Genomic DNA, 50,201 nt, shown 5'->3' with positions numbered 1-50,201 from the left:
CCAGATTTAGCAAAGGCGATTGAAACTGCTTTTAGCCAAGTCTCCTTAAATGATATTTATAATTGGTTTACTCATTGTTGCTACTGTACTTCACCAGACTGAGAAACGCTATAAACTGATCAAAACTGAATATACCAAACCGATGCGAATCGAAGATTTAGCAGAACAGGCGAGTATGTCGGTTTCGTCTTTCCATCACCATTTCAAGAAAGTCACTTCCATGAGTCCACTGCAATATCAAAAGCATTTAAGACTCTTGGAAGCACGTCGTCTGATGCTTGTTGAAAACTCCGCCGCGACGAATGCGGCTTATCAAGTCGGTTATGAAAGCCCATCACAATTCAGCCGTGAATATTCTCGGATGTTTGGTGCGCCACCAGTTAAAGATGTGGAACGTTTACGTTCACGGATAGCAGGCGGGAAACAGTAGAGACGTTGTATACAACGTCTCTACTAAGTAATTAAACAGAATTAATGACAGACCTTCTTTTGCTATAACCTTTAACCTGTAACCTTTTCACCTCAATTCACCGTCCACCAAGCCAAAGCATAAGATTGAGTGGGGAGGTTGACTTGTTGGCGAAACTGCACACGAATTTTGTAATTACCATTTGCCGGCACGGGACAAAAAATATGTTCTACACTATCAACTGGACTTATAGAAGAACAAACAGCAGCAGTTTCAGAGTTTTTCGCATCCGCTTTGACTAGATACAGGTCAAGATTATTCAAACCTTTATCGCTAAAACTTTCGCCAATATCAAACACTTGGTTTTGATTGCGATCGCTCAACTCAACTAATCTATCCCAAGCCAGTGTAATCGAAACAAAACTTCCTTGCTTCAACGGTTTAGTTAACTGATAATCAACCGCATTTCCCGCCGTGACTTGGCGATAATCCCAACCAACTGCGGAAACAGCTTTTGTCGGTTCCCACTGACCCGCGCTAAATTGTTGATAAGCCCGAAAAGCATTTAAATGACCAGTCCCCATTTGAGCATCTAAAGGAATTTTTGGGTCTTGGTAAGCATCAGACTCTAACCAATTTTGATTTTGTTTATCGATGAGTGTCCGCGTCATTCCCAAGCGTAAGCCGTTACCACTGTCTTGGACTTTATCGGCGGAATTGAGTAAAACTGCTTTCATCACTTGATGACGACGACTGTCAACACTCCAGTTAGGTTTTTTGGTTCGCAGTTGGCGATCGCCAAATTCCTGTAACAACGCTACAGTTGCTGTAACATGAGGCGCAGCAAAACTTGTACCTGTAGCTTTATTAATTTTGCCGTCAGGATTCAGCAAAGGGATATTACTCCCAGGCGCAACTATACTAACAGCACGACGACCATCAGCATTAAACTCTCTTCCGGCTAACCTACCACTTACTCCCTGATTTAGCCCAGCCAGGTTAGAAACATCTACTTTATTAAAAATCCCACCCCGTCGGGATGAAAAAGCCACGTTAACTCCATTAAAATTATCTGTAGGAATCGGAATACCCCCTTTACCTTGATTGCCGGCGATCGCATACAAAACATCGTGAACCCGGCTTGACCAATCAACGCACATCGTTAACAAAGCATTCCCATCTAGAACAGCGTCCGGTCGTGGATCACGGTTGAGGGGTTCGCCAAAGCTAAAGTTAATCGCGCGGATATCGCCACCGTTTTGTAGTGCTATGTGCTGTGCTGATATGCACTCTTCTGGCTGACCCATATTTTTCGTAGATCCTACAGCCGAAGAATACAGCCTCGCTCCCGGCGCTACCCCTGGTAAAGCCTTATCTGTACTTACCATCACCCCAGCCACATTATAAGCGTGGGGGTCAACACCCGTATTTGACTTCGCCGGGCCATTGCGTAAAAAAACCGCCGCCAAAGATATCGTGCGATTTTTCGAGACCGCCTTATCCCAACCAAACATTCCCGGACGACCGATTTCTACTTGACCAATGGCTATCTTACGACCGATTAAATTATAAGGAGGCTGATGTAGTTTTAAAGCATCAATACCATTTGTTCCTAAAGATGTTTGTAAACCTGAAGCCATTACAGGCACACTCAAACAAGAAGCACTCAAACCCCAAATTAGCCAGTTTAGTTTTTTGTTCATAGTTATTAGTCAATGGTCAATGGTCAATAGTCATTTGTCACTACCTGGATTTCTCACAAGAGAGAAATCCAGGGGTGTGGGAGGTGTGGGAGGTGTGGGAGGATGGTGAAGAAATCTTTCCCCCCACACTCCCCACACTTCCCTCTCTCCCCACACTTCTCTCTTTCCCCACACCCCCCACACTTCCCTCACCATTTCCTGACAAAGCAAAACTAAATTAACGAGAATTACTCAATATTTTGTTACACCATTTTGTTACAATGCCTACAGACGAGGAAGCTTAAAAACCCACTAGCCATGACCCAAAACCGATCTGAAAAGCCCATTGTGATTGCTCCATCTATCCTATCAGCCGATTTTAGTCGTCTGGGCGACGAAATTCGCGCAGTAGACGCAGCTGGAGCAGATTGGATTCATGTTGATGTAATGGACGGTCGTTTTGTACCTAATATTACGATAGGCCCTCTGGTTGTGGAGGCGATTCGTCCGGTTACTACAAAGCCTCTGGATGTCCACTTGATGATTGTGGAACCAGAAAAATATGTCGAAGGTTTTGCTAAAGCCGGCGCAGATATTATCTCTGTACACGCTGAACATAATGCTTCCCCACACCTACACCGCACACTCGGTCAAATTAAAGAACTTGGTAAACAAGCAGGGGTAGTACTCAATCCTTCCACACCCTTAGAATTTATTGAGTACGTACTCGAACTCTGTGACTTAGTACTCATCATGAGTGTTAACCCCGGTTTCGGTGGTCAAAGCTTCATTCCTGGCGTATTACCAAAAATTAGAAAACTGCGTCAGATATGCGACGAACGCGGACTCAACCCCTGGATTGAAGTTGATGGTGGACTCAAAGCCAACAACACCTGGCAAGTTTTAGAAGCAGGTGCTAACGCAATTGTGGCTGGTTCTGCTGTATTCAACGCCAAAGATTATGCGGAAGCTATTACCAATATCCGCAACAGCAAACGCCCCACACCAGAACTAGCAAAAGTGTAAGCGCATAAAGTTTTGCATTAATTCAAACAGGGTGGACATTATCTAAGTTGTCCGCCCTATTTTTTTGTTTCACCTTCAAAACCCCCACACCCCTACACCCTTACACCCTTACACCCATTCTTAACTGTTACCTATCATCTATCACCTGTCACCTACTTCTCGCCCAACTAGTAGTTTTCCAAAATATGAAAAATAAAGTACCTGCAACTAAAGCCCCAAGATTCCATTTCACAGAATTTTTGAGTAAATTTAATCGCTGAGTCGATTGATTAGCTTGTGCTTGTAGCTTGATTCTCTCTTTAGCTTGTGAAACCTCAGACAAAACTTTTGTTTTTAATTCTTGGGGATTACTTGCATCTACAGAACGACCTTGACTTTTCAGGAAACTTTCAATTTGCTCTGGTTTAGCTTGGCTCAACTGCTGTTCAACTTGTTCGGCTTGAGTTATCTGCTGCTGAGATAAGTTGTTAATTTGATTATAACTTTGTTTACTCAGTCTAACAGTATTACTCACACCAACAGGAATTAGTAATATAAAAATGATTGCTAATAATAAACTTAGCCAAGATAGCAACCTAACAGTAAAAAATTCCCACTTAGCTCTAGCATGTAACTCACCAAAAAAGACTAACGCTAAACCAATTAAAGTTACAGGGATTCTTTCAACTAATACACCAAAAGCTTGAAATTCCCAAACAGGATTCATAAAGCTAGGTGGTACTAAAGTTTCCACTATATCAAATAACGCCAATAACAATAATCCATAACCAAGGACTCGCAAAATTGTCATAGAGCCTACTTGGTTGAAGGCAAATTCCTGCAACTCTTGAATTACGGGAATTAGTTTATCAGTGTTTGATTTGGTCATAATTTCTAGCAAATGTTACGTAACGATAAAATCTCATTTTGACCCTCCGAATTTTGGATTTTGGATTTTGGATTCTTTAGGGTACAAGCCCCACCCCGCAGAATTTTGGGTTTTGGATTTTAAATTTTGGATTTAATCTAAAAGACGCTCCTGCGTCGCTAACGCTACGCTATCGCAAATCTAAAATCCAAAATTGTTTATCCCTTGTGGTCGGGGTCAATCCAAAATTGCAAATCTAAAATCCAAAATTGGTTGACTTGTGATTTCTGTTGGTTGGAGTTGATCAATGTAAACTTCGCTTCTGATTTCCTCCAGCTTCGGCTTTTTGAATGACTGCTTTTGGATAACATTCAAAAACACTACAACTACACAGCCTAGAGTGACAGCTAATAATAAAATCCGCAGTTTACTCCAAGTCTCCATTAGCTTTCAGCCCTTGTAATATTCTTGTCTTTCTCTGCTTTTTGATTGAGTAAGAACCAGTAAAATATACCAAAAAGTATGACTGTAATCATCCCAAATATTAAAGAACCATCTCCGACATGCCAAAATTTAAAAGAATTTTGATTTTGATTCGCTGCCATCACAGCTAAAATTGCCACTCTGACTGCATTCACAATAAAAGCAATAATTACAGCCACTATCGGCACAAATATTCTTTTTTTACGTTCTGGAGGAAACATTAATAAACCAATTACAGCTAACCCTAAAAGATGGCATATCCACTCTATCCCGGCACAGTTTTCTGCTACTTTAATGCCACCTGTTGGTAAATTTATATAGACATCTTGGAGAGCTACTTCAAACCCAGCATACCAAAGCATTAATGTAGAGAATTTGGCGGTTAAAATAGATAAGGGTTTAATATCTAATAATGCAAAGATTAATACTTTAGGAACACCAGCAAAAAAAATAATTACTAATTCTTGCCAATATTGCTTTAATCCCTGATAGCCAGAAGCTAGTAAACTCAATCCTAAAGCTGCCACAAAGGGCGCTATGTGAGTATAAACTGCAAATAATTTTCCAGGTGGAAAGTGAGTACTATACCAAAGTACAATGCCGATTAAAACTGTGCCTAAAACACTAGAAATAACATCACTTTCTAAGTTCAGTTTATGTTTTTTATCTCCTAATAGTGAGAAGACAGCGAATAAAGCTAAAACTGTCATTCCCAAATGAGAATCATCATCTGCTTTCCAAATGATCGTTAAAAGTGTTGCAACTAAACCTCCACCTATTCCTAATAACCACAGTTGAGGGTTGGTGAGTGGTTGGGGAAAAATGCGAGTTGCTTTCATGTACTTTTTAGATTAAATGAATGATGACTATTAATTTGTGATCAAAATTTTTTAGTAATTTTTTTAATAAGCATAGTATTTTAGAATACTACTTAAGTAAATATAATCAAACTTTTTTATAAATTTTTATTAAATCTTTAAGTTCACAAGTTACTCATTTTCCTCCCAAAGCAGTGATAAATGCCTTATTTACAGGATTTAGATATCATCATTGGTTGATGAATTATGTAAATTTTGTGTAAACTTATTTTCTGGCAATCATAAATAAAGTGTATTTTTATACTTTATATTGAGAGTTAGGATAAAAGTATTTTCCCGGTTTTTGAGATGCACAATTAGTAGAATATTGCAAGCATTAATATGTAGATTTTGATGTTTTCTAATCTTGCGTTTTTGTATGAGATATTTACAAACTATTAAGTACTATGGACAAGAAATTGCTGTCATCAATTTCTGATTAGAATTTAAATTAGTAAGTTTTAAATTTTTATTATTCAAAAATATGACCGCGGGATTTGTGCATAAGATTCCTATGCTACCCCTTGTACTATTGTGGTTGGCTTATGCCTTACTGGGATGGTATTTGGCAGTACATCACATTGTTTGGTTAGTAGGAGCTTTTATTGCGGCTGTGGCGATCGCGGTTGTCCGCAGAAGTAATGCTTGGCTGGAAGAGCTAACGGCTTTTGGTTCTAAAATTTTAATTGTGATTTTAACTTTAGGTGCATCAGTAGCTTTAGTAGCAACTTGGTCAGTATTGTTTAGTTTATTTTTAATACCGATCGCAACTACATTGTTAGCAGATTTAGAAATGCGTTTTGCCGGCTTCGACAAAAAAGAGTCATTTCGGGTGTTAACATTCTTGGCAGGAACAGGTTTATTTATTGGTGAAGCCGTAGATTTGCTCTTCTTCCCCAGTAGTAGATTTTAAAGCTGGCGGAGATATTCAGGCGGAACAGCATCTACTAACCACACACCATTGTCAGAACAGTAGAAGATGTAACCCGCCTGATACATAGTTGCTGCATCCACCGCAAAAACTACGGGTTTACCATGTCTTGCGCCGACAGTTGTGGCTGTAGTTATATCCTGTGATAAGTGGACATGGTGGCGAGACATTTTGCTGAGTCCAGTTTGCAAAATACACTCAACAGCTTTGTGTCCAGTACCGTGATACAGCACATCAGGTGGGACAGCAGGTTGTAATTGTAAATCGACTTCGACGCTGTGTCCTTGGTTGGCGCGAATTAAAGTACCTGTCGAGTCAAAACTAAAGCGTTGTTTATCGTTGGTGGCGACTACTGCTGTTAATTCCTGGCGAGTAATCGGAAACTTATGTTCAGCACAAGCCGCTAAAAGTTCATCCACTGCAACCCAACCACCAGGCGCAAGTTTAATACCTAAAGATTCTGGTTGGTGGCGGAGATATTTGCTTAAGAATTTACTAATCTTGACTAGGCGGGGAGTATTCATATAGCAGGTGACAGGGTTAGAAGTAGAATCAGGACTGACGTAGAATCATGAAGAAACGAACCGCAAAGGGCGCATAGACGCGATAGCGGCTTCCCGCAGGGTAGGACACGAAGTTAAGAGGCTTCGAGAGGGTTTTTGCGTAAGTCCTAAGAATCGTTAACTCAGCACGTACACTGAGCGAACTTGTACTGAGCGCAGCCGAAGTAGTCGAAGTGTACAGCACTCATAACTTTGCCATCGCCAGAATTTCTTTCAATATCATAACTACCGCAATTCCTATCATTAAAATCAGTGTCAGCTTACCACCAGGAACAAACTGATTTGTGTGTTGCAGTTGTTGACGTTGTTTCCATGTGGCTAATGCGGGAATAATGCCACCTAAAATTGAGATGCTAAAAGTGCCAGCAAAATCTAAAGCGGTGAAGAAAATGCTGGGGTTAATTGCACCTAAACCAAGGGGTGGTAGTAACACCAGGGAATATAAGGGTAAGCGGCTGGTGGGTTTGGTTTGTGTTTTTGCAAAAATATCTTGGAAGAAGTCTAGCAAACCGTAAACAAATCCAATAAAGGATGTGGCGATCGCAAATTCTGAAAAAATAGATACCAACACTCCTAATAATTCTCCACCGCCACCAGCCCGCAGTACTTGGATGGGGTCGAAAATAGTTGTACTATGAATCGTCTCTGGACTGACACTGCCCAAAATCACAGCATTCCAAGCTAAAAACATCACCAAAGGAATTGCTGAACCAACAATAATTGACTGGCGAACTTTACGACTATCTCCTTCTAACTGCGTTACCACCACCGGCACAACGTTATGGTAAAACAAGGCAACTAACATGACTGGTACAGCCGTCCCTAATGCACTCCAGTTTTGAAACAGAAAATGTACACCTTGGACTTGGGTAACTCCTAATAAAAAGAGTCCCAAAAAAGACACAATGACAATTCCCACCAAGAAGTTATTCAATTTTTCAATGAATTTTTCCCGTCCTAAGTACATAATGCTGCCAAACAGCAATGTAAACGCTGCTGTTCCCACCCAGCTAGGTAAATAATTTTCTCCACCCCAAAGATGAGAAATCGCAGACATCAAAATCTCACCGCCTTGGGTAACATAAGCTACCAACAAAGCATAGTGCTGTAACATATATGCCACACCAGCTATTCCTGCTCCCGTAGTTCCCAGGGTGTTTTCAATCATTGCCATTAAGCCCACACTGGGACGACCAGCCGAACGCATGGTATTAACATTAACTTCGGCAATTAATAAACCAGAAACTAAAGTATACAGCCAGACAGCAATTAACAAGACTGTTGAAGGAATCACGCCAGAAGGCAATGTCACCGCAGGTAACGCCAAAATTCCCGCACCTACGGTTGTACCTGCAACTAAGGCGGTGCTTCCCAGAACACTCCCCGGTTGATGAGTCAGTTTGTTACCCTCAACCTGCACATGCGAAAACAAGCGTGTGACTTCTTGTTGATGTGTCTGGAAAGCTGTCTTAATTGTGGTCATAGAAAAAAATGTTAACTTATGTAACCAATTATCTTAGCAGAGACTTTTGGTAATCAGTATTTGGTTAAAAAATGTGATTAATGACACTTTTTAAACGAACCGCAAAGGGCGCATAGACGCGATAGCGGTGAAGCAGCGCGGTCTTGGGGGTTTCCCCCATGAGCGACTGCTGAACCCGAAGGGCTTCCCGCAGGGTAGGGCGCGAAGAGAAGCACAAATTACTAACTAAACCTTAGTGAGAGAAGAGGGACAAGGGGGACAAGGGAGACAAGGGAGACAAAGCTTTTAATGCTGTCACCTGTAACCTCTCACCTGTAACCTCTAACTTCCTACAACAAAGCAATTTTTTGCTTGGGTGTATAACTGGGGAAGACTTTACTTAGTTGGGTGTCGTTTACAGATAGATGTCGTGCTAAGACATCAGAAATTACATCTCGAAAATCGGTGGTAACAGCCAAGTCTCGTTTTTCATAAAGTTGGGCTGTTTCTAAACCAGGCCATTCGCCGTAAACTTTACCACCACGGACTTTGCCGCCTAAAACCCACATCACATTGCCATGTCCGTGATCTGTGCCGCCGTTGCCATTTTCGCGTAATGTCCTGCCAAATTCTGACATGACTAAAATGACTGTGTTTTGATAGGCGGGGCCTAAACTTTGGGCTAAAGCGGCTAATCCTTTGCCTAAACTGCCTAAGCCTCTGGCTAAATAACCGCGATCGCTACCTTGATTTACATGGGTATCCCAACCACCCAAGGCCATAAACCCTAATTCAATTCTCGGATCTTTAGCCATGAGTTTGCCTAATCTTTGAGCATCACCCGCAAAGCCATCGGGTAAGGGTGCGCCATTATTAGCCATTTTCATTTCTTGGGCTAAATCAGTCATCAAGGCTTCACGAGCAACACGACCTTGATGATAAGTTTGACTGAGGGTATCGTTACCACCATACAATCGGTCAAAGGCTGCACTTACTTGTGGTCTATCTATGGCGATTGGTTTGTTAGCATTTCTCCCGGAGGCTAAATTAGCAACTGGCATTCGACCATTTAAAATGCGCGGTTTGGTTGTACCCACACTCACGGCTTGGATGGGTGTTTTATTGGAGATAGCACCCATTAAGCGATTCATCCAACCTTCGCTCACTCTTTGGTTCCCAGGAATGCCAATTTCCATATAAAACTGCGCGTCAAAATGGGAACGCGAAGGATCAGGGGAACCCGCAGCATGAACAAAGGCTAAATTTCCTTGTTGCCAGAAGGGCATTAATGGGGCTAGGGCTGGATGTAAGCCAAAGTGTCCATCTAAATCTAAAACGCCTTTTTCTTGTCCTGGTTTGGCAAGGGCAATTTTTGGTCGGGCTTGATAGTATGCTGGCTCTGCATAAGGCACGACAATATTTAAACCATCTGCACCACCACGCATAAAAATCACAATCAAACGCTGACGATCGCTTTTTTTGGTAGCAGAATGCACTACCCAAGTATTACAACTAACAGAAGCGATCGCAGTTGTCGAAAACAGTCCTGCTTGGATCAGAAAATCACGTCTTTTCATAAGTAGTTGCACAAAATTAAATTCGTTTGTGGAGATAGGGAACAGGGAACAGGGAACAGAAAAGAATATGTGTAATTAATTTTGTCTGGATACTTGTAGTAAACACGCAGTGTTTACTCAGCACTCAGCACTCAGCACTCAGCACTCAGCACTCAGCACTCAGCACTCAGCACTCAGCACTCAGCACTCAGCACTCAGCACTCAGCACTCAGCACTCAGCACTCAGCACTCAGCACTCAGCACTCAGCACTCAGCACTCTACTAACGACGCATAAATTCTGGGCTACCCAAGACTAATGCGGCTTTGAGTTCTGGAGGACTAGCAGCGATCGCACTTTGGGTTTTAGGCGATAGAGAGTTACCCAAGGTGTTAATTAGCTGTGTTGCATCCAGGGGCTGAACAGGGTTAATGCTTTTATTTTTGGGTTGATTATTGGCTATACCTAAAAGTGGTAAGCGACCACTACCTAACGCAGTGGCAAAGCTGAGGCGACGGTTCATCGCTTCGGGATTCAACCAGACATCTTGTGTATTTTTGTACCCATCTGGAGTGCGACAACCGTACACAGGCATTTCTAACTGTTCCAGGTTACGAGACAGAGGTATGGTGTTGTTCACCTCTAGGCCTGTAGCCCGGACTGCGGAGACAGTATATTGAAATGGAGTTTTAAATTTAGCGTTGAAATATTTTTTATCCCAAAATTCTGGGCTTTGAAATAAAGTTTCTAAAACTGCGCGAATATTGCCATCAGTATTACGAAAGCGTTGTGCCAGACGATCAACTAAAATAGCAGGTGGGCGATCGCTCACAAAATACTGAGCCAATTGATAACTAATATGATGGGCTGTGGCCGGACTTTGCGCCAATATATCTAAAGCTTGTTCGCCTTCAGCTTGACCACTAGCTTTAATAGTGCGTCCTAAAAAAACCTTATCATTAGGATCATGAAACTTGGGGTCAAAGTAAAATACCGATTTGCCATTTGTCTGTTGACCTGGACGTGCTATTCCCCAACCTGTAAAAATTCTCGCTAAAGCAATCACATCTTGTTGCGTGTAGCCACCATCTGCGCCCAGAGTATGCAGTTCCATCAATTCTCGCGCATAGTTTTCGTTTACCCGTGGCGTAGCACCAGGACGACGACTAGCTTTGTTTTGCGAGTTGTCTAAATAAACTAGCATTGCGGGATGATGGGCTGTGGCTCCGAGTAAATCTCGAAATCGCCCTAAAGCATAAGGTCTGATGGCTTCTTGTTCATACGCTCCCACCCAGTAGCGAGCATTTCCTTTACCAGAATAAACATTGAAATGGTTATACCAAAAGTCCACCATCACTTCTTGCAGTTGGCGGTTACTGCTAGTGGCTCTTAATAATCGCGCTTTCACGGCTTCTTGTAAAATTTTGCCGCCTTTCTTTTGCAAAGCTTTCTTTTCTTCTGGGGTTGCTTGTGGTGGAGCCTTGAGATAGTTTCTAAGTTCGACTGTATTTAAATTGAGTGTTTCTAATTGCGAAAGCTGACGGGTAAGGCTGGGTGATTCTGATATGGAATTGGGTGAAAGTTGGGCTTTAATATAACGCTCTACACCTAAAGACTCGACTTTTTGAATCTCTCCAGGTTTTGCCCCAAAACTCAACCGATTAATTATGTGTAATATTTTTGGGTCAACAGGCTTATTAGCTGCATAGATGGGGTCACTTCCTACCAACAAGATGAACAGCAACAATACCAAATATCTGGGTTTGACTGTCATAACTTGAGTTATCCTTGCTCAGTTGGCGAACACATCGTTATTTGACTGGCTAACTCGAAAAAAAGTTCAAAATCTCCTCAGTGAATTACTGAATAAATTTAGCTACCTTTGCTAAATCTACATTACCACCACTGATAATTACACCTATTTTTGCATCTTTTACTGACACCACATTGCTGAGTAAGGCGGCGGTGGCTAATGCACCAGTGGGTTCAACGACAATTTTCAGGCGTTCCCAAAGGAAAAACATACTATTAATAATGGCAGTTTCTGAGACTGTCACCATATCATCAACGTAATTCAGCACTAGGGGAAAAGTTAACTTACCTAAACTGGGAGTCCGCACACCATCGGCAATTGTCGGTGGATTAATTACAGTTTGCAGAGTTTTGCTGTGAAAGGAACGAGTTGCATCATCAGCTAGTTCTGGTTCGACACCAATCACTTTACAGGTAGGTAGTAGAGCTTTTGTGGCGATCGCACATCCTGATATTAAGCCACCACCGCCACAACAAACTAATAAATAATCTAGTTGCCCAACTTCTTGAATGAGTTCTAACGCTGTGGTTCCTTGTCCGGCGATGACGTGGGGATGATCGTAAGGCGGAATCAAGGTAAGATGGCGATCGCTGGCTAAGGTTTTGGCTAATTCTTCTCGATCAGTTTCATGGCGACTGTATAAAATCACCTCTGCGCCATAACTGCGGGTAGCTTGTTGCTTCACCTCTGGCGCATCATCAGGCATCACAATAGTTGTGGGAATATGTAATAACTTTCCCGCCAGAGCGATCGCTTGGGCATGATTTCCAGAGGAAAATGTAATTACACCCTGTTGTTTTTGAATTTCTGACAACTGCACTAAGGCATTATAAGCACCCCGAAATTTAAATGCACCTGTGCGTTGAAAATTTTCGCATTTAAAAAATACTTCATTTTGGGTGCGATCGTTCACAATTCTCGAAGTCAGCACCGGAGTTTGATGTGCAACCCCCGCCAGTCGCGCCTGTGCTGCTTTTACATCGTCTACAGTGACAGAGTAATGCTGTGACATTGTGGTTATGCTGAGTAATGAGTAATGAGTGCTGAGTAATGAGTTAAAGATTTTACTTCTCACCCTGTCTCCTGCCTCAACCGCGTAGCGGTAAGTCAAAAGGCAAAAATGAAGAATACTTTTGACTTTTGGTTTTTTACAATTTTCTGTGGGGATTGGGTGTGAGGGTGAAAGGGTATGGGATGTAAGGGTTTTGGATACTTACACCCTTACACCCTCATATCCCTGCACCCTGTTATAAAACCTTATTTTTTCGTTTTTTTGCGTAAGTCCTATAGGTAAACAACCGTTCACCCACACACTCAATCCCACAAATTAACGGAAGAACAAATATCTTCCACCTATAATTAATAAAAAGATGCCGTACAGTTTCTTCATAGTTTCACTACTAATAAATGGCTGATTGGCAAATAACGCACCAAAAAAATTTCCTACTACTAAACCAATAGCAATCATGACTGCATATTTGATGTTAATGTTACCGCTACGGTAGTAAACTGCTGCGCCTAAAATACCGATGGGTAAAATTTGGGCGGCAATAGATGTACCAGTGGCAAATTTTTGGTCTAGCCCTACTAGTAGTACCATTGCTGGCACCATAATTGCACCGCCACCGATACCAAACATCCCACCAGCAACACCAGCCGCTAAACCAATCAGCAGCATTTGTACAAGAATATTAGACATACAAAATGTTTGTTGTGTGTTGAATCATAGTATTAAGAATACAGAAATCATAAGTCAGAATTTTAGCTGGTTAATTACAGCACTTTTGAAGTAAGTGCGGTACACCATGAGCATTAAGTAATGAGTAATCAGTAGTGAGTAATAAGTAAATTCCTGACTCATTATTCATTACTGATTACTTTTTTCAATCAATTGCTGTACCTCATAAACATCGAATCTGCTGTAGTTACCCGAAACTATTCAACCCACCCCCAACCCCGTTAGCGGGGCTATAGTGTATGCACAAATCTGAGTTGCACGCATCTCTCCCGCCTCAGAATTTATTCCTAGTACAATAAGGCGGCAATAAACACACCATTTCAAAAGGCGCGAAAGCCAAGAATATAAGTCTTTTGACTTTTGACTTTTGACTTCCGCGTAGCGGTACTAGTCTCATAACGCCAGTCCTCAAAAGAGGACTCAAAAAGAAATTGATTCCAGTCTACTTCAGTAGACTTTAGCTATGAGCCTGGAACTTTAGTTCTAGGCGGGAATGGCTTGAACATAAAAATTTCGACTTGTGTGTACACAGTAAGTTAACAGGGCGGGGAGACGAAACACAGCTTTTTCGGGGTGGGGTTGAAAGGTTTTCGTAAGTAATCAACTGAACTTCTTCAAGATTCTGGCTACTAGATTCTGAATTCTCAATACTTCTTACAAACTCATTTTAGGTGAGAAGATTGATTTAGGTAACATCCCATGAACACCTTTTTGGGGACTATTAACAACTTGGGTGATGCGAAAATTTACCGCTAAACTACACAACACATAAGCCTCTTCTGCTGATAAATTCGCAAAACCTTGTAGAAACGCAATCATATTTTTTAAAGCTTGTTCTAAAGCTGCATCTAAGGTTTCGGCAAAACCCATTGTGATGATGTCTGTTGGGGTTTCAGCGATGGGTGTGGTGAGTGATAAATCTTTGCGGAGGGTGAGAGAAATTCTCCCGTTCATCGAAGTTTCAATGGCTGTAACATTTACTTCCCCATCTCCTTGAGCAGAATGTCCATCACCGATAGAAAACAACGCCCCAGGGACATAAATCGGTAAAAATACCCGCGAACCTACTTGGAGTTCCCGGTTATCGATATTACCACCATAGTGACCAGGGGGAATCGAACTGCGATCGCTTTGCGGTGTCGCCACACCCAAAATACCAAAAAAGGGTGTGAGGGGAATTTTAATCCCACTGTTAGCTGGAAATTCGGCGATATTATTAGCTAAATCTAGGGGAATGAATCTTAATGCAGGTTGGGTAAATTGTTGTGCTAAAGCTCCCCACCCTGTACGAATAGCATTAAAACCCACTGGTAAACTTGGGGCGATCGCTTCTAATCTTACTTCTAAAACATCCCCAGGTTCAGCATCCCGCACATAAATCGGCCCGGTGAGTAAATGCGGCCCCCCAGCAATTTTGCGTTCATCAGGCAAATTTTGGCAGATATCTACAAATTCTGGTGTGAGAAATTCTGGCGGTGCTTTGTCGTAAATGTAGTAACCAGTGAAGGTTTCGACATCAACAGTGTCACCAGAATTAATTATGAGTGCTGGTTTTAATAAATGAGAGAACCCGCCAAGATGGACTGTTTCTGTGGTGGCTTTTAAGATGTGATGCGTCATGAATAGAGGAATCAAGTTTGATTTCTCAATTTACTTGTGTATGCAGGGCGTAGGGAATAGGAAGTGGGGAGAAAATTATTTACAAAAATTTTTCTACTTACGCTTGACAGGTATACCGCCAACCCCAATGAAGTCATGAGTATTTTAATCCGCCAAATCTTGATGTAATATCTAGATACCCGACTTTTTCAAAAAGTCGGGTATCTAAACAGCACGACAAAATTGGTCAAAATGCGCGGATGGATAGGTGTACAAAATCGCCCTTAAGCAAGAATGGCTGGATTCCTTGGAGGGTAAGCTTTTGCAGAAAAATTTAATTAAAATTGTCCGCGCACCTTACATAGTAAAGGTTTCAGCAATTTCATGTAAATCAATTGACATTCCACCATGTTAGAATTATCCCATCCGCGAAACCGCACCTTGAAAACCAAATACAACAAGCTTTTCCGGCTCCCGCAATTGCAATTCAAACTAATCCCTATTAGGGATTGAAACTTCCCCTGGGACTTTTGGTCTAGGCAAGGGTGGCATTGCAATTCAAACTAATCCCTATTAGGGATTGAAACAGTAACTTAAAAATAAAAGAAATCACCGAATACAATTGCAATTCAAACTAATCCCTATTAGGGATTGAAACCGACGGCATGGAAAACCTGCCTCAATGGATTAGGTATTGCAATTCAAACTAATCCCTATTAGGGATTGAAACCCATGTTGTTCCTTTTATAGAGGGACTCCACTGCTCTCCAAATTGCAATTCAAACTAATCCCTATTAGGGATTGAAACCCATCACATCGTAAATAGTGCCAGGGCGATCGCGGAATTGCAATTCAAACTAATCCCTATTAGGGATTGAAACTTCATGGAGAGATTAGCAGCGATCGCCTAAGTACGCTCTAATTGCAATTCAAACTAATCCCTATTAGGGATTGAAACCTAAACATGCTTCTTTAGTTGAATGGCAGCAGGCGATTGCAATTCAAACTAATCCCTATTAGGGATTGAAACGTCCGACATCATTCTGACTATTTTTCTGATAATTACATTGCAATTCAAACTAATCCCTATTAGGGATTGAAACTAAAACCTCACGCGATCGCCTGTTCTTGTACCAAAAATTGCAATTCAAACTAATCCCTATTAGGGATTGAAACATTAAGTCATTTTCCCAGGAATCAATTTATAGAATTTAACAAATTGCAATTCAAACTAATCCCTATTAGGGATTGAAACATAAGTATCTTGCAGAACTTCGATGATAGCCGAATCAATTGCAATTCAAACTAATCCCTATTAGGGATTGAAACTTTAATATCGCGCGATGAATTTAAAGAAGAACTCATCATTGCAATTCAAACTAATCCCTATTAGGGATTGAAACATTTCTGCGACTGTGGCAATACGCCGCGATGCAATTGCAATTCAAACTAATCCCTATTAGGGATTGAAACTAGAGAGCGTGCAGAATATGACCCCGATACTAGCACACGCACATTGCAATTCAAACTAATCCCTATTAGGGATTGAAACCTATCCTTTCCTCATCCAAACCCTAATGCTTGTGGAATTGCAATTCAAACTAATCCCTATTAGGGATTGAAACTATCCACATAGTGATAAAGCTATAGATTTGTGTTATTGCAATTCAAACTAATCCCTATTAGGGATTGAAACCAGTCATAATTTAGGTTCGAGCTAAAAATTCCTGCTATTGCAATTCAAACTAATCCCTATTAGGGATTGAAACTAATTGATGCTAGTAAAATCCTGGTTACAGGTGCGATCGATAATTGCAATTCAAACTAATCCCTATTAGGGATTGAAACCTTCTTGACCACCATGACCGTAGGTATAGCCTTCATTGCAATTCAAACTAATCCCTATTAGGGATTGAAACGTATCTTGAACCAAGGCTGAAGATGCAAGTTTACATTGCAATTCAAACTAATCCCTATTAGGGATTGAAACGATTTCATGGAAGCAATGCGCTCCAGCACAAACATTGCAATTCAAACTAATCCCTATTAGGGATTGAAACTAAACAAACCTGAAGTGTTTCGCTTAACCATTGCCATTGCAATTCAAACTAATCCCTATTAGGGATTGAAACTCAAGAGCAATCCTATGCTCTCCTTAGTAAAACAGATTGCAATTCAAACTAATCCCTATTAGGGATTGAAACTTAAAGATATATCCGAAGAAGTGCTGAGTTATAAAATTGCAATTAAAACTAATCCCTATTAGGGATAGAAACGTCTTGACCGCGATCGCAAAATACATCATCTTCAAACACTGCAATTTAAACTAACCCCTATTAGGGATTAAAACCATTGATCTACTCTGTATTTATTATATGGGTCGCCCGGGATTCGAACCCGGAACTAATCGGTTAAAAGCCGAGTACTCTACCGTTGAGTTAGCGACCCTTTTGCTTTGTTTGCAACTTTGCCATCATAGCACAAACACCATTGGATTTGTAAAGGGGTTTTTAGAAAAAACTTGCCGTCAATCTAACAGATGCTTGATAGCTGGCTCCTGGCTCTACCACAGTCAAATTTTCGCCTGTGTTTAGAGAGTTGCGCGGCGCACTCCAAGGTTCCAAACAATAAAAGTCTTTGCCCTTGAGCGTCCAAAATACCACGATGGGATATTCATCGCCGTAATCTAAAGTCAATTTTAATTTACGACTGTTGTCTGTGACTGTAGCTGAATTAGCAGTTAGTTCCTTAAAGGCAACATCAATCTCATCCAAATTGAAATCAAAATTCCCACCAAAGAATTTTCTTTCCTTAGTTCTCTGGTCTTGATACTCACCAGCCGGAATCGCAAACTCTAGCTGAGTTTTATCTGGGGCTTGGAAGTAAGGATGAAACCCGGTAGAAAAGGGTATTGGTGTGGCAGAAGAATTATGCAGATGTTGTTGAATTTCGAGAGTATTTCCATTGATTTTGTAACTGAAACTTAAATCAAAATCAAAGGGATATACCGCTTTTGTTTGCTCGTTGCTGACCAGATGAACTTTGACATAAGTTGTCTTGTCTTCCGAGACTTCCTCAAGTTCCCAAGGCAAATCACGGGCAAAGCCATGCTGTTTGAGAGTATATTGCTGCCCATTGTGAGTATAAGTGTTATCAGGTAAGTTACCACAGATGGGAAACAATATGGGATTTCCGCCCCTAATACTCAAATCAGGATGAGTAAAGCGTTCTGTATCCAAGTAGAAAATTTCTTGACCTTGGACTTGCCAGCTAGTAATAATCCCGCCCCGTTCTGGGACAACTTCTATCTGATTACCAGTGGTGTCGTCAGCCAGAATATAAGTTTTGTATTGTCTTTGTTCAATGGTAATTTTAGGCACAAGATGAGTCCTTAGAGGTTATAGGTTACAGATGAGAGGTGAGAGGTGAGCCACTGCGGTGGACGGGTTTCCCGGCATAAAGCAAGTGGCGAACCCGGAGGGTGAGAGGCTGAATACATATTTCTAGCCTCTAGTTTCTAGTACAAAAAGGCAAAAGTAAAAGGTCAAAAGGAAAAAGAAAGAATAGTAATACCACAAGCCTTTTAGCAATTTCTTATGGTCACTTAGCATGGTCGAAACATGGTCTGTTTATTTTCACCGAACTGTACTAACATCTAGTCTCTAGTGCAACTCGGCGGAAATTAAAGATACCATTTCAAGTAGCGAAAAGCTTGTGATATGAGCTTTTTGACTTTTGACTTTTAACTTTTGACTTCCGCATAGCGGTACTAGTCCCTCATTTCCCACTCCCTAGTCTCTGACAACTACTCGTCTTCTGCAAATATAAAGCGATACAATTCGCTAGGATCAGGTTCAGGACTGCTTTCGGCAAACTTCACAGCCTCATCAATTAAGTCTTGAATCTTCTTGTCAACTGCCTTAAGTTCTTCCTCAGTTGCCAAATTCTGTTCCACCATATAAGCAGCTAGTTTCTTAATTGGGTCACGGGAGAACCAAAATTCTTTCTCGGCTTTGCTGCGTAATTCGTCTGGGTCGGCTAGGGAGTGACCACGGAAGCGATAGGTGAGGGCTTCAATTAATGTTGGCCCTTCTCCAGCACGGGCGCGGGCGACGGCTTCTTGGGCGACAGAATGAACTGCGAGTACGTCCATGCCGTCTACTTCTACGCCCACCATGTTAAACACACTGGCTTTTTTATAAATTTCTGGGTCGGAGGTGGCGCGGTCATGTGCCATCCCAATTGCCCATTTATTATTTTCCACCACAAAAATAATTGGCAGTTTCCATAAAGCTGCCATATTCAAGGTTTCAAAAAATTGACCGTTGTTAGCCGCACCATCACCAAAGAAGCAAGCGGTTACTTGGTCGGCTTTTGGGTCGCCCAAAACTTCACGGCGATATTTGCTTTGAAAAGCTGCACCAGCCGCCACAGGAATGCCTTCAGCCACGAAAGCGTAACCACCTAATAAGTTATGTTCCGCCGAGAACATGTGCATGGAACCGCCACGTCCTTTGCTGCAACCTGTAGCTTTACCGAATAATTCGGCCATAACTTCACGGGCTGGAACTCCCGCACTCAAGGCATGAACGTGGTCGCGGTAGGTACTGCTAACGTAATCTTCTCCCGGACGCATTGCCTTGATAACGCCAGTCGAAACGGCTTCTTGACCGTTATATAGGTGGACAAAACCAAACATTTTGCCCCTATAGTACATTTCAGCGCATTTGTCTTCAAAAAAGCGTCCTAACACCATATCTTCGTACAGCATTAAGCCTTCCGCTTTGGTGATTTGGGCGCTGGCAGTATCAAATTTAGGTAACGTCCGTTCTTGAACCATTATTTTTTTAGTATCCCTGTTGTCAAACTGAAATTTACCATGTTAAATAGGCCGATGTTTGGCCTGGTTGTGCTGAAGACAAAAACTAAAAATTTGGGCGCTAAGTAGGATAATTGGGATATAGAGGCAAAAAATAGGTGAATTTTGGATTTTATCGTCGCTATCTGCGATTTTTACACCCTAACTGCCATAAATGACCTTGAATGTTGCCCTCTGGCGTTTTACAATCCCAACTTCTGTACAGATGCTATCAATCAGGATAGCTTTGTTTCTGCATATCTATTAACAATTTCCCACAAATAAACGCCGCAATTGCATTTAGCTTGCTAGATATAGGAATACGGTTTGATTCCTGAATCTATTTGTGTAGGCAGGGAGTAGGGAATGGGGAGTAGGGAGTAGGAAAGAAGGCTGAACTGGGTGTACTGATTTTTTTCCCAAATCAAATATGAGTCCTATAAGTAAGTCGCTGGGAAAAAACAAAACTATCTTAAGAAAGGTTAACTAAACTAAAACCTTCTTCCCTCCTGCCTTCTGCCTGGTTGGTGAATCTCGACTTCGCTCGATTACCGCGAAGCCGAACCACTGCCTCCTGCCTTTTCCTATCTACTTAGTTGTAACTCAAGGTCTAAGTATGGTAACATTTTGTTCCTTGTAATTATCACGCATCTACCATTACAAGTATTGCTACTATCACTCCAGAGCCAGGGCAAACACGTAAGTATAATGTCAAGCAGATAAACTTATTTATTTAGGTATGTCGATTATGATGAGCGATCGCAGTAAAATTTGGCAGTGTTTAATGGCTGATAGCAGTTATACACAAGGAAATACTAAGAATTAAAACAAAGTTTCCCTCTTATCTAGGCGAAGTTAAATTAATAGTACTAAAATGTGTCTCAAAATTTTAGAGGGAACAAAATTAATTGTTGCAATATACACTTAATAGTGTAAGTCCGGCGCGGTGTTATTCACCGTAATATTGTGGCACGGTTTTACATACCTGGAATGCTCTAGGTGGATTATGTTGATCTCGGTGCAGGGGAAGTAGGCTGTGCGAATTCCGCTAGATTACTACCGAATTTTAGGACTACCGTTAGCGGCAAGTGAAGAACAATTGCGGCAAGCATATAGCGATCGCATTGTACAACTGCCACGACGGGAGTATTCTCAAGCAGCAATTTCTTCTCGTAAACAAATTATAGAAACAGCTTACGTGGTTTTATCAAATCCAAAAGAACGTAGCAGTTACGATCAGCTTTATCTGTCCCATGCTTATGATCCTGATGGCACAGCTACTGCCACAGTCACCGCAGGCAACCGCACAGAAACTAGTCATGATCTTGATAGTCAAGGCCTGAGTATTGACGTTCCCCAACAGGAATTAGTCGGGGCGTTATTAATCTTGCAAGAGTTGGGGGAATACGAACAAGTCCTCAAACTCGGTAAAACATACCTTGCTAACCATAATGGTGTCGCCTCGGCCAAAATTGGCAATCATCCCATCGAGGAAGACTTTCTCGAAAGCAGCGAACATCCAGATATTGTTTTGACTGTGGCTTTGGCCTGCCTAGAATTAGGGCGGGAACAGTGGCAACAAGGTTATTACGAAAATGCCGCAGTTTCCTTAGAATCTGGGTTAGAAATGCTGGTGAGTGAAGGCATATTTTCCAGCGTCCAGGCAGAAATTCAAGCTGACCTTTATAAACTACGTCCCTATCGGATTTTAGAATTACTACAGTTATCTTTAGAAAAAACAGTAGAACGTCGCCGAGGCTTAGAATTATTACAAAGTATCCTGGAAGATCGCGGTGGCATTGATGGCACTCACAACGATCAATCGGGTTTAAGCATAGATGATTTTCTGCGATTTATTCAGCAAATCCGCCACTATTTAACAGTTACAGAACAGCATAAGTTATTTGAAGCCGAAAGTAAGCGCCCATCGGCAGTAGCTACTTACCTCGCCGTTTATGCTTTGATTGCTAGAGGATTTGCCCAACGTCAACCCGCTTTAATTCGTCAGGCTAGGCAAATGCTACTGCATTTGGGTAAGCGTCAAGATGTGCATCTAGAACAGTCACTTTGTGCGTTGTTGTTGGGACAAACCGAAGAAGCAACCCGCGTTTTGGAAATGAGTCAGGAATACGAAGCTTTAGCTTTTATTCGGGAAAAATCCCAGGACTCGCCTGATTTATTACCGGGTTTGTGTTTGTATGGCGAACAGTGGTTACAAAATGAAGTGTTTCCCCATTTTCGGGATTTATCCAGACAGCCAGCCGCACTCAAAGATTACTTTGCTAACCCCCAAGTGCAAGCGTATTTAGAAGCATTACCTACAGATGCCGAAACTACCAACGAATGGGGTTTCATTAATCGTCAACCTGTTAACGCACCGCCAGCAAATCACCGTCAACCAAATACGCCTGGGGTTTCTCGTCCAAATCAAGCTAAAATGCCAGATTTGGATTTACCAGAAACTCCCAACCATAAACGACCTGAATATTCTCAGGTACCGCTACCGAGAACCAATACCCCACCTGCACCAGCTATGGCTAGTCGCACCCCAACGCCGGAAATTCCCGTTGCGTCTTTTACTTCCCCAGACCGGACAAACAACACAACAGGTCATCATCTCAATGGTAAAAGTGCTGCGCCCCATCCGACACCAAAGCGCCGACGACGGAAGCCGACCAATCAACCTATTAACCGAGAACATAGGTTAGATAATAACCGCGATCGCCGACCTCGCCAACGCCGCCCTGTCAGCAGTGTAGACCGCAAAACCAGATTAGTCTGGACAGTATTTGCTTCCTTGGCTGGGATATTAGTTTTTTGGTTAATCATTTCCACCACCTTTGGCTGGTTGAAAGATATCTTTGCCCCATCTCCAGGTTTACCAGAAAACCCCTTAGCAATAAAACTTAATCAACCACCCATCAAAATTCCTGATGCCAATAGTGAATTAATGCCACCTGACGGCCCCCTCACCGATGCAACCGCCGAAGAAGTAATTCGGACATGGCTTTCTACCAAGGCTTTAGCATTAGGGCCAAACCATGATGTTAACAGTTTAAATAACATTTTAACTGGCGCATCTTTGTCTCAATGGCGGTTAGTTGCCCAGCAAGATAAATTAGATAACCGCTATCGCAAATACGACCACAGCATCAAAATAGAATTTGTCAGTAAAAATGACCTAGACCCAAATCGCGCCGCCGTTTTAGCGACTGTTAAAGAAGCAACACAGTTTTATGAAAATGGTCTGAAGAAAAAGTCTTCTAACGAAAGTTTGCGGGTTCGTTATGATTTAATTCGGCGCGATGGTATGTGGCGGATTCAAAGTATGTATGTGGTGAATCAAATTACAATGAATTTTTAAAGTCTGAAGTGTGAAAGGGAGAAAATTTGATTTGTGATCATTGTGTCTTTCATATCCCCGACTTCTTTGAGAAGTCGGGGATCTTATTTATCACGAATGATTTTGAACACTAGTTAAAAGTTAAATAAATCTAAAAATAATACCAATTTAAGAAAAGAATGCGACAGATAGAAATCAGGAAAGTCTTACTGGAGCTAGATTTCTTAATTGCGAGTTGTGAATTGTGAATTGGTATAACTTGATATTACAGCTATGTTGTTTGCAGTTTGTAACATTAATTCTATGACTTATTGCAGTTTGTAAATATTTTTTGTAACTGCAAGGAATATTCCTTTAGACTGAAACTCAATTGCAAAATATTGGGATCGAGGCCAATGCAGTCGATGAATTTCTTGTGTCATGATTTTGTAGTTGCGGTCTCCTTTGGTGCTTGTATTCTTGGTTTAGTATTGCTTTGGGACGGTAAGCAACCAAAAGATGACATAGAAGAAACAGAAAAAATTTTGTTTAGAATGAGTTTTTCTTACTGGCTGGTATATTGTGTTGCTTTTGCCTTAGAAAAAGTCATTTTACCTGATTGGGAATCTGTCGTGATGTCTTTGAAAATCACCGCAGCTTTGTCATATTTCTTAACATTTTCTTGTATTCTGAGTTTGCCGCTACATAAATTCGCCGTGCATCGAGTTGAAGAATAGTCAGAGAAAGTATGAAGTGTGAAGTATGAAATGAAATCAACTAGACAAAAACGAGCTAGTAACTAACTGTTAAGTTGATTTATGTTTCATGGCGATCGCGATCGCTGTTTGTAGTTCATCCTGAACTAAACTAGTCAGGATGAACACCTCTTGCACTGTCTTACCTTGTCTAGCGATAATTTTGTAACCCCCGCGAATTGGGACAGATATACGTAATTGCATTTTGGGGCTATGACCTTTTACCCGCCCAATTACGCCTGGGGTAATGGTGTAAATGCCTTCTTGCAAGCAGAGATTTTCTAAAATGGGAATCAGACCGGGAAGATGGGTAGAGTGATTCCAAACGAGTCTGCCATCTTTGCGTTTATTAGCTTTCTGCGAGTTTGTGGTAGATTTATCCATGATCTTAAGCCGCTTCTAGGGGAGCCATTGTTAAACCGGCTCGGCGCAGCTGTTGGTGATACAATTCTGCTGGTTCTTGCGGCCCTACCCAAACGATCGCTTGTCCTTCATAATGTACCTGATTCGTTAAATCCCAAGCGCGATCGCTAGTCATATTCGGGATATACTTCATCAAGCACTCAGCGACGTGTTGAAAAGTATTGAAGTCATCGTTCAACACAATCACCTTGTAATTAGGATATTGTTTGCGAATAGTTTGACTAGACCGTTCAGGAGCAATAGTTGGTGCTGTACCCATCCCGTAAACAGCTACTGAAAGTCTTGTAAGCATAAAATAGTCGGCTACCTGGATTCACAAAACTACATTATAAGTGAATAGTTTAGTCCATAATCTAGCCAGAGAATAGGGAGTTGGGAGTTGGGAGTTGGGAATGGGGGTTGACAAATGACCAATGACCAAAAATAGGTAAACCTAGCAGGAAGCACATCACAGACAACCTGCTAGGAGGAAAAAATTTATTCTCGCCATGTTTGAAGGGTAGAGCTTATTTAAAATCAATAATGTCTATCCTTCGTTAGAATAACCAAATTGCTTGTACAACAGGGTTAAGAAAAGTCAATCAATTAGTTAACGCTTTGAAAAAGGGAACAGGCTTCGGCAAGATAATAGAGCGAACAACAAAGACAAGGGAGACAAGGCAGACAAGGGAGAGAGATGTTGATAAATCATTTAGGATTGCTATAGCTCATAATATTAAACAGACGCTTCATACTTCTTAACTATTTAGCTTTATTAAAACAATGGCGAGAGATTTGCGGGGATTCATCAAACTTTTAGAAGAAAGAGGACAATTACGGCGAATTTCTGCCTTGGTTGACCCAGAATTAGAAATTGCGGAGATTTCTAACCAAATGCTGCAAAAAGGCGGGCCGGGGTTGTTGTTTGAGAACGTCAAAGGCGCTTCTTTCCCCGTAGCGGTGAATTTGTTGGGGACAGTGGAAAGAATCTGCTGGTCAATGAATATGCAGCATCCCCAAGAATTAGAAACCTTGGGTAAAAAGCTGAGTATGCTACAGCAGCCAAAACCACCCAAGAAGATTTCCCAGGCGATAGATTTTGGGAAAGTGCTGTTTGATGTTCTCAAAGCCAAACCAGGGAGAGACTTTTTTCCAGCTTGTCAGCAAGTGGTAATTCAAGGGGATGATTTAGATTTAAATACTATACCTTTGATTCGTCCTTATCCTGGTGATGCTGGCAAGATTATCACCTTGGGGTTAGTCATTACCAAAGATTGTGAGACGGGTACGCCGAATGTGGGTGTATATCGCTTGCAATTGCAATCGAAAAACACCATGACTGTTCACTGGTTATCAGTGCGGGGTGGGGCAAGACACTTGCGGAAAGCGGCAGAACGTGGGAAGAAATTAGAAGTAGCGATCGCTCTTGGTGTAGATCCATTAATTATCATGGCAGCTGCTACACCCATCCCGGTAGATTTATCAGAATGGTTATTTGCGGGGTTATATGGCGGTTCTGGTGTACAGTTGGCAAAGTGTAAAACAGTCGATTTAGAAGTTCCGGCTGATTCTGAATTTGTCTTAGAAGGGACAATTACCCCAGGAGAAGTTTTACCAGACGGGCCTTTTGGCGACCACATGGGTTATTACGGCGGCGTGGAAGACTCGCCCTTAATTCGCTTTCAATGTATGACGCACCGCAAAGACCCGATATATTTAACCACATTTAGCGGTCGTCCACCCAAAGAAGAAGCGATGATGGCGATCGCACTTAATCGTATATATACCCCAATTCTGCGCCAACAAGTCTCAGAAATTGTGGATTTCTTCTTACCAATGGAAGCTTTGAGTTACAAAGCCGCGATTATTTCCATTGATAAAGCCTATCCCGGACAAGCACGCCGCGCCGCCTTAGCCTTTTGGAGTGCGTTACCACAATTTACCTACACCAAATTTGTGATTGTCGTCGATAAAGATATTAATATCCGTGACCCCAGACAAGTCGTTTGGGCTATCAGTTCTAAAGTTGACCCCACCCGCGACGTGTTTATTTTGCCAAATACACCCTTTGACACCTTAGACTTTGCCAGTGAAAAAATTGGTTTAGGTGGACGGATGGGAATTGATGCAACTACCAAAATTCCCCCCGAAACCGAACATGAATGGGGCGCACCACTAGAATCTGATCCTGATGTCGCCGCAATGGTAGAACGAAGATGGGCAGAATATGGTTTAGCAGACTTGCAGTTAGGCGAAGTTGACCCCAACTTATTTGGTTATGACATGAAATAGATCAGGACTTACGCTTTTTGTGAAGAATGGGTGTAAGGGTCTAAGGGTATGGGGTGTAAGGGTTTTAAATTAGTACATCCCTATAAGCCTTAACCCGTCCCCAAACCATTGATTTTTCGTCTCACGGTGTAAGTAAGTAACCACGCAAAATTAATTACAGTCATTGCGAGCGAAGCGAAGCAATCCCAGCCCTTGCGATTGCTTCATTTCGCTTCGCTCCATTCGCAATGACTTTGTGTAATTAATTATGTTTAACTACTTACCAATTTTTTTAGACTGGTGTGGGTTGGGTGGAGGAACGGAACCCAACATTCTCAAGACTGATGGAAAAAAGTAATGAGTAATGAGTAATGAGTAATGAGTCAGAAATTTACTTATTACTCATGGTTTAACTCGCTTACTTCAAAAGTACTGTGTGTGCAACTTTACATTCAATTGGTATAAGTTTATTCAAAAATCAAATCAGATTCTTATATTTATTCAGTTAGCAAACTAGGCGAAGTTAACACAAACACATCCCGAATACCTAACCCATCAACTTGCGGTTTAATGGGAGTCGTAAAATGGAAAAATTCGTGGTCATTAACTAATAATAATTCACCAGAATTCAGCACTTTACTAAAAACTGGCTTTTCTTTTTTCGCTGTATATAAATGTGTTTCTCCACCTTGGATATTTTCTCTAGCCACAGAGAATATCCCAATAAAATCTGTACCATCTTGATGAATACCTTCAGGGGCAGGATTACCCATATTTTCGGCGGAACAGATGGTTCTGATTTGATGAACTCCGATTTCTGCTTCTGGGTGCAGTTTACAAGAGTCGCTAAATGCTAACACCATCTTTTTAAAGATATCAAGCTCAATAATGCTATCTTCTAATTCTGCAAATTCTCTTTTAATATCTCCCAATAAGGGGTTATATGTTTTGCTTTGGAAGAGGTAGCCATGCGGTAGTTTAATTAAATCATTCCCGGAAACGGTAAACCGGGATAATCTTCTTAAACGATAATTGCCCTTGATATAAGGATCAACTGGCAAATTATTAAAAAATGGCTGAAAACCTTCTGGATTAATAGAATTTACCTTTCTTAAGGTGAACAGAAAAGCATATTCTAATTCTGTTGATTCCCATACTTTTTGCATAGGATTTACCTGCTGATTAGGTTTAAATCCTCCGCTATTTTTCTTTCTCGGAGGCTTATACCACCGAGTATATGCTACTTTTTATTAAACTGTCGTTAAATTGACTACAGAATTTGACAATTTGTGATAGAGCAATAACTTTGTAAAGAAGGTAGGAGTGAGGGGAACAAGGGAGACAAGGGAGACAAGGGAGACAAGGGAGACAAGGGAGACAAGGGAGACAAGAAAGACAAGGAGGACAAGGAGGACAAGGGGGATTTTCGTCTTTTATTGCTTGACAAGGTTTGTTTGTAATATGTATACTACAAAAAGTCGGGTGAAAAAGTTTTCTATGATACAACCTAAATTGCAAATTACAGAACCACCCTTTCATTAGCTGGCGGTGTTGAATCATATTGCTAAATATAATTACGCAGGCACATTTGAAGCTCATATTACAATCTGTGCAGAGTCGCCAGCTACAGTACAGCACTTTCAACAGATTTGTCGGCAGTTAAAGATTAAATGTATTTTGATTGAGTTACCTGTGGGAGTGGTGCGATCGCAACCAATGACAGCATCCCATCATCGAGGAACTTTGCCGGAAGTTTACACCGAAGTTTACCACCTTGCCCAAAAAATTTCCCAGGCAGGTTTTTTGGTGACGCGGGTGAAAATTGAAGCAATGGTATATAACCAAGACATCCCGGTGACAGATCAGGAAGTTTTGCAGCATCCTGCAAGCAATTATTTTGAGTTTCACATCAAAGCCTTGCTGGCAGATAATACCGACTTAGAAGCTTTGCGCCAACATTGTGCAGTCCAAGGCGCACATTTATCTAGCAATGCTTTCAAACAAAAAACTCATAGCCAACATCAGCGATTTATTACCTTACGGTTGTATGGTATGGGACGGAACGCGGCACAAGACCGCTTTCAGAAACTCCTGCAATCACTACGGTCAAAGAGTATTTCTTTAGTGCAACCACAGCAAGAATATACTGTGTTTGATAGCAACATCGGGCTTGATGCTGGCTGGTTGGGAGGTGTAAATAATCATGCTTGAGCAAATTTTACAGGACATTTCGCAAACAAGCGATCGCCCACTTGCAGAAGTCCTGAATTATCACCTCCTGGAAAGTCTTTTGCGTCGTGTTGCTAACTCCACTCACACCGCAGATTTAGTGCTGCGTGGCGGAATGTTAACACGGTTGTGGGTTCCCCCAGGACATCGTATTGCAGTTGATGTCGATTTTCTGGGGTTATATCCCTTTGATATTGAAGCCACAACCAAACGCTTTCGGGAATTGCTGGCGACTGAAGGATTTAGTGATGGTGTGGTTTTTCATCTAGAATCCCTAGAATCTTATGGTATTTGGTTGGAAGATCCATTTCCTGGTGTGCGCCTGCAACTTCATGCTTCCGTACTAGATTACCGTCAAAAGCTGCAAATTGATGTCGGCTTTAACGATCCCCTCGTTCCCCCCGCCCAATGGATTGAATATCCTACCTTAGTGACAGCAGAACCAGTAAAACTTCTAGCCGCTAGACCAGAATTAATGGCGGGTTGGAAACTACACGGTTTAATTGAACAAGGTGCTAAACGCTGGCGCGGTAAAGATTTGTATGACCTGATGTTGCTGGCGACAGTAGTACCGTTAGATAAAACATTGTTGCCAGAAGCTATCAAAATAGCTTTTAGTAGTCATAATGCTGACTTGCAAGAAGTACTGACAATTCTCTCTCAACCCCAATGGTGGAATACAGGGAAAAATCGACGGAATTGGCGCTATTACTGCCGGAAAGTGCCGACACAAATCATGCCTGATGATTTTATGACTGTTGTGGCAAAAGTCACTGATTATTGGCGACCGATTGTTGCTAAACTGTAGCAAAGTGCTGAGGTAAGTCAAAAGGCAAAAATGAAGAATACTTTTGACTTCTGCGGCTTTGTCGGAATGCCTTCTGCCTTCTTGAATGTAAATTTTATGTGATGCGATCGCCAAAATTTCTGGGAATCATAAAGATAGGCAGTCGTAAAAAATATGTGTTTCACTGAAGTCTATGGCGAATTCTAATAGCACCCGCACGCAACCAATTTTGCAGCTTTCGGGTTATCAGATCCTTGAGCAAATCTATCAAGGAACAAAAACAATTGTTTATCGTGCGGTGCAAATAGAGACACAGCGCCCAGTAGTAATTAAGTTACTGCATCAAGATTATCCCAGTTTTAGTGAACTTGTACAATTTCGCAATCAATATACCGTCACCAAAAATCTGCCGAGCGCGGGTATTGTTCAACCCTTGAGTCTGGAATCTGTGGGGAACAGTTATGCCTTGGTTATGGAAGACTTTGGCAGTATTTCTTTAGAGCAGTACCTCCAACAACAGCCCCTCTCACCGACTGAGACGCTGGTTATTGCCATTCAAATAGCAGAGATTCTCCATCACCTGCATCAACATCGAGTCATCCATAAAGACATTAAACCAGCCAACATTCTCATCCACCCAGACTCCAAACAAGTACAACTCATCGACTTCAGTATTGCTTCCCTGTTACCCAAAGAAACCCAAACCATCCAAAATCCCAATGTGTTAGAAGGCACTCTAGCTTATCTTGCGCCAGAACAAACAGGACGGATGAATCGGGGGGTTGATTACCGAGCAGATTTTTACGCTCTGGGTATCACACTGTATCAGTTGTTAACTAGACAATTACCATTTATCAGTAAAGACCCATTGGAGTTGATTCATTGTCACATTGCTCAAGTACCGATGTCGGTAAATCAAGTCAATCCCGATGTACCGCAGATGGTAGCTGCAATTGTGGCTAAACTAATGGCGAAAAATGCCGAAGACCGTTATCAGAGTGCCATCGGACTCAAATATGATCTGGAACATTGTTTGAGCCAGTACAAAGAAACAGGCACAATTGCGGAATTTAAACTAGGACAGAGAGATTTGAGCGATCGCTTCATCATCCCCGAAAAACTCTACGGCAGGGAAACCGAAGTCCAAATCTTACTCGATGCCTTTGAGAGGGTAGCAGTCGGAACTACAGAATTAATGCTGGTGGCGGGTTTTTCGGGGATTGGGAAAACTGCCGTCATCAATGAAGTCCACAAACCCATTGTCCGCCAGCGTGGTTATTTTATTAAAGGTAAGTTTGACCAGTTCAATCGCAACATTCCCTTGGGTGCTTTTATGCAAGCCTTTCGGGATTTAGTCGGGCAATTGCTCAGTGAAAGTGATGTCCAATTGCAACACTGGAAGACTCGGATTTTAGCAGCATTGGGAGAAAATGCCCAAGTGATTGTAGAACTGATTCCCGAACTGGAAAGGATTATTGGTATACAACCCCCAGCACCGGAATTATCTGGAACAGCAGCCCAAAATCGCTTTAATTTATTGTTCCAAAAATTCATTCAAGTCTTCACCCAGCCCGAACACCCGTTAGTGATGTTTGTGGATGATTTGCAATGGGCAGATTCGGCTTCCTTGAATTTGATTCAAGTGTTAATGTCTGAGTCGCAAACGGGCTGTCTATTAATGCTGGGTGCTTATCGGGATAATGAGGTGTTTGCTGCCCACCCATTGATATTGACTCTCAATGGTATAGAAAAAGCTGGGGTAAAAATCCACACCATCACCCTACAACCCCTGAGTTTCAATAGTCTCAATCATCTGATTGCCGATACCCTTTATGCTCCTGCATCTTTAGTGCAACCACTTACAGAACTGGTCATGCAGAAAACTCAGGGTAATCCCTTCTTTGCGACGCAGTTTTTGAAGGCATTACATCAAGACCAGTTAATTACCTTTGACTCGAATGCAGGATATTGGCAGTTTAATATTGTGCAAGTGCGAGATGCAGCTTTAACCGATGATGTTGTTGAATTGATGGTGCAGCAATTACAAAAACTGCCGGAAACAACCCAAGAGATTTTAAAACTTGCGGCTTGTATTGGCGCACAGTTTGATTTAAATACACTGGCGATTGTTTCGCAGCAATCCCAAACAGAAGTAGCAGCAACATTGTGGAAAGCCTTACAGGAAGGTTTAGTTCTGCCTCAAAGTGATATTTACAAATTTTATTTGGGGGAAAATGAGGTGAATCAGCACACCCCACAGGAAACCCTCCATTATCGGTTTCTGCACGATCGCGTCCAACAAGCAGCTTATTCTCTGATTTCCGATGAGCAGAAAACCTCAACTCACCTGCATATCGGACAATTACTGCTACAAAATTCCTCGGAAACGGTAAAACAGGAAAAATTGTTTGATATTGTTGAGCATTTGAATTTAGGACAATGCCTAATTAGTCAACCAAGCGATCGCCAAGAATTAGCTCAACTCAATTTGCAAGCTGGAGTTAAGGCCAGAAATTCTACAGCCTATCCAGCAGCCAGGACTTATTTACAAACAGGAATTACTTTATTAGAAAGCAACTGTTGGCAACATCAATATGAATTGACTTTAAATCTGTATATTACATCTACTGAAGTCAGTTATTTGAATGGCGACTTTGAGGGTATGGAACAGCAAGCAGCATTGGTGTTACAGCAAGCGCAAACAGTTCTAGACCGCGTGAAAATTTATGAAATTCAAATTGCTGCCAACACTTTACAAAGTCATGTCTTAGAGGCGATCGCTGTGGGCAGAACAGCTTTATCCCTATTGGGAATTGAACTACCTGAAGAAGCCAACGACACCAAGATTGCTACAGCACTACAAACCCTCAGCACCCAGTTAGCAAATATTCCAGTAGAAACATTGGTCGATTTACCAGTTACCAATGATAGTGTTACCCAAGCAGCAATGCGTATTATGGGCATCTTATTTCCACCAATGATTCAGGGTATGCCCAGTTTATTACCTTTGCTAAGTTCCAAGATGGTCAGTCTATCTTTGCAATCGGGAAATACAGTATCATCAACTATCGGCTATGCCATACACGGATTAGTCATGTCTGCCTTTTTAGCAGATGCAGCTACAGGCTATGATTTTGGCAAAGTTGCTTTAAATTTACTCGAAAAATATAATACCCCAGAGATTAAGCCCATCGTGATGTTTCTGTTTGGCAGCTTTATTCAACTCCATAAAGAGCCATTGCAGAACTCAATCCCAACCTTGAAAACAGCTTTTGATGTGGGGATGGAGACTGGTAATTTTATGTACGCTGGCTTTTCCTTAGCTATCCACAGCAATTGCCGATTTTTTAGTGGTGAAGAATTGAGTGGTTTTGTGCAAGACATGGCTCACTATAGTCTGGCTTTAGCTCAGGTGAAACAATATGCGGCTCAAGCCTATATAGATTTAGGAAAACAAACAGCAGAAAATTTTATTGAAATAGTGACTCAACCACATTGTTTAACCGGAAATTCTTACAATGAAACAGTGATGCTGCCTAAGCACCAGCAAGATGGGGATGGAACAGCGATCGCAGAAGTCTATATATATAAGTTATTACTGGCTTACTATTTTGGTAATTATCAAGATGCAATTCATTATGAGGCTCAAGCACAGTCTTACATAGCAGCTTTATCAGGCACATTTTTCGTGCCTATTTTTTATTTTTATGCAGCCCTGACTCATTTGACACGCTTACCGGTTCAATCAGAACAGGATCAAGATGAAATTTTGGCAATGGCTCAAACCCATCAAACGACTCTGGCTCAATTTGCACATCAAGCACCCATGAATCACCAACATAAGGTAGATTTAATCGAGGCAGAAAAGCAACGGGTGTGGGGTGAAAATTACCTAGCCGCAGATTTATATGATCGCGCCATTGCAGGAGCAAAAGCCAACGGATTCATCCAAGATGAAGCCTTAGCCAACGAACTCGCCGCCAAATTCTATCTCAACTGGGAGAAAGAGAAAGTCGCCGCAGGTTATATGCAAGAAGCCTACTACTGTTATACCCATTGGGGAGCTAAAGCCAAAGTTGCTAACTTAGAAACCAGCTATCCCAATCTGCTTCGCCCCATCTTGCAACAGACACAAGCATCTACGAGCATTTTGAGTACCCTAGCAACGATTTCCCCGTTAACTGTATCTAGTCATACCAGCGATCGCAAGAGTTCCAGTAGTACCAACATTAACCAGTCCGTTGATTTTGCCACTATCCTCAAAGCCTCTCAAGGACTTTCTAGCACAATTCAATTTGATGAACTTTTACATCAACTCACCCAAATCATTCTGCAAAACTCAGGCGCAGATCGCTGTGCCTTGATGTTGCTGAGTGAGACTGGAGAATTGCAAGTACGGGCGATCGCTACTCCTCATGAAACGCAACTATGTGCTGAACCACTCACTAATCATCCTCATGTACCAATAAAGTTGATTCATTACGTCAAAAACACCCAAGAAGTTGTGGTGATTGACAACATGGAAACCAGCTTACCTGTGATTGGGGAATATCTCAGACAACACCAGCCCCAGAGCTTACTATGTTTGCCCTTGCTCCATCAAGGGCATTTAATTGGCATTTTATATCTCAACAATCAACTTACCAGTGGAGTATTTACTGATGAGCGGATTTTAATTCTCAACTTCCTCTGCACCCAAGCGGCAATTTCCCTGGAAAATGCCCGACTTTATCAACAGTTGGAACACTCACTCCAAGATGCTCAACAAAAGTCTCAGGATTTAGCAGCAGTCTTGGCACTTTCCAATGGACAACAGCAAATTTTGGCTTTAATTGCCCAAGGGGTTTCCTTAAACACTATTTTAGAAGCAACTGCTCGATACATTGAAAGCCATACCCACCATCCAGCCTATTGCTCCTTTTTGCTGATTGATGCCGAAGGGCGATTACGTCATGGCGCAGCACCCAGTTTGCCAGTAGGCTACAATGCCATAGTTGATGGGGCTAAAATTGGCCCAGAAGTTGGTTCTTGTGGAACTGCTGCCTATTGCAAAGCATCTGTTACAGTGACAGATATTGCTACCGATCCCCTGTGGGTTAATTATCGATTCGCTTTAGACTTTGGTTTGCGGGCTTGTGCTTCGACACCCATTTTAGGTGCAGAAGGACAGGTGTTGGCTACTCTGGCTATGTATCAGCCTGTAGCTGGGGAATTTACCCTACATGACCGCCAACTGATGGAAGTTGCCACCTATCTTGCCCGCATTGCCATTGAACGCCATCAAGCAGATGTAGAATTGCAAAATACTCAATTACAAGTTTTACAAAGCGAAAAAATGGCATCTCTGGGAAATCTGGTGGCTGGGGTTGCCCATGAAATCAACAACCCCATCGGTTTCCTGAATGGCAGTATCAGCAATGGCCAAGACTACGTACAAGATTTACTGGGACATTTAGCTCTTTATCAACAGGAGTATCCCGAACCAAACAAGGTAATTCAAAACAATGCTGACAAAATAGACTTGGAATTTCTGGCGGAAGACTTACCCAAGTTACTCCATTCGATGAAAGGTGCAACGAATCGGATCACAAATATCAGTACAAGTCTGCGTACCTTCTCCCGTGCTGATACCGAATACAAAATCTCTGCCAATCTCCATGAGGGACTTGATAGCACATTGTTAATTTTGAAATATCGCCTCAAAGCCAACGAACACCGTCCAGAGATTCAAGTTATCCAAGAGTTTGACGATTTACCCACAATCGAATGCTTCCCTGGACAGTTAAACCAAGTATTTATGAATCTCTTGGCTAATGCCATTGATATGTTTGACGAAATGGCGCAAACTCAATCCTTCAAAGAACTAGAAGCCAATCCCCAAATCATTACTATCCATACTGAAGTTAGATCAAACCAGGTATATATCGGTATCCGCGATAATGGCAAAGGTATGACACAAGAAGTACAAGAGAAAATTTTTGAGCATTTATTTACTACTAAAGCTGTGGGTAAAGGTACGGGTTTGGGATTAGCGATCGCTCGTCAAATTGTGGTAGAAAAACATGGTGGCAGACTGGAAGTACAGTCCCAGTTGGGTCAAGGTAGCGAGTTTTGCATCTACCTGCCGATTGGTGAGGAGTGCTGAGTGCTGAGTGCTGAGTTATCAGTCCCATATTCTCCCCACTCTCCCTTGTCTCCCTTGTCTGTCTCATTCATATCTCAAACAAGACTCCCACACTACCCTTGATAATGTTGTGTAGAAATAGGTGGTAAGTAGCGTTTTCGCCGACTTTGAATGCTTTTCCACAGTAAGACACCAGCAAAAATTAAAGTGGATAGCAAAACTACACTAGCGCCAGAGGCAATATCTAAGTAGTAGCTGAGGTAAATTCCTACAAATGCGATCGCTGCGCCTAAAATGCCAGAAATAATCATAATATAACCAAAGCGATCGCTCAACAGTCGCGCAATGGAAGCTGGAATCACTACCGCAGAGATAATTAATGTCACTCCCAAAATATTTAATGTGGCGACTAACAAAGTTGCCAGCATTAAAGCAAATAATGTATCCATCACCACCACTGGTACACCATGCACCTGTGCTACTTCTCTATCAAAACACCAAAACAACAAAGGGCGATAAAACACAAACACTAAGCCTAAAATCACAATCGATACTACCGTCACAAACCACAAATCTGTAGGAGAAACGCCCAAGACATTGCCAAATAAAGCCGCTTCAAAGTTTTGGCTAAATTTGCGATAGGTACTAATTACCGCGACACCCAAAGCAAAACTCGCCGTGGTAACAATTCCAATGGCAGCATCAGAATATACTTTGCGCCCTGTAAGATATTGGATAAGCAAGGCGGCAGCAAATCCCCAAATTCCCGAACCAATATAAAAATTTAGCCCTAAAACATAGCTCAACACTGCTCCGCCCAAAATAGCATGAGAAAGACCATGAGCAATGTAACTCATCCGGCGCGTAATGATATATACACCCATCACACCGCACAATAACCCCGCCATCATCCCTACAATGACAGCGCGGCTAAAAAATTCATAAGCAAAAGGTTTAAGTAGAAATTCCATGTATTTAATAAGTTTGGTAGTTATTGTATTTACCAATAACTAGTGACTGCGTAATTGTCTAAAACTGCATCTGCACTAATGATCGGAATCTTTTCTGTGATTGCTTGAGCAACTAAAAGCCGATCAAAGGGATCTTTATGATGAAATGGTAAATTAACAATCGCGGCTGTATGAGAAACTTTAATAGGTAATATTTCCAATTCGTTGACGTAGATTTGACGCTCAATCCAGGTAGCAAAGCTTTCAGGAATTTGATATTTACCAATACTAACTTTGATAGCAATTTCCCAATAGGAAACAGGACTTAGTAAGATGTCATTCAAAGGATCAACAATCAAATTACAAGCAACTTGACTAAGAGAGCGATCATTAAGTACAAACCAAAGAAATGCCTGAGTATCGAGTAACAACTTCATGGCATATAAGTAGAGCGGTGCAAATAAACCGAACTATGTAACGAAAAGTAAATTGGCTTGAAAACCTCTCCCCTCCTGCCTTCTGCCCTCTACCTCCTGCCTTGCCATAACGACAATTTTTAACACCGACCTACTTAATTTTGAAAGTCTTCTAAGTGGGTTTCATCGTCAGACAAAATAGTTAAAGTTCCGATCGCACTACCGGGCTGTCGTGGTTTACGCAGTGGCGGAAGTTCGGCAATTAGTCTGGCGACAGTGCGATCGCCTGTAATAATTTCTACTTCTTCACCAGGTTGCAAACTAGCAATCAGTTCGGGTAAATGAAGTTGCGCTTCTGTTAATGAAATTCTTGTCATTGTTTTGGGTTTTAATACCATTGCTTTTGTTTAATTTTACAGTTATCGATCATTGGATGATGAATTGTCAAAAAGCTGACAAAATAAGCTTTTTTGGGTTAATTTTGCTAATTGCTACTACTTGAAGATTTAGAATTATGTCCGTTGTGGCTTGAGGGAATTTTTCGGAGAATATCAGGTAAATTGTCTTGCATTTGATGGCGTAACGAAGTACCTGCGTTAGCAATTAAAATGCGATCATTTTGATGAAATACCACCATTTCTGCACCAAAGGTCTGCTTTAAAATTGCAGGTGTAAACACATCACTGGGTTCACCTTGGGCAATAACGCTGTGATTAAAACACACTACCCAAGGTAAATGAGTCGCTACCGAATTTAAATCATGGGTAGAAAGTAGAATTGTTAACCCTTGTTGATTTAGTTCCGCCAACAAATGTAATAATTCATGCTGCACTCGTAAATCAGAACTACTGGTTGGTTCATCTAACAGAACAATTTCTGGTTCACCAACTAACGCCCTAGCAATAAATACCCGTTGCTGTTGTCCACCAGATAACTCACCAATGGGACGATTAGCAATGTGCGCTATTCCTACCCGTTCTAATAAAGCTTTAGCTATGATGCGATCGCGGTATGATGACCAAGGTAAAAATTGCTGTTTGCGGTAACGCCCCATCATCACTACTTCCAGTGCAGTTACCGGAAAATTCCAATCTACTGTTTCTACTTGCGGGACATAACCCACCTTTGGCGGCGCGGTTCCCGGTTTTAAACGTTTTCCACGAAACCAAATTTCTCCTGCCCAAGGTTTAACTAACCCTAATATGGCTTTAATTAGAGTAGTTTTACCACTACCAGAAGGCCCCACTAAACCAGAAAGTTGCCCAGGATATAAGCACAAATTGACATTCGTCAACACTGGTTGAGTTTGAAAACCACAGGTAAGATTTTTAATTTCTAATATTGTTTCCATGCAAATTAAGTAATTGAAGTATGAAGTGTGAAGTGGGGGATGAGGGAGACAAGGGAGACAAGGGAGACAAGGAAGCAATCTTTCTACCTTGTCTACCCCCTCTACCTTGTCTACCCTCTCTACCTTGTCTACTCCTCACTCCACACTTTGTTATTTATTAGCCGTGGTAGCTGGGCCGACGACATTGGTAGTATTTAGCTTGTCAACTAATTGAGGATTTCCGCCCAGATTTGCGGCCATGATTCGCAGATTGTTTGCCATCATGCCAATGTAAGTATGCTGGGGATTAGTATTTTCTATGGCATTAGCTGATCCCGTTCCTGGTAATTCATCATCAGAGGTATTGGCTATTTTGACTTTGGCTTCTCTGGCAATTTGTTCTTCAACTTTGCTGGGGTAGACTTCTGAACCAAAAATTGCAGGTACTCCAGATTTGCGAATTTGGTCGATGAGTTTGGCAACATCTTGGGCGGAAGGTTCTTTAAAATCAGATGGTTGAATTGCGCCGATAACTTCAAAGCCATATTCTCTAGCCCAGTAAGCCCAAGAGTCGTGGTATGTTAACAGTTTGCGATTTTTAGCAGGAATACTCGCCACCACTTCACGGGTAACTTTGTCTAATTCGTCCAGACGTTGCAAGTAGTTCGTCAAATTTTTCTCGTAGTATTCTTTCCCTTCGGGGTCTAACTTTGTTAATTGTTGCGCGGCTAATTTAGCATAAGCTTCTGCATATTTGGGGTTTACCCATAAATGGGGATTGGGGTCTCCTTTTTCTTTGGGAAAGCTAAAATCATAAATCCATTGGGCTTCCGTAATAGTGTTGTTCCCCAGTTCATAAATATTTGTTTCTTTGGGTTTAGAAGTTTTTGCGAGTTTTTCCGTGGGTACTTCTAAACGCAGTCCGTTGACGATAATCAAATTAGCTTTGGATAACAAATCAGCATCACTAGGGCGCGGTTCAAATGTATGAGAGTCAGCACCTTCAGGAATAATGCCTTTGACTTGAGTGCGATCGCCTGCAATATTACTCACAATATTCGTGATCGGTGCAACTGTGGTCACAACAGTTAGTTTACTTTTAGTTTGATTCTGCACAGGTTTTGCAGTCGCACCAGTGCCACCAGGGTTAGGAGACACTGTTGTATTTGGTGGTGCATTACAAGCTGTTAGTGACAAACTAAGTATTAATAACCACGCAGATGTTTTCATTACTTGAATATTAGTAATTTTTTGGGTGTGAAATCATCCAATAGTAAATATTTTCCTCCTAGTTAATACAATCCCCCAATAGAGGATTTCCCTGTAACTTTTATGTTTTTTTAACATCTGGCTGGTTTTAGGATTAATTCTGTCTAAAAAACTGGGTATGAGTTCCTTCTTAAGATAGATGTTTCTATATGACAAGCCATATATTTCAGTATAAATCTAACTCAATAATGATTTTTTGGGCATAATATTACACCGAGTTTACTAATTAATAAAAAATATAATGTTTGATCATTTAGATATTGAATTTCACCAAAATTATTGGGGTTTAATTTTGATTAATACTAAAAACAATTTTTATTCTTGCAAAACTTATTTTTTCTTAATACTTAGTAATAATTATTCGTGATGTTACATATATTTCAGCGAAATGAGGTATAAGTGTACAATCCAAAATTATGTAGAGGCGTTAGGCTGAAGCCATAATACACCCTACTTAAGATTTACTTTATAAATTATTTCTTAATGATTGCTGATGACTCTTAAACCTAAAATGCTTTAATAAAGAGTAATTTGACTACATTTTTTTTAAATCTGTTTAATATATAATTAAGTAAGCTTATGCAATAAATCAAAAGTTACAAACATAGAAATAAACCAATCAAGTAAAAAATATACTTACATATCTTTATCTTAACCAAATTAATTAAATTGTATGGAAGCTGATAATTGGCAACAAACAAGACAAAGGTCAATACCAGTAAATTCCCGTGCGTTACTGTTAGTTAATCGTCATGCCCGCCAAGGAGAGCAAAGATTACGAGAAGCAACTCATTATCTAAATAAACTTGGCTTTAAATTAATAGAAGAATCTACCGAAAGCCCCAAACATCTTTCAGAAATTATTCGCCGTTATCAACATGAAGTTGATTTAGTAATTGTGGGTGGTGGTGATGGAACTTTAAACGCCGCAGTGGAAGCTTTAGTAGAAACACAATTACCTTTAGGAATTTTACCTTTAGGTACTGCCAACGATTTAGCCAGAACATTAGCAATTCCCAATTCCTTAGCAGAAGCTTGCGAAATTATTGCCTATGGAGAATTGCGCCGCATTGATTTAGGTTGGGTAAACGGGAAACATTTTTTTAATGTTGCCAGTATGGGATTGAGTGTCAAAATTACCCAAAAACTCACCAAAGAAAGAAAACGTCGTTGGGGAGTATTAGCTTATATTGCCACTGCATTACAAGTAATTTGGGAGTCTCGCCCCTTTAGCGCCGAAATTAAAATCAAGGATCAATCCTTTCGTGTTAAAACTGTGCAGATTGCGATCGGTAACGGTCGTTATTATGGTGGTGGTATGGCAGTAGTTCACGATGCCACTATTGATGATCAAAGATTGGATCTCTACAGTTTAGAAATAGAACACTGGTGGCAAATCATACCCTTATTGCCAGCAATGCGCCAAGGTAGACATATTCACTGGCGGAGTGTACGGGCGCTGCAAGGACAAAAATTTGAAATTTATACTCGCAAACCCCGCCCAATTAATACTGATGGGGAAATCACAACTTATACTCCTGCCAGTTTTAAAGTCATACCCAAGGCAATACCGGTTTTAGTACCGCCAATATAAATTCAGAGAATAGTGTTTTTTCGATTCCTGACTCACCACTCCCCGATATTTAAATTTACATTCGATATACTAAAAAAAGCTGGGTCTTGTGACAATTCACTCTAACTCGCGCCAAATGCCTCTAAGATTTTCGCAAGAAATTAAATCCTTGCTACAACGCTTATCTAATCACCACTTAACTTTAGGTGATATTTTGGCAGAGACTGCGGAACGAGGGTTTAGCCTGATAATAGCTTTATTAGTTTTACCTTTTTTGTTTCCCATGCCTCCAGGGTTAGCTGGGCCTTTTGGTGCTGCTTGCTTGCTGGTTTCTATACAGATGGTTTTTGGCAGGCGATCGCCTTGGCTACCAAAACAAATCGCCAGATATCAATTTCCGCGTCCATTTGCCCAACTTATCTTAAAAAATCTCCAACGTCTCACAAAAATAGTCGAAAAAATTACCCGTCCACGCTTAAAGCGCATCGCCAGTAATCCCTTAACTTGGCGACTGAATGGGTTATGTATTTCTTGGTTAACAATATTGCTAATGCTACCATTACCTTTAACAAATCCGATTCCGACTATTGGCATATTACTATTAGCAATTGCGACTCTCGAAGCTGATGGCTTATTGATTTGTATTGGTTATATTATTACTGCTTTAATTACTTCTTTCTTTGCATTTCTGGGATATGCAGTCTGGTTAGCACCTGGGTTATTACCTAATTTTTTTAAATAAAACAAATTCTATAAATAAACCCCTCAGACTAGAAGTCTGGGGTTTTACCAACAAAGCTACATTAGGAATCCGCAGGATTTTCTTTCAATTTCAAAAGATGATCAATTGCTTTGCTGGCTGAACCATAATTGCTAACTATATTCTCCAGTCAACATCACTAGATGTTTCTACTTGTGCATTGATGCCATATAGTTTGACTAAGCCTGTTAAAACTAAACAGCTAACAACTAACGCAATGGGAGGTAATGAAGCACTATCTAAAACGATAAACACACCTAAACCAATCAACACAAAGGGAACAATGTTGTTACCATATTGCGAAATTAAATTACAGATAGCAGGTTGGCAGGTAAGTTTATATGTGCCGTAGCACCAAACACCAACAAGCGATAAAAAGACTGCAATAATCACTAGTAAACTAGAGAAATCTGCATTAGCAAACAATGGCATATAAATGCTGACATTATCACTACCATTCGCAATAGTAATAGCAGCAACACTAAAAGCTTGGGGAGATAACCAGTTAGTTAAGGGAGAAGATTTAGTTAATTCTGGTTCTGATGCGGTTGTTTCAGATGAATCTTGATCTGGATTCAATAGACGATGTAAGCCAATAACAATGGGTGCAAAACCAAGAAAACCCATCCACTCAGAAGGTAGAATTAAACCTCCTAAAAAACCAACTAAACTAGCAATTACTAATGTACTAAAACCTAGATATTGACCAATCACAATGTGTCGACAACGGAAACTTGCATTCACTTGCGAGAATAACAGCGTCAGGATAACTAAATCATCCAAATTTGTAGCGGTAAAAGCTGTGATACCAGTGGGAATACTGTTAATAATTCCATTCATGTCTATCTCTCCTTGATCTGCACATTGATTTCTGCATATTTTGGGAATTAACTACTTTAAGTAAGTGTAGAGATGTAGCATCCCAAATGAATTTATCTCAATAAGTAACTGAAGATAAAAAGGCTGCGAAGGCTGATTGTAACTGAAGAGTGGAAGAGTCAAGATTTTAGTCTGGAACTGGCTCAAGATATTTAAAATTTAGACTCTCACTCTGTTGAAAAAATGAAATTTTAGGTCATTCATTGTTATCGACGAATGTATTGATCAATAACTTTGGTATGATCATCAACGAACTTGTCCTGTTTACTAACTGGAGTAAAAGGTGCTGTTTTCGGAAATTTTTCGTTAATTTGTACAACGAGTCCTGGTGCTAAAGTAACGCGATTATCTTTAACCTCCTTGGAAACACTTAAATGTACTTTCATTTCCCGCAACATTTGTTGCTGTTCTTTCACGATTTCAGTCAACTCAGCAATTTGTTGTGTATGCAATTTATCCAGTTTTTCATGGAGTAGTTCAATATTTTGTCCGGCGCGTAAGTTTACCTGATGGTCAATGTCGGCGTTTCTTCGGTCAGTATCAGACTGGCGGTTTTGACTCATTAATACAATTGGTGCAGTGTAAGCTGAAGCGAAAGAAAACACCAAGTTCAGCAGAATGAATGGTGACTCATCCCAGTGAGGAACTCCTGGTGCTAAGTTTAAACCAACCCATCCGGCTAAAACTGTGCTTTGACAAATCAGAAATTTCCAAGAACCTACATGAGATGCGAGTTTATCTGCAAGGCGTTGACCGGGAGTTAATTCTTCAGTTGTAATTTGTTGTGTTGCCAATTTTTGATTAACTACTGGCTTCATGATTTACCTCTCTGGGTGATTGCTGTCTGTGTTTTTGTTGATGAATTTAATTTATGCTGTTACTCTGATAAATACAAATATTATTATTTTTTAAATTAATAAATTTAAGTGATTGATACAGAGAACAGCTAAGAAATACTGAGATAAACTAAAAAATGATTGAGACAGCAATTCCCAAATCGAAGATCGTGCGATCGCTCTCTAACTGCATCTGTTCGTGTAATATGAGTTAGCCTTGCTGTCGAACTCACACAGTTATGAGTCAACTGACATCTAAAAATTGGATTCTCATCCAACAAAAACTTACACCATACTTGTTTTTGCTACCAGCGTTAGTACTTTTGGGGTTAACTGTCTTTTGGCCTGCATTACAAGCCTTTTACCTCAGTTTCACCAGCTACGAAGATATTTCTCAGCCACCACAATGGATAGGTTTTGGGAATTTTCTGCGGTTGTGGAAAGACGCAGTGTTTTGGAAAACTTTAGAAAACACCTTTCTTTATCTAGTGGGTGTAGTTCCCATTCTCGTAATTACTCCCCTGGGTTTAGCAATTTTAGTCAATCAAAAACTGCGGGGTGTTAGTTGGTTTAGAGCCGCATATTATACACCAGTAGTAATTTCAATGGTAGTTGCAGGTATCGCCTGGAAATGGTTATACGCCGAAAACGGTTTACTGAATCAGTTACTCAAAACTTTAGGAATTTTCCCCGAAGGAATTCCTTGGTTAACTAGTCCAGATAAAATTTTGGGGATTTTACCAATTTCTCTAGCCAGTGTGATGGCTGTAACTATGTGGAAAGGCTTGGGCTACTACATGGTAATTTATTTAGCTGGGTTACAATCAATCCCGGCTGATGTTTATGAAGCCGCCGCTATTGATGGTTCAGATGGTATTAAAAAACATTGGGATATTACGATACCTTTAATGAGACCTTATTTAGCTTTAGTAGCAGTAATTTCAGCTATTTCCGCCACAAAAGTTTTTGAAGAAGTATATATCATGACTCAAGGCGGGCCACTCAATAGTTCTAAAACCATTGTTTATTATTTATATGAACAAGCTTTTAGTAATTTAGACATTAGCTATGCTTGTACAATTGGATTAATATTATTTTTAATAATTTTAGGTCTGTCAGTTTTACGGTTAACTCTTAATCAATCAGGTGGAGATTCTCTAGTTTAGCAGCCAAACAATCTAGAGATTCAGATTCTCAACTTCTTGGAAGTTGAGGAGAATGATTGAGAAGTGCTACATTCAGGGTGGTTTTTTGTCGCTGGAGAATGATGGCAAAAAAGCTAGGATATTTAACCAGGACTTACGCACAAAGATTATCTGTGGAGATTGGGTGTAAGGGTGAAAGGGTTTGGGGCTTTGCCGTGAGCGTCAGCCGAACGGTGTAAGGATTTTGAATAAGTACACCCCTATACCCTTGAACCCTCGCCACAACCCTTGATTTTTCGTTTTGATGCGTAAGTCCTAAATACTTTCCCAATATTCTCTAAGTATATTAATTTTTAGGTATTTATATGTTTTTAGTAACAGGAGCAACGGGGGGAATTGGTCGTCGTGTTGTGCGACTGCTACGCCAACAAGAACAATCAGTCAGGGCGTTTGTGCGGCTGACCTCACATTATAGTGAGTTAGAACATCGGGGCGCAGAAATTTTTATTGGTGACTTGCGCCAAACTAGAGATATAGAAAAAGCAACTCAAGGTGTCACATATATTATCAGCACTCATGGTTCTGATGGTGATGCTCTCTCACTAGACTATCGCGCCAACATAGAACTAATTGACCAAGCAAAAGCTAACCAAGTTCAGCATTTTGTGTTTGTGTCTGTGTTGGGAGTAGATCGCGGCTATGAAGATGCGCCTGTGTTTAAAGCTAAACGCGCAGTCGAAAGATATTTGGTAGATAGTGGCTTAAATTACACAATTTTACGTCCATCTGGACTAGCATCTAATTTGCTGCCACTGGCAGAACAGTTTCGAGAAACAGGATTGTATTTACTAATTGGCGATCGCAAAAACCGTAGCTCAGTTGTGAGTACAGATGATTTAGCAAAAATGATAGTTGATTCTGTCAAACTTACACAGGCGCATAACCAAATATTGCCAGTTGGGGGGCCAGAAATTTTGCAACGGGAAGATATTCCGCAAATTTTTGGTCGAATTTTTAATAAAGAACCGATAGTCATCAACCCACCAGTTTTCTTAGTGGATGGCTTAAGACATATTATTGGTTTGTTCAGTCCGCAAGCGCAAACAGCCTTGGGGACTTATCGGACATTGCTATCTAATGAATTTTTCTGTAAAAAAGATGAAATAGCTAATTTAGAGAAGATTTTCAATTTTCAGTTGGAAACTTTGGAAAATTTTTTACGACGCTATTTAGCAGTTTGAATCAGGGGGTGGAGGTTAGAGGTTAGAGGTTAGAGGTTACAGGTTAGAGCTTAGTTTAATGCGATCCTTAGTTCCTCCCCAAGTCCTCAATTCCTAAACCCTAACTCCAAGCCCCTAGCCTCTAGTCCCTAGCCCCTAGCCCCTCCTAATTAAATTTAAAAATCTTATGACTTCTCCCCTATTTGCCAATGCTGCTCAAGCGCGTCAAACAAAACAGCGATTCGCCAAGCCAGAGGATCAATTGTCTTATGAGTTAGGTAAGGCAGTTCAAGAATTGCCCCCGCTTTATACTAGATTATTAGCCGGAACCATTAGTTTAGCGTTATTCGGCACGATCGCCTGGGCGAATTTCTCGGAAATTGATGAAGTAGCCATCGCTCAAGGGGAATTAATTGCTTCCACCCAAGTCAGACCTTTGACATCGCTGGGGAATGGGATGATTTTAGCAGTGAAGGTGAAAGAAGGCGATCGCGTCACCAAAAATCAAGTATTAATTCAACGCGACCCCGATTTCCAAAAAACAGACGTAAACCGCCTGACAGAATCTAGCCAGTTGATTAAAGATGACTTAGAGCGTTTGGATGTAGAACGCATCGGCGGTCAAAGCACTGGTGAGAAATTGCAAGATGAACTGTTAATAGCACGTCTGCGCGATTATCAAGCACGTCAAGCCACCGCCGAAGCCGAAGCCAACCGCCAACGCGCCCTCCTCGACCAAGCAAAAGTCCGCCTAACAAGATTGCGAGAAAATTTAGAAACTGCCAAAACTGCATTAGTTAACTCTAAAGCTAATCTTGCTAATGCTCAAAATATCCGCGCCACAGTCAAAGAAGCATTAACAATTGCCAAAAATCGAGAAACCAAACTCCGCACCTTGATTACTCCTGGTGCTGTCCCTAGAGTTGATTACTTAGAAGCGCAAGAACGATTAAATCGTGCTACCACAGATGTCACCAGATCAGAAGATGAAGTAACCAACGCGAGTAACAGAGTCTCAGAAGCACAGGATCGCGTTGTCTCCCTCGAAAAAGACATTGCAGCCCAAGTCCAAGAAGTCCGTCAAGCCGAAGAAGCTTTTCAAGGGGCGCGTAATCAAGCACAACGTGTCACATCTGAGCGTCAAAGCGAAATTTTGACTCAAATGAACAAGCGCAAAGAAGAATTAACCACCGTCTCTGGTCAATTAGCCCAGGCGAAAAAGCAACAAGATGGAGAAACCATCAAAGCACCTGTGGCTGGGACAATCTACAGAATTAAGGCGACTAAAGGCCCCGTACAATCAGGGGAAGAATTACTGTCAATCTTGCCAGATGGCGAAGAATTAGAACTAGAGGTGAAAGTCCTCAACCGTGATATTGGCTTTATTCGTCCAGGAATGAAAGCAAAGGTTAAAATGGCTACTTTCCCTTTCCAGGAATTCGGCACTATTGATGGCACAGTCGTACAAGTTAGTCCCAATGCCGTGGTTGATAAGGACTTAGGTTTGGTTTTCCCCACCAGAATTCAAATGAATAAACATTCCCTAAATGTACGGGGTAAAGAAGTAGTATTTACACCCGGTATGGTAGCTACAGGAGAAATTGTCACGCGCAAAAAATCAATTTTAACTTTCCTGATCGAACCTGTAACTCGGCGATTTAGCGAAGCTTTTTCTGTTAGGTAACAGGTGACAGGTGATAGAGGCTAGAGGCTAGAGACTAGATGAATGTATTTTATTGGAGTGAAAAACGCTGTTATCCTTGTCTCCCTTGTCCTCCTTGTCCTCCTTCGCTATAAAAAAAGAACCCTCGAAATTTCGAGGGTTCTTTTTTTAAATCAGTTTTTTAAATAAATTTAGAAAGGTGCGATCGCTAAACAAATTACAGCTAACATTGCAGCTATCACATAAAATACAGCCACAACTTGTAATTCTGACCAGCCACCCAACTCTAAATGATGATGTAAAGGAGCCATTCTTAACAAGCGTTTACCTTTGCCATCTGGGCCTTTAGTCGCTTTGTAATAAGCTACTTGCGCCATTACAGACAAGGTTTCAACAAAGAAGATCCCACTGAGGATAAATAATGCTACCAAGCTGTTGGTTAACAGCGCCACAGCAGCTAACGCACCACCTAACGCCAGAGAACCAGTATCACCCATAAATACGCGGGCTGGGTTGCGGTTATGTGCCAAGAAACCTAAGCAACTACCACTTAAAGCCGCACAGAAAACCATCAATCCTGGGGAAGTTGGGGCGACTACAGCACCTAAAGCCAAAAGTGCGATCGCCACAGTTCCACCTGCTAAACCATCAATTCCATCAGTTAAATTAGTTGCATTACTCTCTGCTACTAGCACAAACCCTGCCAACGGCCAAAACAGGAAACCTAAAGGTAGTGCAAAGCTCACCCAAGGCAAAGCAATATTTGTAATATTAGAAGGCTGATTAAAGATTAACCATATACAAAACAGCACTGCAAACCCAATTTGCAAAGCTAATTTCATTTTGGGAGAAATCCCCTTGTTGGACTTACGGCGGAGAATTTGCCAGTCATCAATCCAACCAATAAAGCCATAGCTCAGGGTTAATGCGGAGACAGCAATAACTTCTGTGGCAAAATTAGACATTATACAGGCAACGATCGCTGCTACCGGGATGAAGAATATCCCGCCCATTGTTGGTGTGCCTGCTTTTTTGAGATGGGCTTGTGGGCCATCTTCGCGGATAATTTGTCCAGTTTTGAGTGCTTGTAGTAGAGGTACTACCACATAACCCACAGCAGCCGAAATCACCGCACACAACAATAAAGGCATCGTGAGTGATGTGTTTTGCCAAGGCAATCTATTGCCCATCAAATCACAAGTTACTGCTGCTAAACCCAGCCCAGTGGCTAAGGCAGAAGCGAGACCGATACCAGAAAAAATGTTTAATCCTTGGTTAGGAGACAATTTAGCGTCCACAGGATGTTCCCTTCACTCCACACTACAAAATTTAATTACAGGGACGAAAGCTATCACCAAGTCCCTAGCCAGCAGGCTAATCTTCGTCAATAGCTATATCGTCATCATCATCATCAAGATAGTCACCAATGCCATCTTCTCCACCGAGAAAATCTGAAATTTCTTCGTTTTCTTCTTCGGAAAAATCAGGTTCATGCACATCACGCGCTATTAAACGGCCATGAGATTGCAGCCAATCTAAGAGGGAGGATTCTTGTTTTAATGGAATTACGGCTGCGCGTTGGTTGCGGGGTTCTTCACGTAAGGGAGAATTCAACATATCGACGAAGAAACAAAATGTTAATGTAACTAGACATTAAGCAGTCTATCACTTGAAACGTAATAATTTAGTTATTTATTGATTCAAGTCTTGCCTGCTGAAATCCGTAAGTTAGCAAAAATATTTTATTTAATAGTGGTAGGACAGATAGGAATAAATTCTTAAAACTTTTGAGAGCTTGATACATAGGGCAACAATAATTCGACTTAAGGTGGATGAATTTTACACATTTTTGATTTGGGGTAATAAACAATGATGGGCAAGGCGGCTTTAATCAATGCGATCGCACCAACCAATCGTGGTTTACTGGCTACTGAGCCACAAAAACAAGCTATCTTAGCTGCGATCGCTAATTTAGAAGACTTTAACCCAACACCACGCCCATTAGAAGCAAGTAACTTGCTCAATGGCGATTGGCAATTACTTTATACCACTAGTAAGGCGCTTTTAAACCTAGATCGTTTACCTTTTTGTAAACTTGGTCAAATTTATCAGTGTATTCGGGTAGAAACTACCAGTGTTTACAACATCGCTGAAATTTACGGCTTACCTTATCTTGAAGGATTGGTCAGCGTAGCAGCTAAATTTGAGCCAGTTTCCGGTCGTCGCGTCCAAGTAAAATTTAATCGTTCTATTGTAGGTTTGCAACGTTTAATTGGCTACACTTCACCAGAGAATTTTATTCACCAAATTGAATCAGGTAAAAAGTTTTCGGGAATAGATGTTCCAATTAACAGCGAAAACCAACAAGGCTGGTTAGACATCACTTATATAGATGATGATCTCCGCATTGGCAGGGGTAACGAGGGTAGCGTATTTGTTTTAACTCG

40 protein-coding genes, 1 tRNA gene, 1 pseudogene and 1 CRISPR repeat array (1 of these 43 cut by a window edge) are annotated in these 50,201 nt (G+C 41.2%); of the genes and pseudogenes, 16 read left to right on the top strand and 26 right to left on the bottom strand.

Annotated elements, in window-relative coordinates:
- Nucleotides 1–118: 118 nt before the first annotated feature.
- Nucleotides 119–430: pseudogene (locus tag H6G28_RS17775) on the top strand (helix-turn-helix transcriptional regulator); the annotation flags it as partial.
- A gap of 92 nt (nucleotides 431–522) precedes the next feature.
- Here H6G28_RS17775 and H6G28_RS17770 read toward each other — a convergent pair.
- Nucleotides 523–2,112, bottom strand: a complete 1,590-nt coding sequence (locus tag H6G28_RS17770; protein ID WP_190672752.1) for a S8 family serine peptidase — start codon at nucleotides 2,110–2,112, stop codon at nucleotides 523–525.
- A gap of 297 nt (nucleotides 2,113–2,409) precedes the next feature.
- Between H6G28_RS17770 and rpe the strand changes: the two genes are divergently transcribed.
- A complete protein-coding gene (rpe, locus tag H6G28_RS17765) occupies nucleotides 2,410–3,117 on the top strand; it encodes a ribulose-phosphate 3-epimerase (protein ID WP_190593527.1) in 708 nt (235 codons plus the stop codon).
- 148 nt (nucleotides 3,118–3,265) lie between these two features.
- Here rpe and hpsJ-A read toward each other — a convergent pair whose 3' ends face one another.
- The 3 genes from hpsJ-A to crtA all read right to left on the bottom strand — a co-directional run bounded on the left by hpsJ-A (nucleotide 3,266) and on the right by crtA (nucleotide 5,286).
- Complete coding sequence (gene hpsJ-A / locus H6G28_RS17760; RefSeq protein ID WP_190593529.1) at nucleotides 3,266–3,985, bottom strand: HpsJ-like protein, cyanoexosortase A-associated; 720 nt, start codon at nucleotides 3,983–3,985, stop codon at nucleotides 3,266–3,268.
- Nucleotides 3,986–4,201: 216 nt separating this feature from the next.
- Nucleotides 4,202–4,408 carry a hypothetical protein gene (locus H6G28_RS17755; protein ID WP_190672748.1) on the bottom strand — a complete coding sequence of 69 codons (207 nt, stop codon included), beginning with the start codon at nucleotides 4,406–4,408 and terminating at the stop codon, nucleotides 4,202–4,204.
- Nucleotides 4,408–5,286 (bottom strand): cyanoexosortase A, encoded by an 879-nt coding sequence (gene crtA, locus H6G28_RS17750; RefSeq protein ID WP_190672745.1) that lies wholly within the window; start codon nucleotides 5,284–5,286, stop codon nucleotides 4,408–4,410. The genes H6G28_RS17755 and crtA overlap by 1 nt, the downstream gene beginning before the upstream one ends.
- A 532-nt stretch (nucleotides 5,287–5,818) precedes the next feature.
- Here crtA and H6G28_RS17745 point away from each other — a divergent pair.
- Nucleotides 5,819–6,217, top strand: a complete 399-nt coding sequence (locus tag H6G28_RS17745; RefSeq protein ID WP_242054607.1) for a hypothetical protein — start codon at nucleotides 5,819–5,821, stop codon at nucleotides 6,215–6,217.
- Here the strand turns inward: H6G28_RS17745 and H6G28_RS17740 are convergent.
- The 3 genes from H6G28_RS17740 to H6G28_RS17730 all read right to left on the bottom strand — a co-directional run bounded on the left by H6G28_RS17740 (nucleotide 6,214) and on the right by H6G28_RS17730 (nucleotide 9,837).
- Nucleotides 6,214–6,759 (bottom strand): RNA 2'-phosphotransferase, encoded by a 546-nt coding sequence (locus H6G28_RS17740; protein WP_190672739.1) that lies wholly within the window; start codon nucleotides 6,757–6,759, stop codon nucleotides 6,214–6,216. The two genes, H6G28_RS17745 and H6G28_RS17740, sit on opposite strands and share 4 nt — an antisense overlap.
- Nucleotides 6,760–6,982: 223 nt before the next feature.
- Complete coding sequence (locus H6G28_RS17735) at nucleotides 6,983–8,281, bottom strand: amino acid permease (RefSeq protein ID WP_190672736.1); 1,299 nt, start codon at nucleotides 8,279–8,281, stop codon at nucleotides 6,983–6,985.
- A 329-nt stretch (nucleotides 8,282–8,610) separates the two neighbouring features.
- Nucleotides 8,611–9,837: a DUF1501 domain-containing protein gene (locus H6G28_RS17730; RefSeq protein ID WP_190672734.1), complete on the bottom strand. Its 1,227-nt coding sequence runs from the start codon at nucleotides 9,835–9,837 to the stop codon at nucleotides 8,611–8,613.
- Between the two features lie 109 nt (nucleotides 9,838–9,946).
- Between H6G28_RS17730 and H6G28_RS17725 the strand changes: the two genes are divergently transcribed.
- The gene (locus H6G28_RS17725) at nucleotides 9,947–10,102 is read left to right on the top strand and encodes a hypothetical protein (protein ID WP_190672731.1); all 156 of its coding nucleotides are present in this window, start codon (nucleotides 9,947–9,949) and stop codon (nucleotides 10,100–10,102) included.
- Here the strand turns inward: H6G28_RS17725 and H6G28_RS17720 are convergent.
- The 7 genes from H6G28_RS17720 to pdhA all read right to left on the bottom strand — a co-directional run bounded on the left by H6G28_RS17720 (nucleotide 10,099) and on the right by pdhA (nucleotide 19,805).
- Nucleotides 10,099–11,589 (bottom strand): DUF1800 domain-containing protein, encoded by a 1,491-nt coding sequence (locus H6G28_RS17720; protein ID WP_190672729.1) that lies wholly within the window; start codon nucleotides 11,587–11,589, stop codon nucleotides 10,099–10,101. The two genes, H6G28_RS17725 and H6G28_RS17720, sit on opposite strands and share 4 nt — an antisense overlap.
- 85 nt (nucleotides 11,590–11,674) lie before the next feature.
- Entirely contained in the window at nucleotides 11,675–12,640 is a 966-nt protein-coding gene (locus H6G28_RS17715; protein ID WP_190593543.1) for a threo-3-hydroxy-L-aspartate ammonia-lyase, read from the bottom strand.
- A gap of 315 nt (nucleotides 12,641–12,955) precedes the next feature.
- Nucleotides 12,956–13,327, bottom strand: a complete 372-nt coding sequence (locus H6G28_RS17710) for a sulfite exporter TauE/SafE family protein (RefSeq protein ID WP_190593546.1) — start codon at nucleotides 13,325–13,327, stop codon at nucleotides 12,956–12,958.
- 693 nt (nucleotides 13,328–14,020) lie between these two features.
- Nucleotides 14,021–14,986, bottom strand: a complete 966-nt coding sequence (locus H6G28_RS17705; protein WP_190593547.1) for an acetamidase/formamidase family protein — start codon at nucleotides 14,984–14,986, stop codon at nucleotides 14,021–14,023.
- A 458-nt stretch (nucleotides 14,987–15,444) separates the two neighbouring features.
- Nucleotides 15,445–17,315: a CRISPR direct-repeat array (repeat unit 37 nt; unit sequence ATTGCAATTCAAACTAATCCCTATTAGGGATTGAAAC).
- 26 nt (nucleotides 17,316–17,341) lie between these two features.
- Nucleotides 17,342–17,413, bottom strand: a tRNA-Lys gene (locus H6G28_RS17700).
- A 62-nt stretch (nucleotides 17,414–17,475) separates the two neighbouring features.
- Nucleotides 17,476–18,345 carry an aldose epimerase family protein gene (locus H6G28_RS17695; protein ID WP_190593549.1) on the bottom strand — a complete coding sequence of 290 codons (870 nt, stop codon included), beginning with the start codon at nucleotides 18,343–18,345 and terminating at the stop codon, nucleotides 17,476–17,478.
- Between the two features lie 425 nt (nucleotides 18,346–18,770).
- Complete coding sequence (gene pdhA / locus H6G28_RS17690; protein ID WP_190593551.1) at nucleotides 18,771–19,805, bottom strand: pyruvate dehydrogenase (acetyl-transferring) E1 component subunit alpha; 1,035 nt, start codon at nucleotides 19,803–19,805, stop codon at nucleotides 18,771–18,773.
- 1,054 nt (nucleotides 19,806–20,859) lie between these two features.
- Here pdhA and H6G28_RS17685 point away from each other — a divergent pair.
- On the top strand, nucleotides 20,860–23,187 hold the full coding sequence (locus tag H6G28_RS17685) for an IMS domain-containing protein (protein WP_190593552.1): 2,328 nt from the start codon (nucleotides 20,860–20,862) through the stop codon (nucleotides 23,185–23,187).
- Between the two features lie 374 nt (nucleotides 23,188–23,561).
- Nucleotides 23,562–23,882 (top strand): hypothetical protein, encoded by a 321-nt coding sequence (locus tag H6G28_RS17680; protein ID WP_190593554.1) that lies wholly within the window; start codon nucleotides 23,562–23,564, stop codon nucleotides 23,880–23,882.
- Between the two features lie 69 nt (nucleotides 23,883–23,951).
- On the opposite strand, the gene H6G28_RS17675 is transcribed toward H6G28_RS17680, so the two are convergent.
- Nucleotides 23,952–24,284 carry a DUF2103 domain-containing protein gene (locus tag H6G28_RS17675; RefSeq protein WP_190593556.1) on the bottom strand — a complete coding sequence of 111 codons (333 nt, stop codon included), beginning with the start codon at nucleotides 24,282–24,284 and terminating at the stop codon, nucleotides 23,952–23,954.
- A gap of 4 nt (nucleotides 24,285–24,288) precedes the next feature.
- Nucleotides 24,289–24,615 (bottom strand): ATP-dependent Clp protease adapter ClpS, encoded by a 327-nt coding sequence (clpS, locus tag H6G28_RS17670; RefSeq protein WP_190593558.1) that lies wholly within the window; start codon nucleotides 24,613–24,615, stop codon nucleotides 24,289–24,291.
- A gap of 470 nt (nucleotides 24,616–25,085) precedes the next feature.
- On the opposite strand from clpS, the gene H6G28_RS17665 reads away from it, so the two are divergent.
- On the top strand, nucleotides 25,086–26,594 hold the full coding sequence (locus tag H6G28_RS17665; RefSeq protein WP_190672726.1) for a UbiD family decarboxylase: 1,509 nt from the start codon (nucleotides 25,086–25,088) through the stop codon (nucleotides 26,592–26,594).
- 476 nt (nucleotides 26,595–27,070) lie between these two features.
- On the opposite strand, the gene H6G28_RS17660 is transcribed toward H6G28_RS17665, so the two are convergent.
- Nucleotides 27,071–27,739: a 2OG-Fe dioxygenase family protein gene (locus tag H6G28_RS17660; protein ID WP_190672723.1), complete on the bottom strand. Its 669-nt coding sequence runs from the start codon at nucleotides 27,737–27,739 to the stop codon at nucleotides 27,071–27,073.
- A gap of 382 nt (nucleotides 27,740–28,121) precedes the next feature.
- Between H6G28_RS17660 and H6G28_RS17655 the strand changes: the two genes are divergently transcribed.
- The 3 genes from H6G28_RS17655 (at nucleotide 28,122) to H6G28_RS17645 (ending at nucleotide 35,734) form a co-directional block, all read left to right on the top strand.
- Complete coding sequence (locus tag H6G28_RS17655; RefSeq protein ID WP_313949948.1) at nucleotides 28,122–28,784, top strand: hypothetical protein; 663 nt, start codon at nucleotides 28,122–28,124, stop codon at nucleotides 28,782–28,784.
- Nucleotides 28,777–29,610: a nucleotidyl transferase AbiEii/AbiGii toxin family protein gene (locus H6G28_RS17650; protein WP_190672720.1), complete on the top strand. Its 834-nt coding sequence runs from the start codon at nucleotides 28,777–28,779 to the stop codon at nucleotides 29,608–29,610. Before H6G28_RS17655 ends, H6G28_RS17650 begins: the two co-directional genes overlap by 8 nt.
- A 172-nt stretch (nucleotides 29,611–29,782) precedes the next feature.
- Nucleotides 29,783–35,734 carry an AAA family ATPase gene (locus H6G28_RS17645; RefSeq protein WP_190672717.1) on the top strand — a complete coding sequence of 1,984 codons (5,952 nt, stop codon included), beginning with the start codon at nucleotides 29,783–29,785 and terminating at the stop codon, nucleotides 35,732–35,734.
- Nucleotides 35,735–35,826: 92 nt separating this feature from the next.
- On the opposite strand, the gene H6G28_RS17640 is transcribed toward H6G28_RS17645, so the two are convergent.
- The 5 genes from H6G28_RS17640 to H6G28_RS17620 all read right to left on the bottom strand — a co-directional run bounded on the left by H6G28_RS17640 (nucleotide 35,827) and on the right by H6G28_RS17620 (nucleotide 39,639).
- Entirely contained in the window at nucleotides 35,827–36,684 is an 858-nt protein-coding gene (locus H6G28_RS17640; RefSeq protein WP_190593627.1) for a metal ABC transporter permease, read from the bottom strand.
- A 29-nt stretch (nucleotides 36,685–36,713) separates the two neighbouring features.
- Nucleotides 36,714–37,100 carry a type II toxin-antitoxin system VapC family toxin gene (locus H6G28_RS17635; RefSeq protein WP_190672713.1) on the bottom strand — a complete coding sequence of 129 codons (387 nt, stop codon included), beginning with the start codon at nucleotides 37,098–37,100 and terminating at the stop codon, nucleotides 36,714–36,716.
- Between the two features lie 134 nt (nucleotides 37,101–37,234).
- Complete coding sequence (locus H6G28_RS17630; RefSeq protein ID WP_190672710.1) at nucleotides 37,235–37,456, bottom strand: type II toxin-antitoxin system Phd/YefM family antitoxin; 222 nt, start codon at nucleotides 37,454–37,456, stop codon at nucleotides 37,235–37,237.
- A 107-nt stretch (nucleotides 37,457–37,563) separates the two neighbouring features.
- Entirely contained in the window at nucleotides 37,564–38,430 is an 867-nt protein-coding gene (locus H6G28_RS17625) for a metal ABC transporter ATP-binding protein (RefSeq protein WP_190672707.1), read from the bottom strand.
- Between the two features lie 150 nt (nucleotides 38,431–38,580).
- The gene (locus tag H6G28_RS17620) at nucleotides 38,581–39,639 is read right to left on the bottom strand and encodes a metal ABC transporter substrate-binding protein (RefSeq protein WP_190593619.1); all 1,059 of its coding nucleotides are present in this window, start codon (nucleotides 39,637–39,639) and stop codon (nucleotides 38,581–38,583) included.
- A gap of 712 nt (nucleotides 39,640–40,351) precedes the next feature.
- On the opposite strand from H6G28_RS17620, the gene H6G28_RS17615 reads away from it, so the two are divergent.
- Together H6G28_RS17615 and H6G28_RS17610 are read left to right on the top strand one after the other, a co-directional pair.
- Nucleotides 40,352–41,272, top strand: coding sequence for a lipid kinase (locus tag H6G28_RS17615; protein ID WP_190593617.1), 921 nt, complete (start codon nucleotides 40,352–40,354; stop codon nucleotides 41,270–41,272).
- Between the two features lie 115 nt (nucleotides 41,273–41,387).
- Nucleotides 41,388–41,993, top strand: a complete 606-nt coding sequence (locus H6G28_RS17610) for an exopolysaccharide biosynthesis protein (RefSeq protein WP_190593637.1) — start codon at nucleotides 41,388–41,390, stop codon at nucleotides 41,991–41,993.
- Nucleotides 41,994–42,128: 135 nt separating this feature from the next.
- Here H6G28_RS17610 and H6G28_RS17605 read toward each other — a convergent pair whose 3' ends face one another.
- Nucleotides 42,129–42,851: a cadmium resistance transporter gene (locus tag H6G28_RS17605; protein WP_190593615.1), complete on the bottom strand. Its 723-nt coding sequence runs from the start codon at nucleotides 42,849–42,851 to the stop codon at nucleotides 42,129–42,131.
- Between the two features lie 245 nt (nucleotides 42,852–43,096).
- Entirely contained in the window at nucleotides 43,097–43,708 is a 612-nt protein-coding gene (locus H6G28_RS17600; protein WP_190593613.1) for a DUF1003 domain-containing protein, read from the bottom strand.
- A gap of 257 nt (nucleotides 43,709–43,965) precedes the next feature.
- Between H6G28_RS17600 and H6G28_RS17595 the strand changes: the two genes are divergently transcribed.
- The 3 genes from H6G28_RS17595 to H6G28_RS17585 all read left to right on the top strand — a co-directional run bounded on the left by H6G28_RS17595 (nucleotide 43,966) and on the right by H6G28_RS17585 (nucleotide 47,775).
- Nucleotides 43,966–44,892 (top strand): carbohydrate ABC transporter permease, encoded by a 927-nt coding sequence (locus tag H6G28_RS17595; RefSeq protein WP_190593611.1) that lies wholly within the window; start codon nucleotides 43,966–43,968, stop codon nucleotides 44,890–44,892.
- 344 nt (nucleotides 44,893–45,236) lie between these two features.
- On the top strand, nucleotides 45,237–46,112 hold the full coding sequence (locus H6G28_RS17590) for an SDR family oxidoreductase (RefSeq protein WP_190672705.1): 876 nt from the start codon (nucleotides 45,237–45,239) through the stop codon (nucleotides 46,110–46,112).
- Nucleotides 46,113–46,278: 166 nt separating this feature from the next.
- On the top strand, nucleotides 46,279–47,775 hold the full coding sequence (locus tag H6G28_RS17585; RefSeq protein ID WP_190672702.1) for a beta-barrel domain-containing protein: 1,497 nt from the start codon (nucleotides 46,279–46,281) through the stop codon (nucleotides 47,773–47,775).
- Nucleotides 47,776–47,945: 170 nt separating this feature from the next.
- Here H6G28_RS17585 and mraY read toward each other — a convergent pair whose 3' ends face one another.
- Both mraY and H6G28_RS17575 read right to left on the bottom strand, forming a co-directional pair.
- Entirely contained in the window at nucleotides 47,946–49,052 is a 1,107-nt protein-coding gene (gene mraY, locus H6G28_RS17580; protein WP_190593605.1) for a phospho-N-acetylmuramoyl-pentapeptide-transferase, read from the bottom strand.
- A gap of 76 nt (nucleotides 49,053–49,128) precedes the next feature.
- Nucleotides 49,129–49,371 (bottom strand): DUF3134 domain-containing protein, encoded by a 243-nt coding sequence (locus H6G28_RS17575; protein WP_190593603.1) that lies wholly within the window; start codon nucleotides 49,369–49,371, stop codon nucleotides 49,129–49,131.
- A gap of 252 nt (nucleotides 49,372–49,623) precedes the next feature.
- Between H6G28_RS17575 and H6G28_RS17570 the strand changes: the two genes are divergently transcribed.
- Nucleotides 49,624–50,201, top strand: the 5' portion of a protein-coding gene (locus H6G28_RS17570) for a PAP/fibrillin family protein (RefSeq protein ID WP_190672699.1). It continues 7 nt past the right edge of the window; only the first 578 of its 585 coding nucleotides appear in the window; the start codon lies at nucleotides 49,624–49,626; its stop codon lies off the right edge, out of view.

The sequence above is a fragment of the Nostoc sp. FACHB-190 genome (assembly GCF_014696905.1).
GTDB lineage: Bacteria > Cyanobacteriota > Cyanobacteriia > Cyanobacteriales > Nostocaceae > Nostoc_B.
This window is presented reverse-complemented; position numbering and strand designations above follow the sequence as displayed.

Excerpts from the sequence above, each read along its gene's own strand:
- H6G28_RS17630 (WP_190672710.1), bottom strand. The coding sequence starts at position 37,456 with ATGACAAGAATTTCATTAACAGAAGCGCAACTTCATTTACCCGAACTG.
- crtA (WP_190672745.1), bottom strand. The coding sequence starts at position 5,286 with ATGAAAGCAACTCGCATTTTTCCCCAACCACTCACCAACCCTCAACTG.
- H6G28_RS17645 (WP_190672717.1), top strand. The coding sequence starts at position 29,783 with ATGGCGAATTCTAATAGCACCCGCACGCAACCAATTTTGCAGCTTTCG.
- H6G28_RS17745 (WP_242054607.1), top strand. The coding sequence starts at position 5,819 with ATGCTACCCCTTGTACTATTGTGGTTGGCTTATGCCTTACTGGGATGG.
- H6G28_RS17720 (WP_190672729.1), bottom strand. The coding sequence starts at position 11,589 with ATGACAGTCAAACCCAGATATTTGGTATTGTTGCTGTTCATCTTGTTG.
- H6G28_RS17680 (WP_190593554.1), top strand. The coding sequence starts at position 23,562 with ATGCAGTCGATGAATTTCTTGTGTCATGATTTTGTAGTTGCGGTCTCC.
- H6G28_RS17625 (WP_190672707.1), bottom strand. The coding sequence starts at position 38,430 with ATGGAAACAATATTAGAAATTAAAAATCTTACCTGTGGTTTTCAAACT.
- H6G28_RS17640 (WP_190593627.1), bottom strand. The coding sequence starts at position 36,684 with ATGGAATTTCTACTTAAACCTTTTGCTTATGAATTTTTTAGCCGCGCT.
- H6G28_RS17610 (WP_190593637.1), top strand. The coding sequence starts at position 41,388 with ATGCCTCTAAGATTTTCGCAAGAAATTAAATCCTTGCTACAACGCTTA.
- H6G28_RS17770 (WP_190672752.1), bottom strand. The coding sequence starts at position 2,112 with ATGAACAAAAAACTAAACTGGCTAATTTGGGGTTTGAGTGCTTCTTGT.
- pdhA (WP_190593551.1), bottom strand. The coding sequence starts at position 19,805 with ATGGTTCAAGAACGGACGTTACCTAAATTTGATACTGCCAGCGCCCAA.
- H6G28_RS17595 (WP_190593611.1), top strand. The coding sequence starts at position 43,966 with ATGAGTCAACTGACATCTAAAAATTGGATTCTCATCCAACAAAAACTT.
- rpe (WP_190593527.1), top strand. The coding sequence starts at position 2,410 with ATGACCCAAAACCGATCTGAAAAGCCCATTGTGATTGCTCCATCTATC.
- H6G28_RS17650 (WP_190672720.1), top strand. The coding sequence starts at position 28,777 with ATGCTTGAGCAAATTTTACAGGACATTTCGCAAACAAGCGATCGCCCA.
- H6G28_RS17665 (WP_190672726.1), top strand. The coding sequence starts at position 25,086 with ATGGCGAGAGATTTGCGGGGATTCATCAAACTTTTAGAAGAAAGAGGA.
- H6G28_RS17660 (WP_190672723.1), bottom strand. The coding sequence starts at position 27,739 with ATGCAAAAAGTATGGGAATCAACAGAATTAGAATATGCTTTTCTGTTC.
- H6G28_RS17715 (WP_190593543.1), bottom strand. The coding sequence starts at position 12,640 with ATGTCACAGCATTACTCTGTCACTGTAGACGATGTAAAAGCAGCACAG.
- H6G28_RS17755 (WP_190672748.1), bottom strand. The coding sequence starts at position 4,408 with ATGGAGACTTGGAGTAAACTGCGGATTTTATTATTAGCTGTCACTCTA.
- H6G28_RS17735 (WP_190672736.1), bottom strand. The coding sequence starts at position 8,281 with ATGACCACAATTAAGACAGCTTTCCAGACACATCAACAAGAAGTCACA.
- H6G28_RS17730 (WP_190672734.1), bottom strand. The coding sequence starts at position 9,837 with ATGAAAAGACGTGATTTTCTGATCCAAGCAGGACTGTTTTCGACAACT.
- H6G28_RS17705 (WP_190593547.1), bottom strand. The coding sequence starts at position 14,986 with ATGACGCATCACATCTTAAAAGCCACCACAGAAACAGTCCATCTTGGC.
- H6G28_RS17600 (WP_190593613.1), bottom strand. The coding sequence starts at position 43,708 with ATGAAGCCAGTAGTTAATCAAAAATTGGCAACACAACAAATTACAACT.
- H6G28_RS17635 (WP_190672713.1), bottom strand. The coding sequence starts at position 37,100 with ATGAAGTTGTTACTCGATACTCAGGCATTTCTTTGGTTTGTACTTAAT.
- H6G28_RS17675 (WP_190593556.1), bottom strand. The coding sequence starts at position 24,284 with ATGGATAAATCTACCACAAACTCGCAGAAAGCTAATAAACGCAAAGAT.
- H6G28_RS17615 (WP_190593617.1), top strand. The coding sequence starts at position 40,352 with ATGGAAGCTGATAATTGGCAACAAACAAGACAAAGGTCAATACCAGTA.
- H6G28_RS17740 (WP_190672739.1), bottom strand. The coding sequence starts at position 6,759 with ATGAATACTCCCCGCCTAGTCAAGATTAGTAAATTCTTAAGCAAATAT.
- H6G28_RS17605 (WP_190593615.1), bottom strand. The coding sequence starts at position 42,851 with ATGAATGGAATTATTAACAGTATTCCCACTGGTATCACAGCTTTTACC.
- H6G28_RS17710 (WP_190593546.1), bottom strand. The coding sequence starts at position 13,327 with ATGTCTAATATTCTTGTACAAATGCTGCTGATTGGTTTAGCGGCTGGT.
- H6G28_RS17590 (WP_190672705.1), top strand. The coding sequence starts at position 45,237 with ATGTTTTTAGTAACAGGAGCAACGGGGGGAATTGGTCGTCGTGTTGTG.
- H6G28_RS17620 (WP_190593619.1), bottom strand. The coding sequence starts at position 39,639 with ATGAAAACATCTGCGTGGTTATTAATACTTAGTTTGTCACTAACAGCT.
- H6G28_RS17585 (WP_190672702.1), top strand. The coding sequence starts at position 46,279 with ATGACTTCTCCCCTATTTGCCAATGCTGCTCAAGCGCGTCAAACAAAA.
- hpsJ-A (WP_190593529.1), bottom strand. The coding sequence starts at position 3,985 with ATGACCAAATCAAACACTGATAAACTAATTCCCGTAATTCAAGAGTTG.
- H6G28_RS17575 (WP_190593603.1), bottom strand. The coding sequence starts at position 49,371 with ATGTTGAATTCTCCCTTACGTGAAGAACCCCGCAACCAACGCGCAGCC.
- clpS (WP_190593558.1), bottom strand. The coding sequence starts at position 24,615 with ATGCTTACAAGACTTTCAGTAGCTGTTTACGGGATGGGTACAGCACCA.